The 57,671-nt window shown below is 37.3% G+C and carries 56 protein-coding genes, 1 tRNA gene, 1 riboswitch and 3 other annotated features (1 of these 61 cut by a window edge); of the genes, 4 read left to right on the forward strand and 53 right to left on the reverse strand.

All coding sequences use genetic code 11. From position 1 onward, the window contains the following. Positions 1-33: 33 nt before the first annotated feature. From leuB to BTHG_RS19100, 17 genes are all read right to left on the reverse strand, one after another. Positions 34-1,146, reverse strand: a complete 1,113-nt coding sequence (leuB, locus tag BTHG_RS19015) for a 3-isopropylmalate dehydrogenase (protein ID WP_010678330.1) — start codon at positions 1,144-1,146, stop codon at positions 34-36. 53 nt (positions 1,147-1,199) lie between these two features. Beyond that, on the reverse strand, positions 1,200-2,744 hold the full coding sequence (locus BTHG_RS19020) for a 2-isopropylmalate synthase (protein WP_010678331.1): 1,545 nt from the start codon (positions 2,742-2,744) through the stop codon (positions 1,200-1,202). Then, positions 2,731-3,759 (reverse strand): ketol-acid reductoisomerase, encoded by a 1,029-nt coding sequence (ilvC, locus tag BTHG_RS19025; protein WP_010678332.1) that lies wholly within the window; start codon positions 3,757-3,759, stop codon positions 2,731-2,733. Before ilvC ends, BTHG_RS19020 begins: the two co-directional genes overlap by 14 nt. Positions 3,760-3,816: 57 nt before the next feature. Further along, the gene (gene ilvN, locus BTHG_RS19030) at positions 3,817-4,335 is read right to left on the reverse strand and encodes an acetolactate synthase small subunit (protein WP_010678333.1); all 519 of its coding nucleotides are present in this window, start codon (positions 4,333-4,335) and stop codon (positions 3,817-3,819) included. Further along, a complete protein-coding gene (gene ilvB, locus BTHG_RS19035) occupies positions 4,332-6,050 on the reverse strand; it encodes an acetolactate synthase large subunit (protein ID WP_010678334.1) in 1,719 nt (572 codons plus the stop codon). Before ilvB ends, ilvN begins: the two co-directional genes overlap by 4 nt. Before the next feature lie 278 nt (positions 6,051-6,328). Further along, positions 6,329-6,589, reverse strand: a binding site (T-box leader). A 543-nt stretch (positions 6,590-7,132) separates the two neighbouring features. Then, positions 7,133-7,209, reverse strand: a tRNA-Arg gene (locus BTHG_RS19045). A 125-nt stretch (positions 7,210-7,334) separates the two neighbouring features. Then, positions 7,335-7,844 (reverse strand): metallophosphoesterase family protein, encoded by a 510-nt coding sequence (locus BTHG_RS19050; RefSeq protein ID WP_010678336.1) that lies wholly within the window; start codon positions 7,842-7,844, stop codon positions 7,335-7,337. Next, entirely contained in the window at positions 7,841-8,446 is a 606-nt protein-coding gene (locus BTHG_RS19055; RefSeq protein ID WP_010678337.1) for an XTP/dITP diphosphatase, read from the reverse strand. The genes BTHG_RS19050 and BTHG_RS19055 overlap by 4 nt, the downstream gene beginning before the upstream one ends. Before the next feature lies 1 nt (position 8,447). Continuing rightward, entirely contained in the window at positions 8,448-9,197 is a 750-nt protein-coding gene (gene rph / locus BTHG_RS19060; protein ID WP_010678338.1) for a ribonuclease PH, read from the reverse strand. 136 nt (positions 9,198-9,333) lie between these two features. Next, positions 9,334-10,404: a GerMN domain-containing protein gene (locus BTHG_RS19065; protein ID WP_010678339.1), complete on the reverse strand. Its 1,071-nt coding sequence runs from the start codon at positions 10,402-10,404 to the stop codon at positions 9,334-9,336. Positions 10,405-10,609: 205 nt separating this feature from the next. After that, on the reverse strand, positions 10,610-11,404 hold the full coding sequence (racE, locus tag BTHG_RS19070) for a glutamate racemase (RefSeq protein WP_010678340.1): 795 nt from the start codon (positions 11,402-11,404) through the stop codon (positions 10,610-10,612). Positions 11,405-11,414: 10 nt separating this feature from the next. Continuing rightward, complete coding sequence (locus BTHG_RS19075) at positions 11,415-11,873, reverse strand: MarR family winged helix-turn-helix transcriptional regulator (RefSeq protein ID WP_010678341.1); 459 nt, start codon at positions 11,871-11,873, stop codon at positions 11,415-11,417. 219 nt (positions 11,874-12,092) lie between these two features. Beyond that, positions 12,093-12,317, reverse strand: a complete 225-nt coding sequence (gene gerE, locus BTHG_RS19080) for a spore germination transcription factor GerE (RefSeq protein WP_010678342.1) — start codon at positions 12,315-12,317, stop codon at positions 12,093-12,095. A gap of 172 nt (positions 12,318-12,489) precedes the next feature. Further along, the gene (locus BTHG_RS19085) at positions 12,490-12,945 is read right to left on the reverse strand and encodes an acyl-CoA thioesterase (RefSeq protein WP_010678343.1); all 456 of its coding nucleotides are present in this window, start codon (positions 12,943-12,945) and stop codon (positions 12,490-12,492) included. Between the two features lie 171 nt (positions 12,946-13,116). After that, on the reverse strand, positions 13,117-13,875 hold the full coding sequence (gene sdhB / locus BTHG_RS19090; protein WP_010678344.1) for a succinate dehydrogenase iron-sulfur subunit: 759 nt from the start codon (positions 13,873-13,875) through the stop codon (positions 13,117-13,119). 1 nt (position 13,876) lies between these two features. Then, positions 13,877-15,637, reverse strand: coding sequence for a succinate dehydrogenase flavoprotein subunit (sdhA, locus tag BTHG_RS19095; protein WP_010678345.1), 1,761 nt, complete (start codon positions 15,635-15,637; stop codon positions 13,877-13,879). A gap of 70 nt (positions 15,638-15,707) precedes the next feature. Further along, complete coding sequence (locus tag BTHG_RS19100; RefSeq protein ID WP_010678346.1) at positions 15,708-16,316, reverse strand: succinate dehydrogenase cytochrome b558 subunit; 609 nt, start codon at positions 16,314-16,316, stop codon at positions 15,708-15,710. 391 nt (positions 16,317-16,707) lie between these two features. Here BTHG_RS19100 and BTHG_RS19105 point away from each other — a divergent pair, with 391 nt between their 5' ends. After that, positions 16,708-17,166, forward strand: coding sequence for a YslB family protein (locus BTHG_RS19105; protein ID WP_010678347.1), 459 nt, complete (start codon positions 16,708-16,710; stop codon positions 17,164-17,166). 87 nt (positions 17,167-17,253) lie between these two features. Here BTHG_RS19105 and BTHG_RS19110 read toward each other — a convergent pair whose 3' ends face one another. The 13 genes from BTHG_RS19110 to zapA all read right to left on the reverse strand — a co-directional run bounded on the left by BTHG_RS19110 (position 17,254) and on the right by zapA (position 32,955). Then, complete coding sequence (locus BTHG_RS19110; RefSeq protein WP_010678348.1) at positions 17,254-18,498, reverse strand: aspartate kinase; 1,245 nt, start codon at positions 18,496-18,498, stop codon at positions 17,254-17,256. A 212-nt stretch (positions 18,499-18,710) separates the two neighbouring features. Beyond that, positions 18,711-18,888, reverse strand: a riboswitch (Lysine riboswitch). A gap of 66 nt (positions 18,889-18,954) precedes the next feature. Continuing rightward, on the reverse strand, positions 18,955-20,727 hold the full coding sequence (gene uvrC / locus BTHG_RS19115) for an excinuclease ABC subunit UvrC (RefSeq protein ID WP_010678349.1): 1,773 nt from the start codon (positions 20,725-20,727) through the stop codon (positions 18,955-18,957). Between the two features lie 171 nt (positions 20,728-20,898). Then, entirely contained in the window at positions 20,899-21,213 is a 315-nt protein-coding gene (trxA, locus tag BTHG_RS19120; RefSeq protein WP_010678350.1) for a thioredoxin, read from the reverse strand. Between the two features lie 411 nt (positions 21,214-21,624). Beyond that, positions 21,625-22,602: an electron transfer flavoprotein subunit alpha/FixB family protein gene (locus BTHG_RS19125; RefSeq protein WP_010678351.1), complete on the reverse strand. Its 978-nt coding sequence runs from the start codon at positions 22,600-22,602 to the stop codon at positions 21,625-21,627. Between the two features lie 77 nt (positions 22,603-22,679). Then, positions 22,680-23,456 (reverse strand): electron transfer flavoprotein subunit beta/FixA family protein, encoded by a 777-nt coding sequence (locus tag BTHG_RS19130; RefSeq protein ID WP_010678352.1) that lies wholly within the window; start codon positions 23,454-23,456, stop codon positions 22,680-22,682. 79 nt (positions 23,457-23,535) lie between these two features. Continuing rightward, entirely contained in the window at positions 23,536-24,309 is a 774-nt protein-coding gene (locus BTHG_RS19135) for an enoyl-CoA hydratase (RefSeq protein WP_010678353.1), read from the reverse strand. A 47-nt stretch (positions 24,310-24,356) separates the two neighbouring features. Further along, complete coding sequence (locus BTHG_RS19140; RefSeq protein WP_010678354.1) at positions 24,357-24,947, reverse strand: TetR/AcrR family transcriptional regulator; 591 nt, start codon at positions 24,945-24,947, stop codon at positions 24,357-24,359. A 198-nt stretch (positions 24,948-25,145) separates the two neighbouring features. Further along, positions 25,146-26,834 (reverse strand): long-chain-fatty-acid--CoA ligase, encoded by a 1,689-nt coding sequence (locus tag BTHG_RS19145; RefSeq protein ID WP_026021900.1) that lies wholly within the window; start codon positions 26,832-26,834, stop codon positions 25,146-25,148. 288 nt (positions 26,835-27,122) lie between these two features. Next, complete coding sequence (locus BTHG_RS19150) at positions 27,123-27,542, reverse strand: DUF350 domain-containing protein (RefSeq protein ID WP_010678356.1); 420 nt, start codon at positions 27,540-27,542, stop codon at positions 27,123-27,125. Between the two features lie 33 nt (positions 27,543-27,575). After that, positions 27,576-29,936: an endonuclease MutS2 gene (locus BTHG_RS19155; RefSeq protein ID WP_010678357.1), complete on the reverse strand. Its 2,361-nt coding sequence runs from the start codon at positions 29,934-29,936 to the stop codon at positions 27,576-27,578. A 173-nt stretch (positions 29,937-30,109) separates the two neighbouring features. After that, positions 30,110-31,828, reverse strand: a complete 1,719-nt coding sequence (gene polX / locus BTHG_RS19160; protein ID WP_010678358.1) for a DNA polymerase/3'-5' exonuclease PolX — start codon at positions 31,826-31,828, stop codon at positions 30,110-30,112. 323 nt (positions 31,829-32,151) lie between these two features. After that, a complete protein-coding gene (locus BTHG_RS19165; RefSeq protein ID WP_010678359.1) occupies positions 32,152-32,679 on the reverse strand; it encodes a CvpA family protein in 528 nt (175 codons plus the stop codon). Between the two features lie 6 nt (positions 32,680-32,685). Further along, positions 32,686-32,955, reverse strand: a complete 270-nt coding sequence (gene zapA / locus BTHG_RS19170; RefSeq protein ID WP_010678360.1) for a cell division protein ZapA — start codon at positions 32,953-32,955, stop codon at positions 32,686-32,688. 134 nt (positions 32,956-33,089) lie between these two features. Between zapA and rnhC the strand changes: the two genes are divergently transcribed. After that, complete coding sequence (gene rnhC, locus BTHG_RS19175; RefSeq protein WP_010678361.1) at positions 33,090-34,025, forward strand: ribonuclease HIII; 936 nt, start codon at positions 33,090-33,092, stop codon at positions 34,023-34,025. A gap of 95 nt (positions 34,026-34,120) precedes the next feature. Here rnhC and pheT read toward each other — a convergent pair whose 3' ends face one another. From pheT to BTHG_RS19195, 4 genes are all read right to left on the reverse strand, one after another. Continuing rightward, entirely contained in the window at positions 34,121-36,535 is a 2,415-nt protein-coding gene (pheT, locus tag BTHG_RS19180; RefSeq protein ID WP_010678362.1) for a phenylalanine--tRNA ligase subunit beta, read from the reverse strand. Positions 36,536-36,550: 15 nt separating this feature from the next. After that, a complete protein-coding gene (pheS, locus tag BTHG_RS19185) occupies positions 36,551-37,585 on the reverse strand; it encodes a phenylalanine--tRNA ligase subunit alpha (protein ID WP_010678363.1) in 1,035 nt (344 codons plus the stop codon). A gap of 174 nt (positions 37,586-37,759) precedes the next feature. Then, positions 37,760-37,997: a binding site (T-box leader), on the reverse strand. Positions 37,998-38,057: 60 nt separating this feature from the next. Continuing rightward, positions 38,058-38,714 (reverse strand): YwaF family protein, encoded by a 657-nt coding sequence (locus tag BTHG_RS19190; RefSeq protein ID WP_010678364.1) that lies wholly within the window; start codon positions 38,712-38,714, stop codon positions 38,058-38,060. A 63-nt stretch (positions 38,715-38,777) separates the two neighbouring features. Then, entirely contained in the window at positions 38,778-39,527 is a 750-nt protein-coding gene (locus BTHG_RS19195) for a TrmH family RNA methyltransferase (protein WP_010678365.1), read from the reverse strand. 121 nt (positions 39,528-39,648) lie between these two features. On the opposite strand from BTHG_RS19195, the gene sspI reads away from it, so the two are divergent. After that, positions 39,649-39,858, forward strand: coding sequence for a small acid-soluble spore protein SspI (gene sspI, locus BTHG_RS19200; RefSeq protein ID WP_010678366.1), 210 nt, complete (start codon positions 39,649-39,651; stop codon positions 39,856-39,858). A gap of 144 nt (positions 39,859-40,002) precedes the next feature. Here the strand turns inward: sspI and BTHG_RS19205 are convergent, their stop codons facing one another. Beyond that, positions 40,003-41,088 carry a M42 family metallopeptidase gene (locus BTHG_RS19205; protein WP_010678367.1) on the reverse strand — a complete coding sequence of 362 codons (1,086 nt, stop codon included), beginning with the start codon at positions 41,086-41,088 and terminating at the stop codon, positions 40,003-40,005. 127 nt (positions 41,089-41,215) lie between these two features. Further along, positions 41,216-41,653: a dUTP diphosphatase gene (dut, locus tag BTHG_RS19210; protein WP_010678368.1), complete on the reverse strand. Its 438-nt coding sequence runs from the start codon at positions 41,651-41,653 to the stop codon at positions 41,216-41,218. A 108-nt stretch (positions 41,654-41,761) separates the two neighbouring features. Between dut and BTHG_RS19215 the strand changes: the two genes are divergently transcribed. Further along, positions 41,762-42,157: a hypothetical protein gene (locus tag BTHG_RS19215; RefSeq protein WP_010678369.1), complete on the forward strand. Its 396-nt coding sequence runs from the start codon at positions 41,762-41,764 to the stop codon at positions 42,155-42,157. 14 nt (positions 42,158-42,171) lie between these two features. Here the strand turns inward: BTHG_RS19215 and BTHG_RS19220 are convergent, their stop codons facing one another. The 17 genes from BTHG_RS19220 to polA form a co-directional block, all read right to left on the reverse strand. After that, positions 42,172-42,759, reverse strand: a complete 588-nt coding sequence (locus BTHG_RS19220; protein WP_010678370.1) for a TVP38/TMEM64 family protein — start codon at positions 42,757-42,759, stop codon at positions 42,172-42,174. Positions 42,760-42,952: 193 nt separating this feature from the next. After that, entirely contained in the window at positions 42,953-43,222 is a 270-nt protein-coding gene (locus tag BTHG_RS19225) for a DUF1294 domain-containing protein (protein ID WP_010678371.1), read from the reverse strand. Between the two features lie 206 nt (positions 43,223-43,428). Then, complete coding sequence (rplT, locus tag BTHG_RS19230) at positions 43,429-43,785, reverse strand: 50S ribosomal protein L20 (protein WP_010678372.1); 357 nt, start codon at positions 43,783-43,785, stop codon at positions 43,429-43,431. Positions 43,786-43,824: 39 nt separating this feature from the next. Beyond that, complete coding sequence (gene rpmI, locus BTHG_RS19235; protein WP_010678373.1) at positions 43,825-44,025, reverse strand: 50S ribosomal protein L35; 201 nt, start codon at positions 44,023-44,025, stop codon at positions 43,825-43,827. Between the two features lie 20 nt (positions 44,026-44,045). Then, the gene (gene infC / locus BTHG_RS19240; protein WP_083849209.1) at positions 44,046-44,564 is read right to left on the reverse strand and encodes a translation initiation factor IF-3; all 519 of its coding nucleotides are present in this window, start codon (positions 44,562-44,564) and stop codon (positions 44,046-44,048) included. 65 nt (positions 44,565-44,629) lie between these two features. Beyond that, positions 44,630-44,764, reverse strand: a sequence feature (ribosomal protein L20 leader region). 121 nt (positions 44,765-44,885) lie between these two features. After that, entirely contained in the window at positions 44,886-46,817 is a 1,932-nt protein-coding gene (thrS, locus tag BTHG_RS19245) for a threonine--tRNA ligase (protein ID WP_010678375.1), read from the reverse strand. Positions 46,818-47,442: 625 nt separating this feature from the next. Then, on the reverse strand, positions 47,443-48,294 hold the full coding sequence (gene ytxC / locus BTHG_RS19250) for a putative sporulation protein YtxC (protein ID WP_232284505.1): 852 nt from the start codon (positions 48,292-48,294) through the stop codon (positions 47,443-47,445). Positions 48,295-48,416: 122 nt separating this feature from the next. Further along, positions 48,417-49,346 (reverse strand): primosomal protein DnaI, encoded by a 930-nt coding sequence (dnaI, locus tag BTHG_RS19255; RefSeq protein ID WP_010678377.1) that lies wholly within the window; start codon positions 49,344-49,346, stop codon positions 48,417-48,419. A gap of 15 nt (positions 49,347-49,361) precedes the next feature. Next, entirely contained in the window at positions 49,362-50,753 is a 1,392-nt protein-coding gene (locus BTHG_RS19260; protein ID WP_026021903.1) for a replication initiation and membrane attachment family protein, read from the reverse strand. 65 nt (positions 50,754-50,818) lie between these two features. Beyond that, positions 50,819-51,277, reverse strand: coding sequence for a transcriptional regulator NrdR (nrdR, locus tag BTHG_RS19265; RefSeq protein WP_010678379.1), 459 nt, complete (start codon positions 51,275-51,277; stop codon positions 50,819-50,821). Positions 51,278-51,360: 83 nt separating this feature from the next. Beyond that, positions 51,361-51,744, reverse strand: coding sequence for a hypothetical protein (locus BTHG_RS19270; RefSeq protein WP_010678380.1), 384 nt, complete (start codon positions 51,742-51,744; stop codon positions 51,361-51,363). Positions 51,745-51,854: 110 nt separating this feature from the next. Then, entirely contained in the window at positions 51,855-52,235 is a 381-nt protein-coding gene (gene speD / locus BTHG_RS19275) for an adenosylmethionine decarboxylase (RefSeq protein ID WP_010678381.1), read from the reverse strand. 234 nt (positions 52,236-52,469) lie between these two features. Next, positions 52,470-53,501, reverse strand: a complete 1,032-nt coding sequence (locus tag BTHG_RS19280) for a glyceraldehyde-3-phosphate dehydrogenase (RefSeq protein ID WP_010678382.1) — start codon at positions 53,499-53,501, stop codon at positions 52,470-52,472. 199 nt (positions 53,502-53,700) lie between these two features. Next, positions 53,701-54,309 carry a dephospho-CoA kinase gene (gene coaE, locus BTHG_RS19285; protein WP_010678383.1) on the reverse strand — a complete coding sequence of 203 codons (609 nt, stop codon included), beginning with the start codon at positions 54,307-54,309 and terminating at the stop codon, positions 53,701-53,703. A 38-nt stretch (positions 54,310-54,347) separates the two neighbouring features. Beyond that, positions 54,348-54,983 (reverse strand): sporulation membrane protein YtaF, encoded by a 636-nt coding sequence (ytaF, locus tag BTHG_RS19290; RefSeq protein WP_010678384.1) that lies wholly within the window; start codon positions 54,981-54,983, stop codon positions 54,348-54,350. A gap of 127 nt (positions 54,984-55,110) precedes the next feature. Next, the gene (gene mutM / locus BTHG_RS19295; protein ID WP_010678385.1) at positions 55,111-55,950 is read right to left on the reverse strand and encodes a DNA-formamidopyrimidine glycosylase; all 840 of its coding nucleotides are present in this window, start codon (positions 55,948-55,950) and stop codon (positions 55,111-55,113) included. 21 nt (positions 55,951-55,971) lie between these two features. Then, on the reverse strand, positions 55,972-57,671 hold the 3' portion of the coding sequence (polA, locus tag BTHG_RS19300) for a DNA polymerase I (RefSeq protein ID WP_010678386.1). It continues 931 nt past the right edge of the window; the window shows 1,700 of its 2,631 coding nt (coding positions 932-2,631); its start codon lies off the right edge, out of view — the gene reads right to left on this strand; it ends in the stop codon at positions 55,972-55,974.

Consider the following 57,671-nt stretch of genomic DNA (forward strand, 5'->3'; position numbering starts at 1 on the left):
AGCTATCTGAGTGTGTCTTGTTATGCAATTTGATTATGCATAACAAGACATAATATTAGAAATAGCCCCATCTTCAACTAAGGCTTCTTTAATTTTTTCCACCATTTCAGTTGTTGAAATTGCTGTTTGTTGCGAATGTGCAACATCTGCTGTACGGTAACCAGCTTCCAATACCTCATCTACTGCTTTTTCTACTGCTTTTGCTTCTTCTTCTAATCCAAAGGATAAACGTAATAGCATTGCAGCAGATAAAATGGTTGCAATTGGATTTGCAATATCTTTACCAGCAATATCTGGGGCTGAACCATGAATTGGTTCAAAAAGACTCGGCCCATCCGTTGAAAGACTTGCTGATGGAAGCATACCTAATGATCCTGTTAGCATTGATGCTTCATCACTTAAAATATCTCCAAACATATTCTCAGTCACAACTACGTCAAATTGTCTAGGATTTCGAATCAGCTGCATTGCTGCATTGTCCACGAGCATGTGCTCTAATGTAACATCTGGATAAGAAACAGCGACTTCTTCAGCAACCTCTCTCCACATTCTACTAGATTCTAAAACATTTGCTTTATCTACAGAAGTGACTTTCTTTTTTCGTGACATAGCCATATCAAATGCTTTTTCAATAATTCGCGTCATTTCAGAACGTTTGTAGGAAAGAGTGTCAACTGCCGTCTCCTCTCCATCCTCAACCTTTCTTCCGCTTGGCTTTCCGAAATAAAGACCACCTGTAAGTTCCCTTACGATTACAAAATCTGCATCCTCAATCACTTCTTTTTTTAGTGGAGAAGCGTCTAGTAGGCTATTAAAACATGTTACTGGTCTAACATTGGCATATAAATTCAATTCTTTTCGAATTTGCAATAATCCTTTTTCAGGACGTAAGTGCGGAGGATTGGAGTCCCATTTGGGTCCTCCAACCGCCCCAAGCAATACCGCATCACTTTTTTTACATACCTCCAGTGTTTCCGCCGGAAGAGGAGTGCCTTCAGCGTCTATTGCTGCACCACCTATTAAAGCGTGTTGAAATGTAAACTCATGATTGTATTGTTCGGCAACAGCCTTCAACACTTCGATTGCCCCTTTAGTCACTTCTTTGCCTACACCATCACCACGAAGTACGGCAATACTTTTCTTCATTCTGACTCCTCCTCTTTTTTTCTTTTCACACTGAAAATAGTAGTTAATAAGGTTTACACTCCAACTTTTTCTAATATTTTCTTATTCTCTTTAACTGCTAAAAGCCTATTTACTGCATTCACATAAGCTCTCGCAGAAGCTTCTAACACGTCTTGGGCAGATCCTCTTCCACTGCTTTCAACATTCTCATGGTTAATTTTTACGAATACTTCTGCAAGTGCATCACGACCTGCGCCAACTGATTGGATTCTGTAATCATCTAAAGTGATTGAAATTCCAAAGCATCGCTCGAGGGTATTATAAATTGCCTCCACACTTCCTGACCCTGTTGCAGCCTCTTGGATTTGGTTGCCTTCGCGATCTGTTAAGGTAATGGTTGCAGTAGGAATTTGGTTTGTACCGTATTGTACTTGCAACGAAGTCAATTGATACATATCTTCAACATTAGCTACTTTTTCATCTACTAACAATGTCACCAAATCATCATCCGTGATTTCTTTCTTTTTATCCGCTAAATCTTTAAATAGCTTAAATACGCGATTAATTTCCCCGTCATCTAATGTATATCCTAATTCAACAATACGATTGCGGAATGCGTGTCTACCAGAATGCTTTCCAAGTACCATTGAATTCGATTTAACTCCAACTAATTCTGGAGTGATAATTTCATACGTCGTTTTTTCCTTAAGCACACCATCTTGGTGAATACCTGATTCATGTGCAAAAGCATTCTTGCCGATTACAGCTTTGTTTGATGGAACAATCATACCTGTTAATTTACTAACCAAATCACTTGTACGTTTGATTTCATCTAACTTTAAGCGTGTATTTGCTTGGTAGAAATCTTGACGAATATACAAAGCAACTGCCACTTCTTCAAGTGATGCATTACCTGCTCTTTCACCAATACCATTAATCGTTCCTTCTACCTGTAATGCCCCGTGCTCTACTGCTGATAATGAATTTGAAACTGCCATTCCAAGATCATCATGACAGTGAGTAGAAAGAATAACCTTGTCAATATTCGGCACGTTTTTTATTACATAAGTAAACATTTTTCCATATTCTTCGGGTGCGCCATAACCTACTGTATCTGGTAGATTAATAACATTTGCACCTGCATCAATCACTTCTTTAATGATTTTTGCTAAGAAATCTAATTCCGTTCGACTCGCATCCTCTGCGGACCACTGGATGATTGGAAAGAATTTTGATGCATATTTTACACTATCTACTGCCGATTGAATGACTTGTTCTTTAGTCTGTCTAAGCTTATATTTTCTATGAATTGGGGATGTAGCAATAAAGGTATGGAGACGCGGCTCCGCTCCACCCTTTAAAGCTTCCCAAGCAGCATCGATATCTCCTTGTACTGCTCTTGCTAATCCCGTTACAGAAACATTTTTGATGATTTCAGCAATTTGTTTAACTGACTGAAAGTCACCTTCAGAGGCAGCTGGAAACCCGGCCTCCATGACATCCACATTGAGTCGTTCCAGCTGCTTAGCAATTTCAAGTTTTTCGTGTAGATTTAAGTTAACTCCAGCAGACTGTTCTCCATCTCTTAATGTAGTGTCAAAAATATTAATTTTCCGCACGGGCACCCACCACTTCTTTCGCTTTTCTTTGCTTCACGAATGGCATCATTGCACGAAGCTTTTTACCAACGACTTCGATTTGATGTTCTGCTTCAATTTTGTTAATTGCGTTAAACTCTGGACGATTTGCTTGGTTTTCAAGGATCCAACCTTTAGCAAATTTACCTGTTTGGATATCTTTTAATACTTCTTTCATTTCTGCTTTTACACTATCAGTAACAATACGTGGTCCAGTTACGAAATCTCCCCACTGAGCAGTATCAGAGATTGAATATCTCATTCCTGCTAAACCTTCTTCGTACATTAAATCAACGATAAGTTTTAATTCATGTAAACACTCAAAGTATGCAACTTCTGGTTGGTATCCAGCTTCTACTAATGTTTCGAATCCTGCTTTAACTAATGCAGAAGTACCACCACATAAAACTGCCTGTTCACCGAATAGGTCTGTTTCAGTTTCTTCTTTGAATGTAGTTTCTAGTACACCCGCTCTAGCTGCACCAATTCCTTTTGCATATGCAAGAGCTACTTCTTTTGCATTTCCAGTTACGTCTTGCTCAATCGCAATTAGTGCTGGAACCCCTGCACCTTCTGTGAATGTACGGCGTACTAAGTGTCCTGGTCCTTTTGGAGCTACTAAGAAAACATCTACAAAGCTAGGTGGTACGATTTGACTAAAGTGAATGTTAAAACCATGTGCAAATACTAATGCATTTCCTGGCTGTAGTCCTGGCTCGATTTCTTCTTTATATACCTTTGGTTGATTTTCATCTGGAAGTAATACCATAATAACGTCCGCTTGCTCTGCTGCTTCACGAACTGAATATACTTGTAATCCGTCATTTTTTGCTTGTTCAAAAGACTTTCCTTGACGTAGACCAACAATTACATCAACGCCACTTTCACGTAAGTTAAGTGCATGAGCGTGTCCTTGTGAACCATAACCAATGATTGCAACCTTCTTATCTTGTAAAACTTGATCATTTACGTCTCCGTTATAATATACCTTTGTCATTTTAAAATCTCTCCCTTGTTAGAATTAAGTTATATATATTAATGTGATATAAAACCCTTAAACGATTGAAAAATTCTTGGAATTTGAAGCTGTTTTTTGGTTACCTCTTGTAAAAGCTGTTGTGCCTGTACGGGCTACTTCTTTGATGCCGTATGGCTTTAAGAGGTCAATTAATGCTTCTACTTTTTCAGATTCTCCTGTTACTTGAATAACTAAGCTTTCCTTACTTACATCAAGAATGGATGCGCGGAAAGGATCTATTAAACTATAAATTTCATTTCTATTTGATGGACTGGATGTTACTTTGATGAGAGCAAGCTCCCTAGCCACAATGGCTTGATTCGTAATATCCATGACCTTAATAACATCAATTTGTTTATTTAATTGTTTTGTAATTTGTTCAACAACAGTCTCCTCATCAAGATGAATCACAAATGTCATTCTTGAGAGCCCCTCCGTTTCGGAATGTCCCACTGTGATGCTTTCAATATTGTAATGACGTTTTGTTAGCAGGCCGGTGATTCGATTAAGTACACCTGCACGGTTATTTACTAATAATGTAATGATTCGTTTCACAGCTTAACACCTACCATTTCATGATGACCCTTTCCTGTAGCAACCATTGGATATACATTTTCGAAAGGTGTCACACTAAAGTCCATTAGAACAGGTCCCTCATATTCAAGTGCTTCTTTCAACACTTGTTCTGCTTCTTGGTCATTTGAAGCTTTCAATCCCTTAATTCCATATGCTTCAGCTAGTTTTACAAAGTTTGGTTGATTTGGAATCAACGAATGTGAGTATCTTTCTTTGTAGAAGAGTTGTTGCCATTGTCTTACCATTCCTAGAGCTCTGTTGTTAAGAATGATGATTTTGATTGGTAGATTTAATTCCTGGATGACTGAAAGTTCTTGAGAAGTCATCTGGAATCCACCATCTCCTAGGATAGAAACAACGGTTGACGATTTTTCTGCTAACTGTGCTCCAATACTTGATGGTAAACCGAAGCCCATTGTCCCAAGTCCACCTGAGGTTACCCAACGATTTGGCTTTGTAAACTGATAGTATTGTGCAGCCCACATTTGATGCTGGCCGACATCAGTCGTTACAATTGCTTCACCATTTGTGTATTGATAAATGAGTTCTATTAATTTTTGTGGCTTTAGTTCATCTTCTGATGGCTTATAAACTAATGGATATTCTTCCTTCCATCCAGCTAGTTTATCTCTCCATTCTTGCGAATCCCCTGGCTTACCATTTTGATGAACCAAGCTCTTAAGAACTTCTTTTGCATCCCCTACAACAGGAATTTTAGTCGGTACATTTTTTCCAATCTCTGCAGGGTCTATATCAATATGTGCGACAGTTGCATTTGGAGCAAAATGTTGTAAGTTTCCCGTTACCCTGTCATCGAATCTAGCTCCGATACTAATGAGTAGGTCACACTCATGCAACGCCATATTCGCTGAGTATGTACCATGCATTCCAGCCATTCCAAGATATAATGGATGGTCTGCTGGGAACCCGCCTAACCCTAAAAGTGTATGTGCTAAAGGGATATTTTGTTGTTCAACATACTCTTTTAATTCCTTAGCAGCTTTTGCAAATATGACCCCAGCACCTGCAAGAATAACAGGCTTTTTCGCTTGGCTCACTGCTTCAACTAGCTTTCGAATTTGCAAATGGTTTGGTTGAATTGTCGGTTGATAACCAGGTAAATGAATTTCTTGATCGTAATCAAATTCCGCTTCATGTGCTGTCATGTCTTTTGGAATATCAATTAATACAGGTCCCGGTCTTCCAGAAGTAGCGATATAAAATGCTTCTTTAATAATTTTTGGTAGGTCTTTAACATCCCTTACCTGGTAACTATGTTTTGTAATTGGCATTGTGATTCCAAGAATATCTGCTTCCTGGAAAGCATCCGAACCAATTACGGTTGAAGCAACCTGACCTGTAAATACAACAAGTGGAATTGAATCAATCATCGCGTCTGCTAATCCAGTGACAATATTTGTTGCACCCGGTCCAGAAGTTGCAATGACGACGCCTGGTTTACCTGAAATTCTCGCATATCCTTCTGCTGCATGTATGCCACCTTGCTCATGTCTAGATAAGACATGAAAAATACCGGAATCATATAAACTATCATAAATATTAAGTACAGCACCACCAGGATATCCAAAAATGACTTCTACGTTTTCCCTCTTTAATGCTTCAATCAGCATTTGGGAGCCATTCATTTTTGTAGAAGCTTTTGTTTGTTCTTCCACTTTTGCATTTACGCTCATTTTTCCTTACATCCCTTCCTTAATGTAAATAAATGTTTTTTAATCAAATACGCCTTGGCGTATTTGCGCCCGGTTTTAGGCCCACAGGAAGTGGGTCATAAAGACGTTGCCACGGGATGTGGCGTTCTTTGTCTTTGATCTTACAGCTCGAAAATGTTTCCTTTAAAAAATCATGGCATCCGCCGGAGGCTTTTTTCTTTAATAAGTCGGGGTTTGATCTTCGACTTATTAAAGAAAAAAATAAAATGCCAATCCACCCACTAGACCAATTTCTTGGTCGAAGGGGTGAAAAGGCATTTATGACTTTCCACGGTACCACCCTTGTTCACGATCAAAAATGATCGCCTCAAGAACAACATTAGTTGCTCATTTTGATAACGGGTGAGATTTACCAAACACCCGGTTAGCCCTACTTTAAAAGTCTTTCAAGCTAACACTCCGAGGTGAGTTCATCATACGGGATAACACCGGCTTCCACCATTACCGGCTCTCTGTAGATATCTGAACGTAAGATTACTTATCCTCTTCAACGTTTATGAATATTCAATATTTTCGAGCTACATCTCTATATGTTTTATGTTATCAGTAATACTTTAATGCCTAAAAACATAAACGCTTTACATCATTGAAAAATGGAGTTTAAAAAATAATCCAAATCCATGAACTTCCATCTTCTACAAGAGGATGGTCTGGTTATGTTAGGACTGTTCCTTTGATGTAATTTCGCTTATTTAATTTTCTGTTTTAATAGAAAATATTTTATATTAGAGCCTATATTACGCCCATTTTTAATCGTAGTCAACACTATTTTAAAGAATTGTTAGATTATTTTGATATGAAGAAAATCTGTATCCGCTTACAACTTTGGTGTAGAGCGGTTTTTAAATTAAAAGAATTTCTCGAAAAATTTGTGAACAGAAATAGGGCTTAGAAGAAGATTAGTCTGGAGATTTTTTTAAAGTGGCAAAGAGAAAAGGGAGAGCAGTAATTAAAATTATGATTTAGGCATATTTTTGAGAAAAAACAAAAAAACACTTCAATTCATTTCATGAAAAGAAGTGTTTGTGATTGATTATGTAATATGGCGTCCCAGGAGAGATTCGAACTCCCGACCGACGGCTTAGAAGGCCGTTGCTCTATCCTGCTGAGCTACTGGGACATATTATTTTTTATTGCTAACTCATTAGCGACATTTTTTATTATAGTCAGATAGGAATCAGATGTCAACACTTTTTAAAGAAAAATTTTCTAAAGGGAGTAAATTTTACTCCCTTCGCTATTATATCATAATTTTTCCTTTGTTGATAACTCGTCTAAAACGTTTCCTTCGCTGTCGAAAAATTTAACATTTGCTTGTTTGTCAACAATTTCTAATATAACATATGTTTTTTCCTTACGCATCCTAGGAAGACGAAAACTTCCTGGATTAATAAATAACACATTTTCAATCATTTCTGCACCTGCGATATGTGAGTGCCCGAAACACACTATGGATGCCCCAACTTCTTGTGCACGGTATGTAAGGTTCATTAATGACATCTTCACATTATATAAATGACCATGAGTCAAATACACCTTTGCCCCATTTAAAAGTACAAGCATATCGTTCGGGTAGTTAGAGTCAAAATCACAATTACCCCTAACAGCTGAAAATCCTCTCATTTCTTCGGATTGAGAGGATAGTTCCGAATCCCCTAGATGTAACATAAATTCGACCTCATCTTTATGTCGATCCTTAATCTCGATTAATTCTTTTGTTAACCCATGACTGTCACTGATAATTAATACTTTCATCTTTGAAACTCCTTACGTTCCTCCAAAAGCTTGTCCATCTTTCTAAGCGCAACCCCTCGATGACTAATTTGATTTTTCTCATCTTTGGATAACTCAGCCATTGTTTTACCTATTTCAGGTACAAAAAAAATAGGGTCATAACCAAATCCATTTTCCCCAACAGGCTTTGCTGTAATAATTCCTTCACAAGTTCCCTCAACGATTTGTGTTTTCTCTCCCGGAATTGCCAGAGCTAATGCACAATGGAATTTGGCAGTTCTTTGTTCATCCGGAACTCCTTGTAGCTCGTTTAAAACCTTATTGAGGTTATCAAAATCATTTTTATGTTCCCCTGCATACCTTGCAGAATAGACACCGGGCCTACCATCAAGATAATCAATTGCTAGACCTGAGTCATCTGAGATAACGGGGATGTTAAGCTTTTTAGCAATTGCCTCAGCTTTTATTTGCGCGTTTTCTGCAAAAGTTGAACCTGTTTCTTCTATATCCTCTATATTTGGAAAGTCTAGTAAGGATTTAACATCGATACCTTTGCTAGCGAATAAATCTCTAAATTCTTTTACTTTGCCTCTGTTTTTGGTAGCTATCATGATTTCTTTCATACTAGGAGTCCTTCTTTCCAATTAAATTTGCTAATTCACCTAAAGCGTCTTTCTGCACCTGAATCAACTCATTAATTCCTGCTTCGGCTAATTCTAATAAAGTTTGCAACTGATTGCGAGTGAATGTAGATTCCTCACCAGTACCTTGGAGTTCCACAAACTCACCCTTACCGGTCATTACAATATTCATATCTACATTTGCAGCTGAATCTTCTATGTAATTTAAATCAAGAATTTCCCCTATTTCGGGATCAACCCCAACCGAAATAGCCGCTAAAAAGTCTGTGATTGGAAATGAACTCATTTTTTTATCTTGATAGATTTTATTTACAGCAAGTACCATTGCAACAAAAGCACCCGTAATTGATGCTGTTCTAGTTCCACCATCAGCCTGAATGACATCACAATCAATCCAAATTGTTTTTTCACCAAGCTGCTCGAGATTAACAACCGATCTTAAAGCGCGACCAATAAGTCGTTGAATCTCCATCGTTCTACCAGAAATCTTTCCCTTGGACGATTCACGAATATTACGCTGTTCAGTTGCCCTTGGGAGCATCGAGTATTCTGCGGTAATCCATCCCTTCCCGGAACCACGCATAAATGGAGGCACTCTGTCATCAATGCTTGCATTACAAATTACTCTCGTGTCTCCCACAGTAATTAAAACGGACCCCTCAGGATGCTTGATATAATTCAGTTCAAACTGAATCGGTCGCAACTGATTATGTATTCTTCCATCAACTCTCAAAAACTAAAAACCCCCTGTCTGTCAGTAAAAAGCGGGCTTTTCCACCCAACATTCCATTATATAGTATAGCAAAATTTTTCTTTTCTATCGTAGTCCATAAGAAAAAGGATGAGAACAATGTCCCATCCTACACTTATTAGAAGCTACCTGTATTCACATTCGCGGGACGAGTTACTGGTTTCGACAATGATTTGCCATCTTCAGTAACCACATCTTCACTACCATTCACTGTGATAGCAACACTTTTTACTTCTGGCTGTTCAGTTAAAGATAATACCAACGAGTTAATGACATGCTTAGAAATCATTTTCTCATTAAAGGCTCCATAAATAGCTTCATTAAAGTCAAGAGTCACGTTCCCATCTTCCATTTTTGCCCCTAATAGTTTTACATCTTGGTGAATTTCACTAATTAAATCTGAAGTCATGTTAGGTCCATCGATTAGCGCATTTACCACTGCCGAAACCTTGTCATCACCTGTATTCTCAATACGCTTTGTTACTGGTACATAGTATTCACCTTCATCATTTTGCACAAAGAAATAAAGAGTTACCGGACGGCTATTTGTTATGTCAACAACCCCACTGTTATCAATATTTATCCCATCTGCTCTACTTAAATCATCTGGAATTGGAGTGCTGTTCACCGGCATTTCATCTAGTGGATAACCATTTACACTGATTACAACGTTATTCACATTATCAAATTGCGTTAAAGTCCAAGTAATCGCTTGTAAAACTTTCGCTTCGTCTTCCTCATTATAGGTGCCAAATTCCTTCGAGAAGTCGGCTGTAATCGTTCCATCCTCTAATTTCACATCCACAACAGTATCCTGTGGTATTACTGCTCTGAATCCATCTGGTAATATTTCATTTACTGGACCACCTGCTACAAGATGTTCAAGAACTTGTCTTGCTGGTGAATCTGTATTTGGAAGGTCAACAGTATACGGCACTACTAAACCATTTTCATCAATTAAGTATAAGTCTCGTTTCACTGTTTCAGTAGTAGCTTCCTCTTGATCAGTAGCATCAGTAGCATCAGTTGCTTGATTTTCCCCCTTTGCTACCGTCTCATCCACCGCTTCGTTTTGAGGTGGATCCATTTGTTTCACTTCTTCCTTCCCACCTAATAAGCCACATCCTGATAGTAATACGGTTGAGGTAACGACTGTTGCAGCTATTGTAGATTTAGTTATTTTACGCATTCTTTTCCCTCCTAAGGCAGTTTGTACTACTATGTATACGAGCCCTATTTTCAAATTAGACCGCTTTTTCGAGAAAAAATGGACAAAATGTTTTTGCCTTTAGAGGGTACTAGTTTGTGATACTAGATTGGAAGAAATAATAAACATTCATTCGTATTTAATACGAGACCAACAAAAAAAGCCCCATGCCGGGACTTTCCTTTTTCTATAATTTCACCGATTTTACGTTATCAACAGGTTCTTCAAACCAGGTGGTGGCAATTTTTTGGAAGATTTCTTTTTCTCCTGTTGTGAGAAACAAATGATTCTTTTTCGTTGCTGTCTTATTTAATAATCCACTATAAAACAATACAGTACTGACTTCACGGGCGGTTTCGGCACCAGAGTCGATGAGCTTAATGCCATCTCCTAGATAAGCCTGAATCGTTTCACGAAGAAGTGGGTAATGGGTACACCCAAGAATTAAGGTGTCAATTTCTTTTCCCTGTAATACCTCTAGTGATTCAGCTACAATTTGTTTAGCTTGAGGGCCAACAAACTCCCCTGCTTCAACGATTGGAACAAATCGAGGGCATGCAAGACTTTCAACATTGATATCTCGATTAATTGATTTTAATGCGTCTACGTAGGCACCACTTTGAATTGTGTTGACGGTGCCAATAACACCAATATACTGATTTTTTGTAACCTTTAGGGCGGTTCTAGCACCAGGGTAGACCACACCGATAACCGGGATTGAAAGCTCTGCTTGGATTTCATCCAACACTAAGGCAGTAGCCGTATTGCATGCGATAACAAGCATTTTAATTTCATGTGACAATAAATAGTTCGTCAGCTCCCATGTAAACTGACGAACCTCCTCTTTAGGTCTTGGCCCATAAGGACATCTAGCATTATCACCTAAGTATATAATTTCTTCGTTTGGTAATTGTCTAATTATTTCCCGAGCAACGGTTAAACCGCCAACCCCTGAATCAATAATTCCGATTGGTCTTCTCAAAAGATTCGCCTCATTCTACTCGCATTTCTTGATGTAATTTCCGTAAACTTTTCTCTAATTGGATGACTTCGTCGTCGGAGAAATTTTCCATAATTTCAAGTAAGTAATCCTGTCTTTTCTTGATTACTTCCTCAATGATACGTTCTCCTTCTTCCAATAAATGAATTCGTACAACACGACGATCTTTTGGGTCTTTTACACGCATGACAAGCATATTTTTTTCCATTCGATCTACAAGGTCGGTTGTCGTACTACAAGCTAAATACATTTTATTTGATAATTCACCAATTGTCATGTCTCCATTTTCAAGTAACCATTGGAGGGCAATAAATTGTGGTGTTGTAATTGTAAAGTTACTTAAAATTTCACGTCCTTTTTGTTTAAGTAAGCCTGAAATAAAACGAAGTGATTTTTCAATGTCTGCTATTACTTGGTAGTCTTTTGTTTCATTGCTCTCTTGAACTGTCATTACATCCTCTCCTAGTCAAATTTTTAGTGTGAAATCCAACTGCTTTCTTTGTTTTATCGTTAGTGAATATATGTTTTATTCAGGAGCTATTTCGTTATTTTATAAAAAAATATATTATTCTTATTTTCTACTTTTTTAGCCTAAAAAGCAAGCTCAATAAAACGGTTTTCTAAATAAGTAACCGGCTACCTTACTTAAGTAAAGTGTAGCCGGTTATACTTAAAGTTCAAGTTCTCCCATACGAAGGAGCTCTACAACTGCTTGAGAACGCCCCTTTACTCCCAGCTTCTGCATCGCATTCGATATGTGGTTACGAACTGTTTTTTCGCTAATGAATAACTCACTTGCGATATCTTTCGTTGTTTTGTCTTGAACTAGTAATTCAAAAACTTCTCTCTCTCTCTTTGTTAGTAGCGGTTTTGGTTGAAACTCTTTCTCCTTCAAGTATTGTAACCCTCCTTGCTAAGGTTCGAGCTGAACTACTGGATGGGTATATATTTAGTCACCATATAGTATGAGAAGGAGAGTGTTGCTGTGACTGTTAAAAGGTTGATATGTAGACTTTTTTGCGTCCATTTTTAATGTTTTGGAATATTGGTTTTTCTTTACTCATAAACTATAGGTTAGGTGCCTTTATCATTTGCTTCATCTCTTCAGACCATGGCTCCCCTTTTCCTGTTCGCTTTGACATTTGCACAAGTATACTCCTACCGACAAAACAAATAGATCCATTTTTGTCTTTCGCCATATAATGGATGTCCATCGAGGAATTACCAAGCTGATTAATTTTCACATACAGCTTAAGCTGTTCTCCGTAAAAGACTTGTTTCAAATAATCACATTGTTGGCTTGCAACAACTGGTATCGTCTCACTTGATTTGTCAGTCCATTTTTGCATAACGCCTAGATGATTAAAATATTGAATTCTTGCTTCCTCAAAGTAAGTTATGGGTACGGTGTTATTTAAATGTCCAAACATGTCTATTTCGGAAAAGCGTACTTGAATCGGAAAATAAAAATCAAATGTATTCTCCCATGTCTTAACATCCTCGATATACGTAATGTGTTTCATTCCAATAGCTCCCTTACATAAGATTATTCAGATTACCATTAAGTGGTGCCTTATTCTATTCGTGAAAAGTTTATCTTTTCTTAAATCACCAATAGTGAACGCGCTACCAAAAATCCTTCTCGTAAAAAAGCACTCCTCCATTTACATGAAGGAGTGCTTATCGCTTCTCTATTAGACTTGGTCACTACCAAACATATTTCTGAATGCTTGGATTGAAGTATCTCTGTTTAAAGCTGCAATTGAAGTTGTGAGTGGGATACCTTTTGGACAAGACTGCACACAGTTTTGTGAGTTACCACAGTTCGCAAGTCCTCCGTCTCCCATAATTGTTTCTAAACGTTCTGCTTTATTCATCGCACCAGTTGGATGAGCGTTAAATAAACGAACTTGTGATAATGGAGCAGGTCCAATGAATTCAGATTTACTGTTTACATTCGGACATGCTTCTAAACATACACCACATGTCATACATTTTGATAATTCGTATGCCCATTGACGCTTTTTCTCTGGCATACGAGGTCCTGGACCCAAATCATACGTACCATCGATTGGAATCCAAGCTTTTACTTTTTTCAATGAATCAAACATCCTACTACGATCAATTTGTAGGTCACGTACAACAGGGAATGTTCTCATTGGTTCAAGTTTAATCGGTTGTTCAAGTTGATCAATAAGAGCTGAACATGATTGACGTGGTTTACCATTAATAACCATTGAACACGCACCACAAACCTCTTCTAAACAGTTCATATCCCAAGTTATCGGGGCAACTTTATTCCCATTAATATCTACCGGATTACGACGAAATTCCATTAAAGCCGAAATTACGTTCATATTCTTACGGTATGGTACCTTAAATTTTATTACATATGGATCAGAGTCTGGAGTATCCTGACGAGTTACATGAAATTCAACTGTTTTTTCACTCATCTTAATTTTCCTCCTTCTTCTTCGTATAGTCACGTTTACGTGGCGCAATTAATGAAGTATCTACTTCTTCATAATGGAAAGCAGGTGCAGTATTCTTTCCAGTAAACTTAGCCATCGTTGTTTTTAAGAAGTCCTCGTCATTACGATCAGGGAAATCAGGCTTATAGTGTGCTCCACGGCTTTCATTACGGTTATATGCACCAATTGTAATTACACGCGCAAGCTGAAGCATATTTTGCAATTGACGAGTAAATGTAGCACCTTGGTTGCTCCATTTAGATGTGTCATTGATATTAATGTTTTGGTAACGTTCCAATAGCTCTTGAATTTTTTCATCTGTCTTTAATAATTTGTCGTTGTATCGAACTACGGTAACATTATCAGTCATCCATTCACCAAGTTCTTTGTGAAGGATATATGCATTTTCAGTACCATCCATTGACATAATGTTATCCCATTTTTCTTGTTCTTGTTTTACATGGCTATCATAAACAGTCGAAGAAATGGAATCAGAGCTTTTCTTAAGTCCTTGGATATATTTAGCAGCGTTTGGACCAGCTACCATACCACCGTAGATTGCTGATAATAATGAGTTTGCACCTAAGCGGTTAGCACCGTGCTGTGAAAAATCACACTCTCCCGCAGCAAATAATCCTGGGATATTTGTTTGTTGATGATCATCAACCCATAAACCACCCATTGAGTAGTGAACAGCAGGGAAGATTTTCATTGGAACTTTACGTGGATCTTCACCCATGAATTTTTCATAGATTTCGATAATTCCACCTAGTTTAATATCTAGTTCTTTAGGATCTTTATGAGAAAGATCTAGATAAACCATGTTTTCACCATTAATACCCAGCTTCATATCAACACACACATGGAAAATTTCACGTGTTGCAATATCACGTGGAACTAAGTTACCGTATGCAGGATATTTTTCTTCCAAGAAATACCAAGGTTTACCATCTTTGTATGTCCATACTCGTCCACCTTCACCACGTGCAGATTCGCTCATTAGGCGAAGCTTGTCATCACCAGGAATGGCTGTTGGATGGATTTGAATGAATTCACCGTTTGCATAATATGCTCCTTGTTGGTACACGATTGATGCAGCAGATCCAGTATTGATAACTGAGTTTGTTGTCTTACCAAAGATGATTCCAGGTCCACCAGATGCCATAATAACAGCATCAGCAGGGAATGATTTAATTTCCATTGAATGAAGGTTTTGAGCTACAATACCACGACAAATTCCTTCATCGTCTTGTACGATCCCTAAGAATTCCCAACCTTCGTATTTTGTAACTAGTCCTGCAACTTCATGACGGCGAACCTGTTCATCTAATGCATAAAGTAATTGCTGACCAGTTGTGGCACCTGCAAATGCTGTACGGTGGTGTTGAGTTCCCCCGAAACGTCGGAAATCTAGTAAACCTTCTGGTGTACGGTTGAACATTACTCCCATACGGTCCATTAAGTGAATAATACCAGGTGCCGCTTCACACATAGCCTTAACTGGCTTTTGGTTTGCTAAAAAGTCTCCACCATATACTGTATCGTCAAAGTGGATCCATGGAGAATCCCCTTCACCCTTTGTATTAACCGCACCGTTAATCCCACCTTGTGCACAAACAGAGTGAGACCGTTTTACAGGTACGAGTGAAAATAAATCAACTTGTGTTCCTTCTTCAGCAGCTTTGATGGTTGCCATTAAACCAGCTAGCCCACCACCAACTACGATAATTTTTCCTTGACTCAAAGTAACTCACTCCCCAATAAAGAGATCGTTCAACCTGTGTAAAGATTGTGAACGTTCTAATTTTCAAATCTTAAACGAATGCAAAAATTGTAGAAACACCAATTACTGATAATGCAATGAAAATAATGATAGTTACATATGTTGCAATTTGTTGAGAACGAGGAGTTATTGTTAGCCCCCAACTTACAGCAAATGACCATAAGCCATTTGAGAAATGGAAAATTGTAGAGATTACACCAACAAGATAAAAAATAAGCATTGCAGGTGAACTCAAGATATCCTCCATCATTTGGAAGTTAACTTCTGCTCCAAAAGCTGCTTGAATACGCGTTTCCCATACATGCCATGCCACAAAAATCAGAGTAATAATACCGGTTATACGTTGTAAGAAGAACATCCAGTTACGGAAGAAACCATATCTACTCACATTGTTCTTTGCAGTAAAGGCAATATACAGGCCGTAAATCGCGTGAAATATTAATGGTAGATAAATTATCACTACCTCCAAAAAAATTCTAAATGGAAGATTTCCCATAAAACCAGCAGCGCCGTTAAATGCTTCTTCCCCTCTTGTCGCAAAGTTATTCGCTGTCAAGTGTACCAGTAAGAACACCCCAACTGGAATAACACCTAATAATGAATGAAGCCTGCGATTAAAAAATTCACGATTACCCGCCATACTTTACCCCCCTTAGTTATAAACCGCACCTTCAAGGTACTCATTTGTAAATTCCTCATCCTGCATAATTATGTAAAAGGACGAAATAAAAACTGACAATTGAAAACCTTTGCATGAAACTACAAACTTATGTTTCAAAGATAAATAGACAATGTAGCCTGCGATTTTCTTTTATCAGTATAATGTAACAAGTTCATTTTACTCCCATAAAGCAAGAGCGTCAAGGAAACAAGTCCACAAATTATTCATAAAAATGATAATAATTGTACACATACATTTGTATTGACACTACATTAAATACATTACCCATATGACAAAAAGAAACAAAAAATTCATGTGTTTCTTGGCCCCTCATGTTATATAATAAAAAATGGAGAAAGAGGGGAATGCAGTGAAGAACGTGAACATCGACGAACAAAATGTAAATAATACAAGTGAACAGACCGTTTCGGTTTTTGGTTACGAGCTTATACGGGAAATTTTAATTCCTGATTTACTTGGAAAAGAAACTCCACAGATTTTATATTGGGCTGGAAAAAACCTTGCCCGAAAATTCCCCTTACCAACGATTGAAGAAATTATTTCGTTTTTTCATGATGCTGGATGGGGAGACCTTAAGATAGAACGTTCAGATAAGAACACTATCGAATTTCATTTGGATGGTACAATCGTGTCTTCACGTTTTAAACGAAAGGACATTTGTACATTCCAGCTTGAATCTGGTTTTCTTGCTCAACAAATTCAACAACAGAAAAATCGAATTACTGAAAGCTTTGAACAACAAAAACGACGAGCTCAAAAAATAATTTTTACGGTAAAATGGGACCAAAAAGACATTACTGAAGAATAAAACCTGCGCATTTCGTGCAGGCTTTTTTTATTTGAAAAGGGCGCCCAACACCATTGGACACCCCCCGAAGTATTTACTATATTTAGATTAAAGTCTTACTTTTTCTTTTTCTTCTTCAACAGCTGCTAGGTTAAATGAATCATGTAAAGCCTCCACTGCAAGAACCATCTTTTCTTGTTCAACAACTGTAGAAACTTTAATTTCAGATGTACTTACCATCTTCACTTCGATATTTTTCTGTGCAAGCACTTGGAACATATCAGCTGCAACCCCAGGATTAGATACCATACCTGAGCCGACAATTGAAACCTTCGCTAATCCATCTTCATGCTCAATATTTTCATATTTCAACAATTCCTTATTATTTTCTAAAACAGCAAGTGTGTCACGTAAATCTGGTGTTTTTACCGAAAATGAAATATTGGTGTGATTTTGATCGGTTTGGTTTTGAATAATGATATCGACGTTAAGACCATTTTTTGCAAGTGTGCCAAAGATGGTTGAAAGTGTGTGTAACTCATTTGGTAATCCAGATACAGTTACTCTAGTTATCTGGTCTTCAAAAGCAATACCCCTAACAACAAGATTTTTTTCCATTGAAACTTCCTCCTCAATAACAGTTCCATTTTCTAATTCTAAACTTGAACGAACTTCAAGTGGCATATTAAAGTTTTTCGCAAATTCTACTGCACGAGGGTGCAAAACACCGGCACCAAGGTTAGCAAGCTCCAACATCTCATCATAGGAAACCGAGTGTAGTTTGCGTGCAGACGGAACTACGCGAGGATCTGTTGTGTATACACCCGTTACATCTGTGTAAATATCACATTTATCTGCATTTAATGCTGCAGCAAGTGCAACTGCAGTTGTATCGGAACCGCCACGACCAAGAGTAGTGATGTCTCCAGAACTACTGATTCCTTGGAAACCGGCAACAACAACAATTTTTCCTTCTTTCAAGCTATCACTAACTCTTGATACCTGAATATTCTCTATACGGGCATTGCTATGTATTGCCTCTGTTTCGATTCCAGCCTGCCAACCTGTATAGGATACGGATTGATAACCTTTTGCCTGTAAAGCCATTGATAAAAGAGCGATTGTAACTTGTTCACCTGTACTTAATAACATATCCATCTCGCGTTTACTTGGCGAGCTTGTAATTTCATTCGCTAAGCTTACAAGTTGGTCCGTTGTTTTACCCATCGCTGAAACAACAACTACAACCTGATTTCCAGCTTGCACTTCTTGAATAACTCGATTTGCAACATTACTAATTCTCTCTGCTGAACCTACTGAGGTGCCTCCAAATTTTTGTACGATAATCCCCATGCCCATACCTCTCTTTCAAATAATCAAATGCACCTTGGCATATTTGCGCCTAGATTTATTCGAGCGTGCCCGAATTAGTTCTTCTAAAAATCTGCGGCATCCACCGAAGGCTTTTACATGATACAGCCGGGGCTGAACCCCGGCTGTATAAAAAAACAGCAATGAGAGATTATCTCATTGCTGTGATATACGTGAATCTACAACGTGTCACATCGTGAGATAGCCCTCCAAGATTAACTCATCTTGACAATCTTATGTCTCTTAAACATAAGACCAGCAAAAAAGGTATGAGCCCTTTTTTACTTCGGCGACCTTTCCTTTCTACAATAATCATAGGGGCTCATTCCCCTCCTATTGCATACTGATAAAAATCGCACCTCTATCATCACTTCAACGTAATGAAGTGTAATATTATATTATAAGGATTATAGCAGAGTATTCTAAAATTAGCAACGTCTATTCTTTTAATTTTTCGAATATAGCTTCGGCTGTTGGTCGAGGAATATTTGCCTGTTGAATATCCTCAATGCTTGCTTCCTTCATCTTCTTAATTGACCCAAAATGTTTCAATAATGCTTTCTTACGTTTTTCTCCTACACCCGGAATGTTATCGAGGATTGATTGAAATGCACTTTTTCCACGTACTTGACGATGAAACGTAATGGCAAAACGATGCACTTCATCCTGAATTCGTTGAAGAAGATAAAACTCCTGACTATTTCTTGGTAATTCCACAATTTCAGGTGGGTCCCCAATCAGCAACTCTGAAGTTCTATGTTTATCGTCTTTTGCAAGTCCTGATAATGGTATCTCTAAGCCTAGCTCATTTTCTAGAATATCCCTTACAGCAGCAAGGTGGCCTTTCCCCCCGTCAATGATGATTAAATCTGGTAAAGGAAGGTTTTCCTTTAGTGCACGACTATATCTTCTACGGACAACCTCCCTCATTGATTCATAATCATCGGGACCTTGAACAGATTTAATTTTATATTTTCTATATTCCTTTTTATCCGGTTTTCCGTCGGTAAACACAATCATCGCAGAAACAGGGTCCGTTCCTTGAATATTAGAGTTATCAAAAGCTTCAATGCGGTGTGGTGTATAAATTCCTAATCTCTGACCAAGGTTTTCCACTGCCTTAATCGTCCTCTCTTCATCTCTCTCAATTAAGGCAAACTTCTCTTTCAATGCGATTTTTGCATTTTTTGCGGCAAGGTCAATCAATTGTTTTTTCTTTCCACGGCTTGGTTGCTGAACCGTCACTTCTAACAACTGTTCGACAATATCTCGATCAACCGAACTAGGAAGTAGAACTTCCTTTGGTTTAAAATGATTATCCTTTAAATAAAATTGACCAAGGAAAGTTAAAAAATCTTGTTCCGGTTCATTATAGAAAGGAAATAGAGAAACATCACGCTCTATTAATTTTCCCTGACGAATGAAAAAGACTTGAACACACATCCAGCCTTTATCATAAGAATAACCAAAAACATCACGGTCGATAAAGTCTGTCATTGTCATCTTTTGTTTTTCCATGGTTGTTTCTATGTTCGCGATTTGGTCTCTATATTCTTTTGCCCTTTCAAAGTCAAGTTCTTCAGATGCCTTTATCATTTTTTCAGTTAACTCATTTTTTATTTCTTTATATCCTCCGTTTAAAAAGCGGATAATATCGTCTACCATTTTTTTATTTGTTTCATCGGATATTTCATAGACACAAGGGGCAAGACATTGTCCGATATGGTAATACAAACAAACTTTGTCTGGTAGAGTTGAACATTTTCGTAATGGGTAAATCCGGTCTAAAAGTTTTTTTGTTTCGTTTGCTGCCTGCACATTTGGATATGGACCAAAATATTTCCCTTTATCCTTTTTTACCTTGCGAGTGATTAGTAGCCGCGGATGCTTTTCAGCTGTAATTTTAATAAAAGGATAAGTCTTGTCATCCTTGAGCATGATATTATATTTTGGATCATATTTTTTGATTAAATTGATTTCAAGGAGAAGCGCTTCTATATTTGATGAAGTTACAATATATTCAAAGTCCTCAATCTCATTTACAAGTCTTAATGTTTTACCATCGTGAGAACCTGTAAAGTAAGATCGAACACGGTTCTTTAGCACCTTTGCTTTTCCAACATATATAATTGTACCTTGTCGGTCCTTCATTAAATAACACCCAGGTTGGTCTGGTAAAATCGCTAACTTTTCTTTAAGATGATCGTGCATATCCACCACTCCATCTATCATAAAATAAATCCTCACTACGTATGAGGAGTTCAGTCGTACCTTATATTGTAACATTTTTACGAAGAAGTTGTACGTGTAAATAAAGGAATTATCTTTTAAAAAACGAGGGAAATAAAAAAACAGCCAATCGGCTGTTTTTTTGCATTCATATTAATAATGGCTTGCAAGTTTTCCAGCAAGTGCTTCTTTTGGTTGGTAACCAACAACTTTATCTACAACTTCCCCGTTTTTGAAGACAAGTAAAGTTGGGATGCTCATAACGCCAAACTTTGCTGCAGTTTCTTGGTTGTCATCTACATCAAGCTTAACGATTTTAACTTTGTCTCCAATTTCAGAGTCTAATTCTTCTAATACTGGAGCAATCATTTTACAAGGTCCACACCAAGGTGCCCAAAAGTCTGCTAAAACTAATCCTTCTTTTGTTTCTGTGTCAAAATTTTGGTCTGTTACGTTTGTAATAGCCATTTTAACCCCTCCTAAAAATGTAACAACTTAGAAATTCTATCAAGAGTATAACACTTCACTTTTCATTTTACGAATGATTTGCATTCAAAAAAAGCAGTTACTAAATCAAAAATGATAAGATTAGACATTATACTTCATATATAATCATCTTCCCCAACTTTTTAAGCTGATATGTATGTAAATCATAGAGGATATAGACATCTGTTTTTCGTAGCAAATAAAAAAGACGTCCAGAAGGACGTCTTTTGCGTATTGCGGCGAGAGACAGCACTCCACATAGTGCCTTGCCAAAAGGCGTGTCAACTCGACTTATGCAATTCAGCTCATCGCTTGATTAGTATACCATATTTTTTTCAAAGGTGAAATGGAAAAAATCTCTATTAAGCGAGCTTTAGCTTACTTTTCTACATACTAAGCATTAACTTTTAGTTTTTTAAACTCTTCTGTTAGCATTGGTACCACTTCGAATAGGTCCCCAACAATTCCATAATCCGCAACCTTGAAGATATTTGCTTCTGGATCTTTGTTTATAGCAACAATTACTTTCGAGTTAGACATTCCCGCTAAGTGCTGAATTGCACCAGAGATACCGCATGCAATATATAGGTCCGGTGTTACAACCTTACCTGTTTGACCAATTTGAAGTGAGTAATCGCAGTAATCAGCATCACATGCACCACGAGAAGCTCCAATGGCCCCACCGAGCACAGTAGCTAATTCTTTTAATGGTTCAAAGCCGTCTGCACTTTTCACTCCACGTCCACCTGCAATAACTACTTTTGCTTCAGATAAGTCCACACCTTCAGTTGCCTTACGCACAACTTCTTTAACGATGGTACGTAAGTCTTTAATGTCAACAGAAAGGGAAGTAATTTCCCCAGTACGTGATTCGTCTTTTTCAAGTGGTGCGATATTGTTAGGACGTACGGTTGCAAAGATTAAACCGTCAGTCACAATTTTCTTTTCAAATGCTTTACCCGAATAGATTGGGCGGGTAAAAACAATATTTCCACCTGCAATTTCAATAGCCGTTACATCTGAAACTAACCCAGTATTAAGTTTACCAGCTATTTTTGGTGAAAGGTCTTTGCCTAATGCAGTGTGCCCAAAAACTAATGCTTCCGGTGATTCAGCTTCAATAACAGCTAATACTGCTTGTGAGAAACCATCCGGTGTATATGAAGCTAATTTTGGATCTTCAACCGTTACAACACGGTCAGCTCCATATTGAGTTAATTCATTTGCTAATGAACTTACAGATTCGCCTACTAATACAGCAACTACTTCTCCACCTTCTGCTACTGTATTACCCGCTGCAATTGCTTCAAAAGATACGTTACGTAACGCACCATCTCGTACTTCGCCTAGAACTACTACTTTTCTTGACATTATGCGTAACCCCCTAGATTCGTCTTAGTAAAGTTTTTTGAAATCATATACAAAAACAACTTAATGTAACTAATTGGTTATACTACCTTCGCTTCATTGTGAAGTAGAGATACTAACTCTTTTACTTGATCTTCTAATTCACCTTCAAGAACTCGACCTGCTTCTTTTTTAGGTGGTAGATAGATTTCAATTGTTTTTGTTTTTGCTTCTACATCATCTTCATCAAGATCTAAATCATCTAACTCAAGCTCTTCAAGCGGCTTTTTCTTAGCTTTCATAATGCCAGGTAAAGATGGATAGCGTGGCTCATTTAATCCTTGTTGACATGTAACAAGAAGTGGTAATGAAGTTTCGATAACCTCTGAGTCACCTTCAACATCTCTGACTACGGTTACCTGTGAACCATCAACTTCAAGTTTTGTAATTGTTGTTACATGAGGAATATCCAAAAGTTCAGCTACACGTGGACCAACTTGGCCAGAACCACCATCGATAGCTACGTTCCCGCCTAAAATAATGTCTACATCTTTATCTTTTAGGTATTCAGCTAAGATTTTTGCAGTTGTATATTGATCTCCATCTTCAAGATCATCTTCAACATTAATCATTACAGCTTTATCCGCACCCATTGCAAGTGCTGTGCGCAATTCTTTATCAGCATCATCCGTTGTCGCAACTGTTACAACCGTTACTTCTCCCCCATTAGCATCTCGAAGTTGAATGGCTTCTTCAACAGCATATTCGTCATAAGGATTAATAATAAATTCAGCACCATCTTCATTGATTTGTCCATTGCTTACAACAATTTTTTCCTCTGTATCAAATGTTCTTTTTAAAATAACAAAGATGTTCATGTGTTTCCCTCCTAAGGTTTTGTACATATTGTATAAGATCATGAAAAATTAATAACTTAAATTAGAAACTAGTTTTCTATTATTTCCCTTTAAACGTTGGCTGGCGCTTTTCAATGAAGGCGGATATTCCTTCTTGTCCATCTTCTGAAATAAACATTTCACCGAATAAAATTGCTTCTCTAGTAACTGTTGCTTCATATTGTTCATTCTTCATTGAATTTAATAGCTCAATTGTTGCTTTTATAGTTAAAGGACTTTTTTGAGCAATCTTTCTAGCAATTTTCATCGTTTCCTCATGTAGTGTTTCTTCTGGAAAAGCCTGATTTGCTAATCCATACTGTACGGCTTCTACTCCATTAATTGGATCACTTGTCCAAAGCATTTGAGCTGCTTTAGCAACTCCCACATACCGTGGTAAGCGTGCTGTCCCAGCAAATCCTGGGATAAGTCCAAGCTGTAATTCAGGTAATCCTAACTTCGCCCTTTCACCGACTAGGCGGAAGTGACACGCCATTGCAAGTTCTAAGCCGCCACCCAAGGCCGCTCCATGAATACTGGCAATAATCGGTTTAGGAAAACGCTCCATTCTTTCAAATAACGTTTGTCCTTTTCTTGCGAGATTTGAAAATTCTTCACCAGAGTTAATCGTTGTAAATTCTTTTATATCAGCCCCAGCCGAGAAAAATCTCCCTTCACCGTGAATAACCAACACTCGTACAGAATCATTCGACTCTATTGTCTCTAGCAAACTTGTAAGCTCTTTCAAAACAGCAGACGATAAAGCATTTGCCGGAGGTCGATTAAAGGTTATAGTGGCAATGTACTCTTCGATTTTCACTTTAAAAAACTCCATCTACACCCCTCCTAATAATGTATATGTATGTAACACACCTCTAATTACTAGAGGTGTGCCTTCCCACAACCATATATTAATAAGGCATGAACTTTTTTTGCCAAGGATGGCAAATCGTATTTTTGTTCGTTCATCACCCAAGTGGTTGCTGTTTCATCAATTGATCCGAATATCATCTGTCTTGCTAAGCGAACATCTAGGTCAGGATTGAACTCGCCGTTTTCTTTGCCGAATTGGATAATAGTATCAATCGTTCTTAAATATCCTTTTAACACTTCATTAATCCGGTGACGTAATTCTTTATTTGATTGTCTTAATTCAAGCTGAGTAACAATAGCAAGGTGATGATCGGCAGCTAGAAGTTCAAAATGTTTTTCTACTAATGTTAATAACTTCTCTGCTGCTGTCGTTTTTCCTGCTATTTCAGCTTCTATTTTTTCAATAAACTCTCCCATTTTTTCATGGAATAATGAGACGAGTATATCCTCTTTATTTTTAAAATAAAGATATATCGTACCGTCAGCCACACCCGCTTGTTTAGCAATTCTTGAAACTTGGGATTGATGATATCCGTTCTCTGCAATGACAATTACCGCTGCGTCTATGATTTGTTTATATTTTGGTTTTGTTTTTTTCAAAATCTGACTTCCTTTCAGAAAAAATGAATGAATAGTCATTCATGTTATTATAATAAAACCAAACAGAGTAACTGTCAAGAATATCTTATTTTATCACTCTTTTTTATATTGAAAGAAAAAAGAGCCATAGGCGCTCGTCTTTGGCTCATCACTTATGTTCAAACACTTGGTGTCTTTTGAGCTAATCGATCCTATTTTCTAATTTACTTTTGTTAATTTTTCCTTTTCTTCTTCAACTAATACTCGACGTAGTACTTTTCCTACGATTGTTTTCGGTAATTCGTTTCTAAATTCATACACCCTCGGAACTTTATATGCGGCTAAATGCTTGCGACAGTGTTTATCGAGCTCTTCTTCTGTACATTGCTGGCCTTCTTTTAAAACAATGTATGCCTTTACCGTCTCACCTCGATATGGGTCTGGAATACCTGCTACAACAGCCTCTTGAATTTTATCATGTTCGAACAAGACTTCCTCAACTTCTCTTGGATAAATATTGAATCCTCCTGCAATAATCATATCCTTTTTACGATCTACTACATAAAAATAACCGTTCTCATCCATATACCCTAAATCACCAGTCAATAACCAACCATCACGGAAAGTATTTTCTGTTTCCTCCGGTTTATTCCAATATCCTTTCATAACCTGAGGCCCTTTTACCGCAATTTCACCGATTTCACCAAATCCAGCAGGTTGGCCTGTTTCCATTGAAAGAACTGCTGCGTCAGTATCTGGCCATGGTAACCCAATACTTCCGTTTATACGTTGTCCCCATAATAAATTCGCATGTGTTACAGGCGAAGCCTCTGATAATCCGTAGCCTTCTACAAGCTTTCCACCACTAACTTTTTCAAATTGTTCTTGTACTTCAAGTGGCAATGCTGCAGAACCACTAATACAAGAATCAATCGATGATAAGTCATACTTTTTAAGATCTGGATGATTTAATAACCCAATGTACATAGTTGGGGCACCTGGAAATAAGGTTGGCCTCTGTTTATGAATCGTTTTTAGTGTTTGACTTGGGTCAAACTTAGGCATAAGTATCATTTTAGCTGCCATCATAATCGAAAGGTTTAATACCGTGGTCATACCGTAAACATGGAAAAATGGTAGAATCGCCAATACGGACTCTTCACCTTTTTTACACTTGTACATCCATTTGGAGCACATGATGGTATTTGCAACTAAATTCCTATGGGTTAGCATAACACCTTTAGGAAATCCTGTTGTTCCACCAGTATATTGTAACAACGCCAAGTCGTTTTCAGGGTCAAAATCAAGATCGATTTCTTTGGGTTGTGATGTATTCATTATTTCCCTAAGCAAATGGTTGGTTCCCTCGTGTTCAACTTTCACTACAATACCATATTGTTTCTTTTGAATGAAAGGATAAATCAAGTTTTTTGGGAAAGGTAAATAGTCTTTAATTTCTGTTACAATAATATGCTCTAATCGTGTTAGCGCTTTCACTTTTGAGACGCGTGGAAAAAGGATATCTAATGTAATGATTGCTTTTGATCCGGAATCCTTTAGATGATATTCAAGCTCTCTCTCTGTGTACAATGGATTCGTTTGGACGACGATCCCGCCCGAAAATAAAACACCGTAATAGGCAATAACACCCTGTGGACAGTTTGGCAACATGATTGCAATACGGTCCCCTTTGTTGATGCCTTGTTCCAATAAATAGTTTGCAAGTTTTAAAGATTCTTCGTACACTTGTGAAAAAGTTAATTCTTTTCCTTGAAAATGAACTGCAGTTTTCTGAGGGAATTCGCGTGCTGTTCTTTTCAAATACGTTTGAATAGGAATATTCTCATATTCGAGTTTATGTGGAATTTCCTCGGGATAATTGGCTAACCACGGCCTTTCTAACTCCATTTTATAACCTCCCTTTAAAAATTGTGTTTGAAGAATACGAAAACGTATCCAAAGACCAGTTTGAATTTTCAAACCATTTATACTCATTATAGTATAATGAATATTCCGTGACAATTATATTCATGATTGTTAGAGTAAAGACTATTAGGATTAGCTAAATTCGTGACAATAAAAAAAGGCTGCTGGTTAATCCCAAACAGCCCTTACACTTATAAAAGTAAATACAGTATTCCAACAACAACAAATATCCCACTTACAACTAACAGTATTTTAGCTAGCTTCTCCATATTAAAAACCACCATTTCCTATCCCTGCGCCAATTACATATGAAAGTCCCACCGATATAATCATGGATATAAGTCCAACCGCGCGATTATCTTGTTGTATTTCAACATCAATGTTGAACTTTGGAGTTAAGAATTCGAAAATAAAGTAGCCGATCAATAGGAGGAAGAATCCAAAAAAGCCCCAGCCAATCATGACGAAAAGTGAATCATGATTTTGGATGGAATACCGGAATATATTTGCGATTCCAAATATTTTTCCTCCGGTTGCCATTGCGACAGAAAGGTTTCCATTTTGAATTTCTTCCCAATTTTTATATTTTGTGACTAATTCAAATATGGCCATAAACAGAACCATACACAGTATGACGACACTGTAATTAGCAGCTGTTAACACAAATTCATTATCCCAAAATTTATCCATCTTCTTCTCTCCCTATCAGAGACATCATTTCGTTCACTTTAATTCTACAACCGTTACACCGGTACCACCTTCTCCAGCTTCCCCGAATCTTGTTGATTTTACGGAGCGGTGATTTTTTAAGTATTCCTGAACTCCCTGTCTTAATGCACCAGTTCCTTTTCCATGGATGATGGAAACACGTGGATAGCCCGCCAGTAATGCATCATCGATATATTTTTCCACTCTTACTAATGCGTCCTCATAACGTTCACCTCGTAAGTCCAGCTCTAAACTTACATGGTAGTCCTTACCCCTTACTGTTGCTAATGGCTTAGTTTCAACTGGTTTTGGGCTGCCAATAAATTCGAGGTCTTTTTCCTTCACCTTCATTTTTAAGATTCCTATTTGAACCTGCCATTCGTTATTTCCTGTATTTTCAATTAGATGTCCCTTTTGATTTAGGCTAATCACCTTCACTTCGTCACCTGGAACAAGTTTTCTCTTCGCTTTTGATGCAATAGCTTGTTTATTCGTCTTTTTTGAAGTTTGTGGAACAGCATTTTCTAATCGTTTTTTTGCTTCAATTAGTTGATGTTCCTTAACAAGTGATTGTTGCTCAAGTTTCATTTTTCGTAAGTCGCGAATAACTTCTTCAGCTTCAGTTGTCGCATTTTTGATTGTTTCTTCTGCTTTTCGTTCTGCCTTTTCATATAGTTTATCGCGTTGTTCATTAAACTCGATGATTTGTTCCTGAAGCTGCTTATGAAGGATTTCAGCTTGTTTTCTTATACCCTCTGCTTCATCAAGTTCACGCTCTGCATCCTTTTTGCTCTTTTCTAAGGAGGCAATCATATTCTCTACTGTATTGGTTTCAGAGCTTATATGACTTTTCGCTGCGTGAATAATCGTATCCGAAAGTCCTAGTCGTTTGGAAATCTCGAACGCATTACTTCGACCGGGAACCCCTATTAAAAGTTTATAAGTTGGGCTCAATGTTTCAATATCAAATTCGACGCTGGCATTAATTACACCTTCTCGGTTGTATCCATAAGCTTTTAATTCTGGATAATGGGTAGTTGCAATGACTCTTGCACCTCGATTATAGACTTCATCAAGAATCGAAATTGCAAGTGCAGCTCCTTCTTGTGGATCAGTCCCAGCCCCTAATTCATCAAAAAGAACTAAACTAGTTGAATCAACCCGTTTTAAAATGTCCACAATGTTGACCATATGGGATGAAAACGTACTTAAGCTTTGTTCAATTGATTGCTCGTCTCCGATATCAGCGTATACCGATTCAAAAACAGCAATTTCTGACTCTTCCTGTGCTGGAATTTGCAAACCAGATTGTGCCATTATTGTTAACAAACCGATTGTTTTTAACGTTACTGTTTTACCGCCTGTATTGGGACCGGTTATCACAATTGAAGTATATTTCTTTCCAAGCTCAATATCATTTGGAACAACATCTTTTGGAGCAATTAAAGGATGGCGACCTTTTTTAATTAACACATAGCCATTCCCATTTATTTTCGGCTTTGACCCCTTTACTTTTTTGCTGTAACTTGCTTTTGTAAACATAAAATCAAGTTCACCAAGCGTGTCTACATTTTGGTATAGGGATTCTGTTTCCAATGCTACTTCGTTTGAGAGCTCAAATAAAATCCGGTCAATTTCTTGTTTTTCCTTGACTCTAGCTTCTTGTAAGACATTATTAAGATCGACCACCGATTGAGGTTCGATAAATAATGTTGCCCCTGAAGATGATTGGTCATGGACAATTCCACCATAAGTCCCACGATACTCCTGTTTAACAGGAATAACATAGCGGTCATTGCGAATCGTGATAATTGCATCTGAGAGTGTTTTTTGAGCTGATGAAGAACGAATAATATGATCAAGCTTCTCCCGGATTCTTGCTTCACTGCTTCTGAGCTGCTGACGGATACCGCGTAATTTGTCACTAGCTCCGTCCATCACTACACCATTATCATCAATGCAGTTTTTTATTTTTTGTTCAAGCTCGTATAAAGGAGTAATACTTGTAATTAGTTCTGCTAGTATAGGTAGTTCAATATCATCCTCAATCATACCTTCAATAAATTTTTTCATTTGTCGACCCGCATAAATAGTGCCTGCTATATCTAATAGTTCCAACGTGTTTAGGGCTCCACCTATGCTAGCACGTTTAACAGCGGCTCTAATATCAGTTAAGCCGCCAAGTGGGACATTTCCTTTCAACCTTAAGACCTTCGCAGCTTCATCTGTTTGTTCTTGTAGAAAAATAACCTCCTCTACATTTGTTGAAGGAATCATTTTATCCACCTTTTCTCTTCCTAAAGAGGATGAGACATGCTGCTTTAACTGTTCCTTTACTTTATCAAACTCTAGTACCTTTAAAACTCGTGGTTGCATGTTGTGACTCCCTTACCTTTATTCAGTGGAGGCTAAACCTCGTTGAATAAAGGTTAGCCTCCGGCGGATGCCTCGATTTTTTCAAATGAAATTTTTCGAGCAAGCCCGAAAAAAATCGAGCAGCAAATACGCCAAGGCGTATTTGTTTATTTCACATAATGATCTTTATCACCCTATAAATTACGTTTTAAATAAGCGATAAGCTCATCCCTATTCCATGTGTTAATGACATTTTCTTTTTTGATCCAACCTTTAATTGCTCCAGAAATGCCATATTCCATATCCTCAAGCATTTCTATATTATGTGCATCTGTGTTAATCACTAGTTTTACACCTGCATCTTGGGCCTTTTTAATATATTCTGAAGAAAGGTCTAATCGATTCAAATTCGCATTTAATTCTAGTGCTGTATTCGTTTCTTTTGCTAGTTCAATTAACATATCTACATCTACGTCATACCCTTTTCTGCGCCCAAGTATTCTTCCAGTAGGGTGCGCAATGATATCTACGTGTAGATTTTCCAGAGCTGTTTTTAAGCGTTGCATAATCTTCTCTCTTGGCTGTGAGAAGCTTGAATGGATGGATGCAATTACAACATCAACATCTCTAATAATTTCGTTATCATAATCTAGTCTTCCATCAGGTAAAATATCCATTTCAACACCTGTGAAAATCGTAAAATCGTCATATTTTTCATTCAGTCTTTTAATTTCTCTGTGCTGGTCAAGTAGACGTTCTGGGGTAAGCCCGTTTGCAACACGCAAATACTGCGAATGGTCTGTAATTGCCATATATCGGTAGCCTTTTTCCCTGCACGCTTCAACCATTTCTTCAATGGTAAAAGCTCCATCACTCCAGGATGTATGCATATGGAGGTCACCTTTAATATCTTCAAGTTTAATATGCTCAACTTCCTCATGGAATGCATCTACCTCTGAACCATCTTCCCTAAGCTCTGGCGGAATATAATAAAGTCCAAAATAGTGATAGAATTCTTCCTCTGAATCAAATGTTTTCACATCTCCTGTCTCACTATTTTCAACACCATACTCACTTATTTTTTCACCACGCTCTTTTGCTAATTGCCTCATCCTCACATTATGATCCTTACTTCCCGTAAAATGGTGAAGGGTAGTTGCGAATTCATGTGGTTTTACAAGGCGAAAATCGACCGAAATATCATAGCTATACGAAATTTGAACAGATACTTTTGTATCCCCACTTGCAATGATTCCATTAATACCGTTTAACTGTAATAACTGTTCACGTACTTTTTCAGGTTCGTTTGTTGCAATAATAAAATCAAGGTCCTTAATCGTTTCCCTCATACGACGAAGGCTACCCGCACGTGAAAATGTTTTAATTCCATCCATCGTACTTAGCTGTTTTTCAATTTCTTCAGCAAGTGCCAGCATTAAGGCGATTGGCAAACGGTCCGGCCGTTTGCCATATTCATCAATGGCAGCAAGTATTTTTTCTTCTGTTTTCTTTCCGAAACCTGCTATATTTTGAATTTTTTCATTTAAGCATGCTTGTTTTAGCATCTCCATATCTTCAATCCCAAGTTCCTGATAGAGTTTTGCTATTTTTTTACCGCCTAATCCTGGGAGGTTAAGAAGTGGAATGAGTCCCTCTGGCACTCTTTCTTTAAGTTCATTCAGAACTTTGGACTCCCCTGTTTCTATGTATTCTGTGATAACAGCTGCAGTCCCTTTTCCTATTCCCGGTAATGTTGTGAAATCTTCAATCGTAGATAAGCTTCTGTCATCATTCTCAAGTGATGCGGCTGCTTTACGAAAGGCTGATATTTTAAATGGGTTGTCCCCTTTCAATTCCATATAAATGGCGATTGTTTCTAAAAGTCGAATTACATCTTTTTTATTGACTGTCATTGTTACCACCTACCTATATTCCTTACGATTTATTTTATTCAGTTGGGGTTTAAACCCCAACTGAATAAAATTAGCCTCCGGCGGATGCCACGATTTTTCAATGGAAATTTTTCGAGCTGTAAGATCAAAGACTAAGAACGCCACATCCTGTGGCAATTCTTTATGACCCACTTCCTGTGGGCCTAAAATCGGGTGCAAATACGCCAAGGCGTATTTGTTCTATTCAAAATGATACAGATTTTTTACAAAAAAGTCACTTATTGTGGGTAAATAACTGTTTTCATAAAAAAAACTTCCCCACGAGAGAGAAGTAATGGCCATTATCAGATCCACATGTCCTTAATTTTTCCAGTAAAGAATGGTGTATGCTGAACAATCATTTTGGCCATAAATGAATCATTGAGATTAGCCTGAACGATTTCTACCGGAAGGAGTGCTCCGATATAAAGCAAGATAAACACAACTAGGTAGACTTCAACAAAGCCTAGTAGGCCTCCAGCCCATCCATTGATTTGCTTTAAAATGGGTAGATTTGCAAGAAAGTCTAACATAGAACCAATGATTTGCCATATGAACTTAGTTGCAAAGAAAATAATGGCAAAGGCAATTGCACGATAATAAGCTGTTTCTAAGTTCGTACTTTCAAATAAAAACTTCATCGTTTCAGGGTCACCAAATGTTGGGTATGGTATCCATAATATTAATTTTGGCATAAGTTCATCATAATAGAGGTATGCAACGATAAATGCAACAATAAAACCAGTAAGATGAACGATTTGAAGAATAAAGCCTCTTCTTAAACCTATTAAAAATCCTATTACGAGGATGATAATTAAGACTAAATCGAACATATCACTTCAATCCTTTTCATTTTTTGCTTGTTCTACTAGTTTTTCAAGTTTTTCATAGTCTTCTTTCAACTTTAAATGTTCATTAACAATATTAACGGCTGTTAATACAGCTAGTTTATTAATATCAAGTGTCGGATTTTTACCGCTAATTTCTCTCATTTTATCATCGACAATTGAGGCCACAAGGCGTATATGACTTGTGCTCTCAGACCCGATAATTGAATATTGCTGTCCATAAATATCTACTGTAGTTCTTGTTTTTTGTGGCTGTGACAAGTATTTGGCCTCCATTCTAGTCAATCCTACAAATAATAATACCATGAACATGTTATCTATGGAAAGAAATCTCAACAAACGATATGATAGATAATGAAGAATTCTATCCAAAAATGTAGTAGGGGATGTTATGTTTGTCTAATACTGTCTTAAAGTGTACCCTTAACACTATTGAAAAAATGAAGACTCATTATAAAAGTCAATTGCAAGATAAAGTACCACAGGGTGGCGTTTTTGTTGCGAAACTTTCTAACTGTACAATTACAGCTTATAAGTCTGGGAAAGTATTGTTTCAAGGAAATAACGCTGCTGTTGAATCGGAAAAATGGGGAAGCTCTGAAATAGCCTCAAAAAAAGAAACTTCAAAGAAATCAGTTGTAAAAAATAGTGGTTTGCCACCTAATATTGGAACATTGTCAATGGTCGGTTCAGACGAAGTTGGAACTGGTGATTATTTTGGGCCAATGACAGTAGTTGCGGCTTATGTCTCCAAAGATAAGTTTGCTTTACTGAAGGAGCTTGGGGTTAAAGACTCCAAAGATTTAAATGACAAACAAATTTGTGAGATTGCTGAATCAATTATTCATGTTATTCCTTATAGCTTGTTAATTTTACATAATGAAAAATACAACGAACTTCAAGCAAAAGGCATGACTCAAGGAAAAATGAAGGCCTTGCTACATAACCAAGCCATTGGGCATGTCCTAAGAAAAATTGCACCCACTACACCAGACGGTATTTTAATCGACCAATTTGCTATTCCTGATGTGTATTTTAAGCATTTGGCCGGTCAAAAGGAGATTATAAAAGACAATGTGTATTTCAGCACAAAGGCAGAAGGGGTTCATTTATCTGTCGCTGCTGCCTCCATCATAGCTAGGTATTCTTTCGTTAAGGAATTTGATAAGCTAAGTGAAAAGGCTGGCCTTGAATTAAAAAAGGGGGCTGGAGCCCAAGTTGATGTAGTTGCTGCTAAACTGATAAAAAAGCATGGAATAAGTGCACTACGTAGCTTCACAAAGCTTCATTTTGCAAATACAGAAAAAGCAAAGAAAATAGCTAAGATATAAGAAAAAGTGCAAAGCTCCCCCGCTTATCGGCGCTAGTGCCTGGAGCTAAACATAAAAAACTGGAGTGAGTCCAATGTGACCCACTCCAGTTTTTATTATGAACGCAATGTTGCATTGAATTTTTCAGCAACCGCTTTTAGTACTTTTTCATGTGCTTTTGTTACTTCTTCTTCAGTTAACGTACGTTCTGGATCAAAATACTTGATTGAATAAGCAACTGATTTTTTACCAGGCTCCATTCGCTCACCTTCATAAAGGTCAAAGATTGTCACATCGCGAAGTAGCTTACCACCCGCTTCAATAATGACTTGCTTCATGTCACCTGCAGCCACTGACTTATCCACAACAAGTGCAATGTCACGAGTCATAGATGGGAATCGCGGAATTGGCTGATAGAGTATTTCTTCAACATCTGCTTCTAAAACATCCTTTAATGATAATTCAACCACATACGTTGGAGTTAAATCTAGGTCTTTTTGGACATTTGGATGAATTTGACCAATAAACCCAATTTCCTGGTTATCTAATAACACAGAAGCAGTTCGACCAGGATGCATATCTTCCACTCTTGCTTGAAGGAATGAAGTTCTATTTCCAAGACCTAGCTTTTCAAATAGACCTTCTACGATACCTTTAACCACATAGAAGTCCACTGCTTTTTTCTCACCCTGCCATGTTGGTGATAACCATGAACCAGTCAGAGCAATCGCCAAGTGTTCCTTTTCATCCGGCAGTTCTTGATTCGGTCTCGCAATGAATACAGAGCCAGTTTCGTATGTCGCAACACTATCAATTTGACGAGCTTGATTATGTGAAACAACCTCTAATAAATGTGGAAGAAGACTTAATCTTAAAAGAGCACGTTCTTCACTCATTGGCATTGCTAGATGAATTGGTTCACTTAGTTCAAGTGCATATTTGTTTACTTTTTCAGCACTAGTAAGTGAGTATGTGGTGCTTTGATATAAGCCTACACCTTCTAAATATCGTCTAACTAAACGACGCTTTGCTTGATATTCCGTTAATCTACCAGGTTTTGATTCTCCAATTGGAAGTGTTGTTGGTAGTTCATCATAACCGTATAACCGCGCGACTTCTTCGATTAAATCCTCTTCGATTGTGATGTCAGGTCTGCGAGTTGGTACAGTGACATGGAACGTATTATTATCCACCGTAAATGAGAATTGTAAGTTTGTGAAAATCTCTTCTACTTTTTCTTTTGAAATATCAGTTCCTAATACTTTGTTGATTCTCTCAAGTGATACGGATACATTTAGTGGTTGAATATCAAGAGTATCAACAGCCACAACACCGTCAAGAACGACGCCACCTGCAAGCTCTGCCATTAGTTCAGCAGCACGGTCTGCTGCTTCACGAGTACGATTTGGGTCAATTCCTTTTTCATAGCGAGCACTTGCCTCACTACGTAATCCGTGATCTTTAGAGGACTTACGGATTGTGCTTCCTGTAAAATAAGCTGACTCAATTAATACTGTTGTTGTGTCATTTTTAACTTCAGAATTTGCTCCACCCATTACACCTGCAAGGGCAACTGGCACCTTACCATTTGTAATGACAAGATGTTCGTTAGTTAATGTACGCTCTACATCGTCTAATGTTGTAATCTTTTCACCGTTATTCGCACGTCTAACAAGAATTTCTTTAGAACCTAGTCGGTCATAATCAAACGCATGTAATGGTTGACCATATTCTAATAAAATGTAATTTGTAATGTCGACAACATTATTATGTGGGCGGATTCCTTCTGCCATCAAACGTGTTTGAAGCCATAAAGGTGATGGACCAATTTTTACATTCTTCACTACACGTGCTGCATATAATGGATTATCTTCCTTCGCTTCTACAGAAATCGAAATGTAGTCCTCCGCTTTTTCCCCTGAAGTTGATACTTTTGGTTGTGGTAGTTTTACGTCTGTTCCTAAAATAGCCGCAACCTCATATGCAACCCCCATCATACTCATAGCATCAGCACGATTAGGTGTTAGTCCTAACTCAAGAACTTTATCATCAAGATTTAATTGGGCAATCGCGTCCGCTCCTGGCTCAACATCATGAGGGAATACAAAGATGCCTTCTGCATATTCCTTTGAAACAAGTTTTGATTCAATTCCAAGCTCTTGTAGAGAACAAATCATACCATTTGATTCTTCACCACGAAGCTTTGCCTTTTTGATTTTGAAATTACCTGGAAGTACAGCTCCTACTTTTGCCACGACCACCTTTTGGCCTTTGGCAACATTTGGTGCCCCACAAATAATTTGAACAGGTTCACCTTCACCTAAATCGACTTGACATTTATTTAATTTATCAGCATTTGGATGCTGCTCACATTCTAAAACATGACCAACTACAATCCCACTAATGCCTTCACCTAAATGATCGACACCTTCCACTTCAATGCCGCTTCGCGTAATTTTTTCTGCTAACTCTTCTGCTGTTATACCTGATAAATCAACGTATTCCTGCAACCATTTATATGAAACAAACATTCTCTTTCTCCCTCCTTAAGCCCGATTAAATTGTTTGATGAAACGATTGTCATTTGTGTATAAATGACGAATATCATCAATACCATATTTCAACATTGCAATACGTTCTGGGCCCATTCCAAATGCAAAACCAGTGTATTTCTTTGAATCAAAGCCAGACATTTCAAGTACATTTGGGTGAACCATACCAGCACCTAAAATTTCAATCCAGCCTGTTTTCTTACATACATTACAGCCATCTCCACCACACTTAAAGCAAGAGATATCCATCTCTACTGAAGGCTCAGTGAATGGGAAAAAGCTTGGACGTAAACGGATTTCACGATCTTCTCCAAACATTTTTTTGGCAAAAGTATTTAATGTACCTTTGAGGTCACTCATACGGATATTCTCATCAACTACTAATCCTTCAATTTGTGTGAATTGATGAGAGTGTGTCGCATCATCATTGTCACGGCGGTATACTTTACCTGGACAAATAATTTTTACAGGACCTTTCCCTTTATGCTTTTCCATTGTTCTCGCTTGAACAGGAGACGTTTGGGTACGAAGAAGAATATCCTCAGTAATATAAAAAGAATCCTGCATATCCCTTGCTGGGTGGTCTTTCGGTAGATTTAACGCCTCGAAATTGTAATAATCCTTCTCGACTTCAGGTCCTTCCGCAATCGAATAGCCCATACCTAGGAAAAGATCTTCAATTTCTTCGATTACCTTTGTAAGTGGGTGAGGCCCTCCTACTTTTATCGGTCTCCCAGGAAGTGTAACATCGATTGTTTCTGTAGCTAGTTTTCTTTCGACTTCTTCTTTTTCAAGTAGTTCCTGTTTTGCAGTTAGTTTTTCAGTAATTTGCTCTCTAACTTCATTCACAAGTGCCCCCATTTTTGGACGCTCTTCTGCTGAAAGTTTGCCCATTCCTCTAAGTACTTCAGTAATCGGCCCTTTTTTACCTAAATAAGCAACACGAATATCATTTAATTCTTTAAGATTCGTTGAAGCTTCTACTTTTGCCAGAGCTTCTTCTTTCAGCTCAAGTAATCTTTCTTGCATCAATAATTCCTCCTTTTTCTTAGAAAAGCGCAAGGCGCCCGTTCATCGGCGACAAGCACAAGACGAGCACTGGCAGAAGGCGTTTTTTGCCTTCCGAAGTAATTGGCTTGTGACCTCGAGCCGATGGCGCCTGGAGCTAGACATTAAGACAAAATAAAAAACCTCAATCCCCAAAAAAGGGACGAGGTTTAGATTCGCGGTACCACCCTTGTTAACAACTACAAAAAAGTAATTGCTCACTTCGTTTCGATAACGGCAAATGCCGGTACACCTTTACGCCAATTTTTCTGACGGTCCTAGTGCCAACTCAAGAGGTGAATTCACTTTCTTCTTCTATAAAAATGCTTGCAGTCTCGGCATTTTCTCCCTGAATAGTGAGTGGAAAGCTACTAGTCTCAATCATTGTTTTTAGCTATATGTAAAGCATATAAATTATATTATACGTATCTTTGATGTTCAAATCAAACCCATTTTAATTCTTTTTTCTTATAAATGGGAGATAGAGGATAAAAAACATAATCAATGCGACGACTTCTAGGGAGACGATATACCAAGGGTACGGACCGAGAAAGTCGATTAGACTGGTGTTCATTGGTTTTCGGGCGAGAAACATATAGTTTCCACCCGTTTCTTTGTTGATGAAAAAGACAATAAATGCAATGACATTCAAAGCAACAAAGGCTTTCCATACAGATTTACCTGTTGGTCTAAAATTCTCGTACCACAACATATACAAGCTGGCTAAAATAATCACGATATGTGCAAGAAAAAAGTGAAAATAACGATAATGTGGAAAGTCATAGGCTAGCTCCGGTGTAAGCATCGCTTGTAGGGCACCACCAATGCCTAAAAAATAGGTTACTTCAAATAAAAAATAACTTCGCGTTATGAGCATGATGATACTTAAAAATAATGAAATTGAGCAAAGCTGAAAAGGTAAGGAATCAATTGGATCCCATACTCCTGTATACACGTACCAAATATAAAGGGATAGTTCACTCATTAACAAAATTATTGCCAATGTATACCGAATGACCGATTTCCCTTTTGTGAATCTGGCCCTAAAAAGAAATAACAGAACACCCGAGACTAAAAGCAAGCCAAGCATCACAAGATGTGAAGAGGACAACCATTGAAAAGGCTCACCAACTATTGACCTACCAAAAAAGTCGTTTATTATACTCCACCCTCTTTACCGCATATGATAAAGTAAAATCCCCGCTGCTACTGCAACATTTAAAGACTCGCTTTTTCCGTAGATTGGAATATATAAGTTTTGATGAGTTTTCTCTAATAAATCAGGATTTACCCCATTACCTTCATTTCCAACCAGTATTGCATAGGACTCTTGAACAGTAGCTTGTTTATAATCAACCGCATTCTTTAAAGATGTCCCGTAAACTGTAACACCATTTTGCTTTAGCTGATCAATCATTTCATGTAAATTTGTTTTTACTATAGGTATATGAAAAATGGCACCCTGTGTAGAACGAACCACCTTTGAATTGTAAACATCCACAGTTCCTTCACCAATCATAACTGCATCGATTCCAGCTGCATCTGCAGTGCGAATCATTGTTCCAAGATTACCAGGGTCCTGTACAGCATCAACTAATAATAACCTAGTGAAATGACCGCCTTCTTTAAAAGTGTATTGCTCACAAATGGCTGCAACCCCTTGTGAAGTATCGGTATCACTTATTTCTTTCATTACTTTTTCTGTCACAATTGTGATAGATAGATTATCTACATTCCAGCTTGATGGGATGTCTATTGTTTCACTAATGATTAATTCACGAATGATGACATCACTTGTTAAAGCCTCTTCTACTAAATGAAACCCCTCAATCATAAAAGTTCCAGTCTTGTCACGTTCCTTTTTTGTATGTAGTCTTTTCCATTGTTTAATCTGAGGATTTTTACTTGATTCGATTCGTTTCAACGTATTAATTGCTCCTTTTAGCTAATTCTTTTTCCATTATATCCTAAGGAAGATACATAAAAAAGGAGGTTGTCGTAAAAGATACAAAGGAAAAAGTTACATAGGAAAGGTGTGCAAATGTATGAACTTGAATTTAAGACATGCTGTAAAACACAATGTTACAGGAAACTCTCAGGCTGAATTAGAAGATACAATTGTAGATGCCATTCAAAGCGGAGAAGAAAAAATGCTCCCAGGGTTAGGGGTATTGTTTGAAGTAATCTGGCAAAATGCAAGCCAAGAGGATAAACAAGACATGCTCTCAACATTAGAACAAGGTTTAAAGCAGTAGATGAAAAAAGCCGATGAAATCATCATCGGCTTTTAACTTTATTCAGAAGAAGACCCCCTCCGACGGGTGCCACGGCAACGTCTTTATGACCAATCCTTGTGGGCCTAAGAATCCGGCAAAAATACGCAAAGGCGCATTTGCTTATCAATCAAATTTAATTTTATTTACTGTTTCTTGGTCTAAACGTTTAATGACTTCAGCAATGAGTTTCACGGCATTTTCATAATCATCACGGTGAAGAATTCCAGCATGTGAATGGATGTAGCGTGTTGCGATTGTAATCGCCAATGCAGGAACGCCTTCTAGGGTTATATGAATTGAACCTGCATCTGTTCCACCACCAGCAATTGCATCAAATTGATATGGAATACTTAATTCGTCTGCTACTCCTACAACAAAATCACGTAGGCCCTTATGAGAAACCATGGAAGCATCATATAAAATAATTTGAGGCCCATCTCCCATTTTACTTAGCGCTTCTTTTTCGGAAATACCAGGTGTATCCCCTGCGATACCCACATCAACCGCTATTGCAATATCAGGCTTGATCATGGTTGCGGCTGTTTTCGCACCTCGTAGACCAACTTCCTCTTGAACAGAACCAACCCCATATACAACATTTGGATGTTCCTCGTTCTTTAAATATTTTAGAACGTCAATTGCAATTGCACAGCCAATCCGGTTATCCCATGCTTTTGCAAGCAACATTTTTTCATTATTCATGACAGTAAATTCGAAATATGGAACGACCTGGTCACCAGGTTTTACCCCAAATTCAAGTGCTTGTTCTCTGCTTGATGCACCGATATCAATGAACATATCCTTGATTTCAACTGGCTTCTTACGTGCATCGGCAGATAAAATATGAGGTGGTTTAGAACCTATTACACCGGTAATATCGCCTTTGCTAGTGACAACGGTTACACGTTGTGCTAGCATCACCTGAGACCACCAGCCGCCTACTGTTTGGAATCGTAAAAACCCTTTTTCGTCTATTTGTGTCACCATGAAGCCTACTTCGTCTAAATGGCCAGAAATCATGATTTTTGGTCCAGTTACATTGCCTTCTTTTTTCGCAATTATGCTTCCAAGTCCATCGTAGGAAATTTCATCGGAATAGGGTGTTATGTATTTTTTCATGACTTCACGAGGCTCACGCTCATTACCAGGGATACCTCTTGCATCGGTAAGATCTTTGAGCATCGTTAATGTTTCATCAAGTTTTGTCATCTTTCAATCACCTAACTTTCCTTAGTTTGCCATTTCATTATACAGAAAATAGTGGCAATCGAGCAATTCTCGAGTTTTTATTTATCCCGGGTTTAATAGGTAGTAAAAACCCCCACTGACAGAAGTTTCAATTTATCCCACTCGACCCAAATCCGCCTTCACCTCTTTCAGAGGCTGCTACATCCTCAACCTGTAGCAAGTTAACCTGAGCTACTTCGGCAATGACCATTTGAGCAATCCGCATTTGTTTTTCCACTACAAAATCATCTTTTCCATGATTAATTAAGATGACCGCAACTTCTCCGCGATAGCCCTCATCAATGGTCCCTGGACTATTTAAAACCGTTACTGAGTGTTTGAGTGCTAGTCCACTCCTTGGTCGTACTTGTGCTTCTGTTCCTGGTGGCAGTTCCATTTTAATTCCCGTTTTGATTAAAGCTGCTTCACCAGGTTTAATCGTTTTTTCTTCTGCAGAAAATAAATCAAATCCCGCATCACCTGGATTCGCTTGTAATGGGAGTTTTGCTTCCTCGTGAAGTAACATTACTTTTAACTTGTATGTCATATAAAATCCTCCTCTAGAAAAAAATTATAACAAATAAACAAAAAGTTGAAACCTTTTGATTATGTTAATCGTATATGTTGGCAGATTGAGATTGGAGGGAGTCCTCTTATGTTTGTCCTACTTATTCGTTTTGTACTATTACTTCTAATTATTTTCTTACTATATCGGATTTTTAAGTATATACTTAATCCAAAGAGGAAGCTTGAGCTTGCACAAGAAAAGCAAGAATTCTACTTGCTTGATGACCAAGCAAATGTTCATAAAAACTGTTTCATCACGTATAAGGGAGTATTGTTTGAAGGTGAAAAATATTTAGGCTCAACAAAAAAGGCCTTTGAGGTCGTATCGATCTTTATCTGGGCCAAAAAAGATAATTTAAAAGGGTTAACTTACACGGATTTCCAATACATTGAACGTAGAATCAAGGAAAATTATCCGCATGCAAAAATTGATTGGAAAAGTCCCATAAAAGAACTCATTAAGGAAAACAGTCGCGAGCGCTAACTCACGACTGTTTTTTATTGATAAGATTTACCTGTTTTAGGGTGAAAAAATTCATGCCATTTGATAATAACCTGCTTTTCTCTTAGTAAATAAAATAAGAGGGTAAGGGCTAGGAGAATGGTTAAAATGACAGTTGGAGAGAACTCACGGATAAATTGACCGAAAACGGTGTAAAGAAGTGCTACTGGGATATTGGAATAAAAGGAACCTTTGGCATATTCACGGAAATTTCTTGTGACATCGATGATGCATAATGATAAAAGATGAAAATTTATAAAAGGAATAAGACGTAAGATTGCAATTTGCCCAATCGTAAAATTCACTTTGTCCCCCAACCATTTTTGTTTAAGCGTATTAATTTTTTTAGACAACTTAGGAACCTGCCTATATAAAAAATAAAACAAAATGCTAAGGATGGTTAACCCTAGTATCGAGTAGAGTGTTCCAAATACGGATCCAAACAAAATTCCTCCGACAATACATAGTACAGGAACAGGTATGAAAAAGAATGGCCGGATAAGGTGTATCCCTATAAAAATAACGGGTGCAAGCAGTCCAGTGGATTCAATAAAAACGAACAGCAATGTCATAGTGTCATCCAAATGTACAACTCACCTCTTTCTCTAGGATACTAACAAAAAAGCACAAGGCAGCGCTTATGCATAGGACAAGCGCTGCCAGAAGCTGCGTTTCGCTTTCCCAAGCGGACGGGCTCAGACCAGAGAGCCAATGGCTCTTGTAGTTAGAAAACTACAAGTACAATTGCTATCTATACATATACATTCGTACAAGTAGTTATGACAGGTTAAATGAAATATATATGTAGAAGGCTATTGTAAGTAATGTAAGAATAGGAAGCAGAATGACAAATTGCTTATGTTTTGTCTTATGGCGAAATTGTTTCATTCCATATGTCGCTCCAAGGGCTCCACCTAAGATAGCGACGATCCAAATATGTTTTTCAGAAATGCGCCATTTGTGATTTCTGGCCCTGTTTTTATCGATGTACATAAGTAGGAAAGCATATATGTTTAGGATTATGTAGATAATGAGCATTGTTTTCATTCAAGAACCACCTTTATTTCCGTTCTATGATTGCATTTTTTTGTTTTATAGCTGTTATTTTCTTTTTATAGCTGTTATTTTCTTTTTATGGACGTTATTTCGTTTTTATAGCCATTAATTCAGTTTTATGGCTATTAGCAGTTCGAGACAATTAAAAAAGGTTACTCACATTTTACAACGGGAGTAACCTTTTTAATTAGACTAAATTATTTTAAGTTATTTTTAGCTACAGTTGCTAATTCTGCAAATGCCTTTTCGTCGCTAACAGCTAGGTCAGCTAACATTTTGCGGTTTACTTCGATACCAGCTACTTTTAGTCCGTGCATTAAACGGCTGTAAGAAAGACCATTCATGCGAGCAGCTGCGTTGATTCGAGTAATCCATAGCTTACGGAAGTCGCGTTTCTTTTGACGACGATCACGATAAGCATACATTAATGATTTCATTACTTGTTGGTTTGCAACTTTATATAAAGTGTGTTTTGAACCGAAATAACCTTTAGCTAATTTTAATACCTTTTTACGACGTTTGCGTGTAACAGTTCCGCCTTTTACTCTTGGCATTTTGTTTCCCTCCTAGAATCTATATCAATCGTTCACTGATTATTTAATGTTGTTAATCATGTGGCGAATACGTTTGAAATCGCCTTTGCTAACTAGTGTAGCTTTACGAAGCTTACGCTTTTGCTTTTGAGATTTGTTTCCAAATAAGTGGCTTGTATATGCATGTGAACGTTTAAGTTTACCTGATCCTGTTTTCTTAAAACGCTTTGCAGTACCACGGTGTGTTTTCATTTTTGGCATAGGGAGTTCCTCCTCGTTTATTACTTTTCAGTTTTAGGTGCTAGTACTAAAAACATGCTTCTTCCATCCATTTTCGGATGTGATTCAACAGTTGCAACTTCAGCACAAGCTGCAGAAAAACGATCTAAAACACGTTGACCGATTTCTTTATGTGTAATCGCACGACCTTTAAAGCGAATAGATGCCTTAACCTTATCTCCTTTTTCAAGGAATTTAATAGCATTGCGAAGCTTTGTATTAAAGTCATGCTCGTCAATTGTTGGACTAAGTCTAACTTCCTTGACATTAATAACCTTTTGGTTCTTACGAGCTTCTTTTTCCTTCTTCTGTTGCTCAAAACGGAATTTACCGTAGTCCATGATACGACATACAGGTGGTTTCGCATTTGGGGCAACCAATACAAGATCAAGATTTGCTCTAGCAGCAATTTCTAATGCTTCATTTTTGGATTTAATTCCTAGCTGATCACCATTTTGACCAATCAAACGAACTTCACGGGCACGAATGCCTTCGTTTACCATCATGTCTTTGCTAATAATTAGCCACCTCCAAGGTTTTTTAAAGAATGCCTCGTTTGAAATCTTGCGCATTTTACAGATTTGAGACAAATAAAAAAGTGTGAATGTATACACACCCACACTATTACAATTCATTTACACATTAATGATTAATGAACGTAAGACCTACCAACTGCAATTTGCGTCAATCAGGTGAGAAGCGGGTGCTTCTACTTTCTCAAACAAGTATTCAATTACCTTAAAAAGTATAACATTTATGATGACATCTGTCAAACGGTGCAAGACTAGAATAACACAACGAAATTTATTCTAGCATGCACTTATATATTTGACAAGACTTTTTTACTTTTTAACTTCCTGTAAGATATTTGCAAGGAATGTTTCGAAGGATAAAGTCTCTGATTTTTGCTCCCCATACTTGCGAACATTTACTGCATTTTCTTGGATCTCATTATCCCCTACAACAAGCATAAATGGAATTTTTTGCATCTGAGCTTCACGAATCTTATAGCCAATCTTTTCGTCACGATCATCAATTTCGACACGTAATCCTTCTGCTTGAAGCTTCTCTTGTACACTCTTTGCATAATCTAAATGAACATCAGGCGAAACAGGAATTACTTGTACCTGAACAGGTGCTAACCAAGTTGGGAATGCACCTTTGTATTCTTCGATTAAATAAGCAACAAATCGTTCCATTGTTGATACAACACCACGGTGGATTACTACTGGACGATGTTGTTTTCCATCTTCACCAATGTATGTTAAATCAAAGCGTTCTGGTAATAAGAAATCAAGCTGTACAGTTGAAAGTGTTTCATCTTTTCCAAGTGCAGTACGAACTTGAACATCAAGCTTTGGACCATAAAATGCTGCTTCACCTTCTGCCTCAAAATAATCGAGACCAAGATCATCCATTGCAGCTTTAAGCATGGATTGTGCTTTTTCCCACATTTCATCATCATCGAAATATTTTTCAGTATCAGCAGGATCACGATAAGAAAGACGGAAGCTGTAATCTTCAATATCAAAGTCTTTATAAACTTCTAGTATAAGATTTACCACTCGTTTGAATTCATCTTGTATTTGATCAGGGCGAACGAAGATATGCGCATCATTAAGTGTCATACCCCTAACACGTTGTAAACCTGATAATGCCCCACTCATCTCGTAACGATGCATTGTTCCTAACTCTGCAATGCGGATTGGAAGCTTACGATAACTGTGAATTCCATTTTTATAGATCATCATGTGATGCGGGCAGTTCATTGGACGAAGCACAAGCTCTTCATTATCCATTTCCATTACCGGGAACATGTCATCTTGATAATGATCCCAGTGACCTGAAGTTTTATATAGTTCTACATTTGCAAGAACAGGTGTATACACATGGTCATAGCCTAGTCTTACTTCTTTATCCACAATATAGCGTTCAATCACACGACGAATAGTTGCACCTTTTGGAAGCCATAAAGGTAAGCCTTGACCTACTTTTTGTGAGTTTGTAAAGAGACTTAGTTCCTTACCAAGCTTGCGGTGGTCACGTTCTTTAGCTTCTTCAAGGAAATGAAGATGTTCTTCAAGATCTGCTTTTTTGAAGAATGCAGTCCCATAAATACGCTGAAGCATCTTATTGTCGCTGTCGCCACGCCAGTATGCACCTGCAATGCTTAACAGTTTAAATTCTTTAATTTTTCCTGTTGAAGGAACATGGACACCACGGCAAAGGTCAAAGAATTCGCCTTGCTCATAAATAGTTAAAGTGTCTCCTTCTGGAATATCTTGAATCAACTCGAGCTTTAGTTCATCACCAATCTCTTCGTATCGACGAATCGCTTCATCTCGAGAAACCTCAACACGGTGAATGTCAAGATTTTCATTTACAATTTTTTTCATTTCTTTCTCAATTTCAGGAAGGTCTTCAGGTGTTAATGACTTTTCCATGTCAATGTCATAGTAGAAACCATTTTCAATAACTGGCCCTACACCGAGCTTTACGTCTTTATACAGACGCTTAATCGCTTGAGCCATTAAGTGAGCTGTACTGTGTCGCATGATTTCTAACGCTGCGTCAGTATCTTGGGTAATGATTGCTATTTCACCATCTTCATGGATTTCTGTTCGCAAATCAATTTCTTTTCCATTAAGCTTACCAGCAATCGATTTTTTCTTTAATCCTGGGCTGATTGAGCCAGCAATTTCTTCTGTTGTTGTTCCTTTAGGAAACTCCTTCACTGCTCCGTCTGGGAAAGTAATTTTTACTACATCTGACATCAGTTTCAACTCCTTTAATTTAAAAGCGCAAGGCGCCTGCCTATCGGCGACAAGCATAAGACGAGCGCTGACAGAAGGTGCATTTTACCTTCCGAAGCGATTGGCTTATGACCTCGAGCCGATGGCGCCTAGAGCTAGATATAAAAATGTAATGAAAATAAAAAATACTCGTCCCTATAAAAAGGGACGAGTATATGTATCGTGGTTCCACCCTTGTTCCCATGTCAGACAAACGATAAGCTTCAAATCTCTTCGTTGGCTAGTCGCTCCGGTTCTCACGTATAAAAATACGCTCAGATCCTCAGCCGGCGCTGCCTAGATTTTTTTGCTTCTCCCCTGTCTGTTTTAGACAAACGATTTTCGCAAGTCATTCATGGCTCAAGAAATAAATAACGGTTATCCCGTCAGTAATTACAGCTCTGTTACCAAAGGTTCACTACTGAAGTTTAGAGGTGGTAAATGTATCATTCGTGTTAGGAAGCTTTCAGCCTAGTCTTCCTTCTCTGAAAACCGTAATCATACAATCGTGTCCTCATCATAACTTTTACACTATATTAAATAGTATTGATAATATGTAGGTATTATAGTCTTATTTAAAAGTTAAATCAAGGGCACATCACACATTTTATATTTTTTTTGCTTTTAGACGCCTATTCTCAAAAGATTTTTTTGTGTAGATCGTGACATTTTCTAAAAAAATATTGTGAATGGTTTGGATCATTCCGTTATCAATCTGATCTGTATAAATCGATATTGACTTAGGCGCAATTGATACTAAAGGTGCCAAAACGGCTGAATCAATGTACATCGGTTGGTGTAAAATTAATTTGCGGTCGATAAATTTGAATAACTCATCTCGCTTAATTTCAGTAAATGAATCATTATAAAAATAAAATTGCTCATCATGTAAAATATGTAATTGGTCAAGCTTCGGTTCCCGCTTTTCCCGAAATTCACGCAATCCTTGGATAAAGGTTTGATACTCCTGCTCAAGTTTATACTCGTCAATTGCAGATTCTATAATTTGTAATAATATCTCATTATATGTGCGCATCCGAAACTTTAAAAAAGATTCAAATGAAAAGGAAATTGGAACCTGCAAGAAATCTTGAAGTGCTTCCATGATTAATTGGTTTCGTGGCACAACATTCTGAACTGCTGGGATTTCAGGATTATTCCCGTCCATTAAGGCTTTTGTAATTTCTAAGATTTGTTTTTTCTCTTCGAAATCGGTAAAGTAAAATAAGTTTTCAATATAATCAAGTATCCAATTATCTTCTTTGTTTTTAATAATAAATTCAGTTAATACCGGAATAATTACTACCTGAACTGCGTAATTTGTTTTTTCTGATATAAAAACAGATACCACATTCGCTTCTTCATTTCTAACCTCTATGTAATCTATTGAAAGAGCTTTTACTTTTTTTAGTAAGCCCTTATATATTTTTTGAGCATCTGTTACTTCTTGAAAATGCATTTCAATCAAGCTAGTCCCCCCCTAATAGCCAATACCATTACCCTGATACATGTATATGGGAAATAGGACAACTTTAGAATATAAAAAAACGGCTATCCCTTTTTTTGAGATAGCCATTTCGATTAATATCGTCGGTTTTTTCCTTTTAGTTCAACAGGTGTCGCTAAAAATTTAATTCGTTCCATAATTCTAGCTGCTTTCACCTTTTCCTCTTCACCACGTTGTGTATAAGATAAATGGTGTTCGAGACCTTTAAAATCAAAATTTGATGTAAAAAAGGTTGGTAGGTTTTCAAGCATCCGATATTGAAGAATGCTTCCTAAAATATCGTCACGCATCCAGCTCGACATGGATTCAGCCCCTATATCATCCAGCATTAAAACTGGAACTTCTTTAACCGCATCAATTTTAGAATTGATGGAATGATCTTGTAAGGATCCTTTCAACTCCCGCATAAATTCTGGAACATAGACAAGCATGGATGCCACCTTGTTAAGAGCTAAACCATTAGCTAAAGCACCTAAAAAATACGTTTTTCCAATTCCAAATGACCCGTACAGATATAATCCCTTCATGCGTTTTCCTGGTTCATATTGATCTAAAAATTCTTGGATTTTTAATATAGCATTTGATCGGCCTTCATCAAATTCAATCGTTTCTAGTGATGCTTCAAGAATATCCTTAGGAACATACATACTTTTAATTAAAGATTTATATTTGACTTGTTCATCATACATAACCTTTTTAGGACATCTTTCATAACTTAAATCAATTGCATTCCCTTTAAGTACAAGTTGTGGATGATAGCCCTGGAGCATATTTTTGCATGTATCAAGACTTTCACATTTATTACATTCCTGGCTTTGATTAATATACTCATACAACTTTACAAGACTACGATTGATTGTATCACTCGTAATTTGATCTTGATGGGTGTTTATGAAGTCTCTTACCTCTGAATGATTTAATACTTCATGCTTTATTTGTTCATATCGTTGCTGAAACCCAGTATTATTAGAAAGTCTTTTTAAAGAATCCTGAATCGGTTTCATGTATTCACCCCCATCTTATTGTTTATTTCTTTTGAGCCTTTCCTCAAAAATACGTTTTTTCTCTTCAAACGATGGATCATGCGATTGTTCCCTTTTTGGATACTCGTCTTGTGTTCCTTCATCATCTTGCTTTAACCAGTCAGGCAGTAATTCCTTTCGGATGGGTTGTCTTTTATATTTATTTGTCTTTTTATCAGCAGTCCAATTATGTTTCTTAGCTGTTTCCATTGCATCCTTCACTGTCTTAATATCTAATCTTGCCCAGTTGCTCGCAATGGTTTCAATATAAGATTTTGTTAATCTCATATCCGATTTTAACATGACATAATACAACAGTACATTTATTACACCTGGAAGAAGTTTTTGCCGAAACATGACATCTTCAATAATTTTCAATTCGGAAACAGACGGCTGTGCTCCTCCAGAAACATCGATTAGAAACTCTTTTGGTGAGATCTTTTCAAGCTTTTGAATTAATTCCTCTTCCTTTGTTTGTGGAACTTTGTTTACCATCGTTTGATTTGGCAATGGTTGAATTCTTTCGGTTAAATTAGGAAGTTCATTCCCGGTTTCAAATTGATACCAATCCCTCGAAGCCTTTCTCAATTTCTCAATATCAATTTTTTCGTTTGGATCTAGTGCGCTCATGACAATCCCTTGCATTTCAATTGGATTAATTCCATAAAGGAAAGAAAGCTTAGTAATTGCTTCTTTCACCTTAGGTGTGATTGTATTTTTGGGAATCATCACATCTGAAATACCCGCAAAAAATAAATCAAAATCAAAGTTTTCATTTTCAATTATTATTTTTTTGTCTTCACTTCGACCCATGAATTCTTTATTTTCATCATGTTCAAGGTTATTTTTCATTTCATCACTGATTGTAGAAATCATTTGCGATACATTCGTAGAAGCAAAAACCTCATTAAATGCTTTTGTAACCGGTTTATAAGTATCTAAATCTGGCTCTTTATCGGAAAAAAACTGCTTAAGTTTGAAAAATTTACCTTTTCCGAGTCTGTTATATAAATAAACATTGAGAACACCATCGGTAAAAAAAGCTCTAGGCGAGAGTGGCGCTTGCAATTCATAGATGAAACTTCTAGAATCTTCATCGTTTTTCACAAATGTTTTTAAGAGGCCAATTCCTTCAAGCTTTAATCTTTCTTGATAAATATCCTGTAGATTCGTTTGAAGTAGCGCCATTAAAGTATAATGAGTGCTTTCTTCACCCCATAGCCGATTTTGTTCCAATTCACTCCATAGAGTCATATATAAACTGAAGGCTTTCATTCCAATTAGAGGTTGGTATAGCAATGATACAATTTTCCGGTCATAATCATGCAAAAGATCTGCCGCATGCACAATATAGCGATCGACTGGTACTAATTCCTTCCAATGCTCCATTTCATCAAGGCCTTCCGATTTTTTAAGTAAAGTTAAAAAGAGCTTAAACAATAACTTAAGCCCTTTTAGCGTTCTCTTTTAATTAATTCCTTTAATTCGTCAATAAATACATTTATATCTTTAAATTGTCGATAAACAGATGCAAATCGCACATATGCCACTTCATCCACTTTCGCCAAATGATTCATTACATACTCACCAATAATATCGCTTTTTACTTCTGCAACCCCTTGACTTCGAAGTTCTTTTTCAACCTCATGAGCGATGTCTTCTAATTGTTTTAAGGATACTGGACGTTTTTCACATGCTTTAATAAGCCCGCGCAGCATTTTTTCTCTGCTAAATTCTTCACGTGTTCCTTCCTTTTTAACAACAATTAATGGGATTTCTTCCACTTTTTCAAATGTTGTAAAACGATATTGGCATTTTTCACATTCTCTTCTTCTACGAATTGAACGACTATCATCAACAGGACGTGAGTCCAATACTCTCGTTCCATTATGTTGACAAGTAGGGCACCTCATTCATAACACTCCCTTCTTAGGAGATTTCTTTGTATCTATCTTATAAGAAAGATTTTTATAGGACAAGGGGTATTTCCATATACTTAAGATTCTCCCTTTCCAATGAATGGAAGTTCCTTATCTAAGTGGCTATATAAATTCATTATTACTTTTCGACTATAGCCAAAATCGATTGGAATCAACAAAGTTTCGGTTGTGACTGCGAAGTCAATCGCTGTTTCAAATGGTCTAACGGAAATAATGGTAGCAACAACAAAGGCTTTTCTTCCTTTCTTTATTGAAATACTCATTTCTCCGCGTTCTTCTGATACGGAATTAATGTGGTAGCCATCTAACTTGTTAATTACTTTTGTTAAAGCTTCAACTGCTTTTTTGTTGGTTGTTTTATAATAATGACTTCTTAGGTGCTCGTCCGAATGTTTGTCTCTCGTTTCACTGTGATTCGAAAAAAATGTTTGCAATCCCATATACTCCACTCCTTATGTAGAACAATATAATCTGTAGATTTAGTTCAAAATGTAAAAAAAGAGGTGTAGTTTATACACCTCTTACTATTTTAGATGATTCGTATTTATTTTTAAAGTACTTTAACTTGTGCTGGCTTAACTTGTACTGGGCCCATACCACGTGGCAATTCAATATTTTCGCGTGTTTGTGCACCAAGTGCCTCAGCAATATAGTCTGCTGCAATATTCGGATCTAAATCTCCACAAGTGTAAACATCAATACTAGCGTATCCATGTTCAGGAAAACTGTGAATCGTTAAATGTGATTCAGAAATGATAACTACCCCACTAACTCCTTGTGGAGCAAATTTGTGAAATGCTACCTCACGAATTTCTGCACCTGACTTAAGTGCTGCCTGAACAAAAGTTTCCTCAATGCCTTGCATGTCATTTAGTTTTTCAAAATCGCAACCCCATAATTCAGAGATTACATGGCGTCCCATTGTTTCCATCGTTCAAACGTTCCCCCTTTTACCAAAATTTTAGTGAGTTCTTCGCGTAAAGCATGAGCATAACTACCACGGGGGAAAGTTAGTCCAGAGAGGTCCTAACCCTTTAAGTAGTTACAAAAGCATAAGCTTTTAAGAAGTTCACGAAAACTAGTATACTTTGTTTATATATTTTTAGCAATAACTTTTATTGTTTAAATGATGAAAACCTTCCCACAATTTGGGAAGGTTTTCATATTAGCCAACTTTTGCTTCTGTTTTTTCGATGATTTTTGTGCCAACAAATTTAACTAAATCTACAACCCTACAAGAATACCCCCACTCATTATCATACCAAGCTAACACTTTCACCTTACGATTACCAATTACCATCGTTGAAAGGCCATCTATGATAGAGGAATGCGGATTCGTATTAAAGTCAATGGAAACTAATGGCTCTGTCATAAAATCTAAAATGCCTTTTAATGGTCCCAATGAAGCTGTGATAAAGGCTTCATTAATTTCCTCAATCGTTACATCTCGCTGAACATCTACGACCAAATCGACTAAAGACACATTCGGAGTCGGAACACGTAATGCCATTCCATGCAGTTTTCCTTTAAGTTCTGGCAATACGAGTGATAATGCCTTTGCTGCGCCAGTCGACGTCGGAATAATGGATTGTGCGCATGCTCTTGCTCTTCGCAGGTCCTTATGAGGATTATCAATATTTTTTTGGTCATTTGTATAAGCGTGAACTGTCGTCATTAAACCGTTTACAATTCCAAACTGTTCATCTAATACTTTAGCAACTGGTGCTAGGCAATTCGTTGTACAAGAAGCATTTGAAATGATGGCATGTTTTTCATGGTCATATTTATCTTCATTCACACCCATTACGATTGTTATATCCTCATCTTTACCAGGTGCAGTTAGGATTACCTTCTTGGAACCAGCTTGTAGGTGAAGATTTGCGTTTTCCTTTGAATTAAATTTTCCTGTTGCCTCAATCACAATATCTATATTTAAACTTTTCCAAGGAAGCTCTAATGGGTTACGAGAATTTAAAAGTTGAACGCGCTTTCCATTTACCAATAATGAGTCGCCCTGTGGAATGACTTCCGCATCGAACTTACCATGGTTTGTATCATATTTTATTAGATGTGCTAGCGTTTCTGCAGGGTAGCTTGCATTGATTGCAATTACTTCTAATGTATCATCCATAATTGCATTTCTAAATACCATTCTTCCAATACGGCCAAATCCATTAATTGCGATTCTTGGCTTCATCAAAACCCCTCCACGATATATGTTATACTTTTTGTTGTGATTTTCTACAATTAGTATAACACATTGGATTAGATATGTAACACTTTAATTCTTATTTTTATAAAAATAGTTATTTATACATCTTTTGGAGGTTACAGTAAAACTATTTGTACTATTTTAAGCATGAAAAAAGGCACCTCGTATAAGAGACGCCTTTGTTTTAACTCTTTATTTGAATATCCCATTGGTCACAAATTTCGTGCAACTGATTCTTCGTTGCTTCAATTGTTCCATTATTATTTATAACAGCATCTGCTAGTTTAATTTTTTCCTTAAGTGGCATTTGTGATTGAATCCTTGCCTTTGCATCTTCCTTGCTAAGATTATTCCTTTCCATAAGACGTGCTAATTGTGTCTCATAATCAACATAAACAAGAAGCGTGCGGTCGACTAATGCAGTTAATTTACTTTCAAATAATAATGGAATATCCAATATGATGGTTTTTTCCCCATTATTCATATATTCTTCTTTTTCTATCAACATTTGTTTGCGTACGGCTGGATGAACAATTGAGTTTAATAACAATCTTTTCTCTTCACTAAAAAAGATAACAGATCCTAATTTTGGTCTGTCAATCGTTTTGTCGGTTGATAAAATATCCTTACCAAAAGCTTGAACGATTTGTTCATATGCTTCTTCTCCAACCTCAACGACTTTACGTGCAATTACGTCTGCATCAATTACAACAATTCCTGCTTCCTTAAACATCTGTGATACTGTACTCTTCCCACTTGCAATTCCACCTGTTAATCCGATAGTTAATGCCACGTAAATATCTCCCCTTGAACTACTCTAACTAAAGTACTCTAAAATTTCCAGATTCCGATTAGGATCAATAGTATTCCAGGTAATACAGAAAACTTTTGCACCCATCTTTTCTTTGAAAAAACAGATCCACTTTTGATACCTGTATACACAAAAAGCGAGCTCATTACGGCAACCAATATAGCCATTATCCAAGGAGAAAAGCCTAACAAGGCTGCTCCAATTCCTGCTCCGAATGCATCTAGTGAAAGAGCTAGCCCAAGTAAAAATGCTTCCATTCCAGTAATGGTTCCTGATTTATCAAGATCGGCAACCATTGGCTTCTTTAAAATATTAATAACTAAACCAAGCGATTTTATTTCGACTTTCACTAATAGTTTTTCCTCGTTTTGTTCTAAGCTTGGTGAGGATGGGCGAAAAAATTGAAACAACACCCAGGCACCAATTAATACCAGTACAATGCCACCTAGCCGATCAGCAACTGTAGGTGATATAAATAGTGCGATTGATTTACCTAGGCCCATGGCAACCGCCATGGTCACAGCTGAGCAGCATGCTATTGTAATGATTGATTTAAATGGAATTTTCATTTTTCTCATTCCATATGTGAATCCAACGCTAAAACTATCCAAACTGACTGCAAATGCTAATAAAACGAGTGAAGCGAATTGGGACATCTCACAAAAGTCTCCTTCCTATCAATTGCTAAGATAGTATATGGAGGGAGCCCATTTCATGTGAAATGTCCAGTGGAAGTCAAATCGTCAGCTGAAAATGACCAATCGAATTGCTGCGTTCATTATTTTATACTTTTCGTTTCTTCTTCTGACATTTTGGACAGTAGTGTGTGCCTCTGCCACCCACTACTGTTTTTTCAATTTCCGTTCCACATTTTTGGCATGCTTTGCCGTTTTGACCATATACAAATAACTGCAATTGAAACATCCCGATTTCACCTTGTGTGTTTACATAGGAACGGATTGTACTACCACCTTTTTCAACTGCCTCGTTCAACGTTTGAATAATTTCATGGTGAAGTTTTTTTATTTCCTTTTTAGTTAAGGTATTTGACTCACGTTCTGGATAAATTCCTGCCCTAAACAATGCCTCATCTACATAAATATTCCCAAGACCCACAACATTTGTTTGGTCAAGCAGCGCAACCTTAATTTTTCGATTGGTCCTTGAAAGCTTTTCCTCTAAATACGTTAAAGTAAATTCTTGTGAAAAAGGCTCTGGACCTAATTGAGATAAAGGAAGACTATCCTCCTCTTCCCCTTTTTTAAACAAATGCATTGTACCGAATTTCCGCACATCTCGATAACGGAGCTCGGAATCATCTGTAAAAGTAAACAAAACATGTGTGTGCTTGTCATATGGTTCATCTTTATCGTAGAGGCCATACCTGCCTTCCATACGCAAATGGGAAACTAAACAAAAGTCATCTAAAATAAACTTTAAAAATTTACCTCTTCTATCTACATTATGAATCGTTTGTCCACGAAGAGCATCACAAAATTGTTCTGGCTCCTCAGGCTTTTTTATCATTTTTGGCCATAACACAGTTACCTTTTCAATTGTCTTACCATTCACCAGCTGTGTTAATGTACGCCTAACGGTCTCAACCTCAGGTAATTCAGGCATTTAATCACATCCTTTAACGAATTACTTTGCATCATACCAGGTCTTACCGTACGAATAATCGACCTTTAAAGGTACTTTTAATGAAATGGCATTTTCCATTACTTCTGGCACAATCTGTTTCAAAATCTCAATTTCTTCTTCTGGTGCTTCAAAAATTAACTCATCATGTACTTGTAAAAGTAACTTCGCTTGAAGTTTTTCTTTTTTTAATCGGGCAGCCATATCAATCATTGCTTTTTTAATGATATCAGCGGCACTTCCTTGAATTGGAGTATTCATCGCTGTTCTTTCTGCAAAGCTTCGCACATTAAAGTTACGTGCTGTAATTTCAGGAATATATCTTCGTCTGTGAAGGAGGGTTGATACATAACCTTTCTGTCTTACATCCTCAACGATTTCCTCCATATATTCTTTAACACCCGGAAAGCTTGCAAAATAGCGTTCTATAAAGTGTCCCGCTTCCTTCCTAGTAATTCCAAGATTTTGAGACAGCCCAAAATCACTGATACCGTACACGATTCCGAAGTTTACCGCCTTAGCTTGGCGTCGCATATTAGAAGTTACTTCATCCTCTTTGACATGGAATACATCCATTGCAGTTTTTGTGTGGATATCCAGATCATTCGTAAAGGCATGGACTAGGTTTTCGTCATTTGCAATATGTGCAAGGACCCTTAGTTCAATTTGAGAATAGTCAGCTGCAAACATAAACCAATCCTTTTTTGAAGGAACAAAAGCTTGTCTTATTTTTCGTCCTTCCTCCAAGCGAATAGGTATGTTCTGCAGGTTCGGATCTGTTGAGCTAAGTCTTCCAGTTTGTGTTAAAGCTTGCTGGAATCGAGTATGGACCTTGCATGTATCTTCGTGTACAACCTTTAACAAACCTTCGATATAAGTTGATTGAAGCTTTCCGACTTGTCGATAATGCAAAATATACTCAATAATTTCATGCTCTTTTGCTAATTTTTCAAGGATATCTGCAGAAGTCGAATATCCGGTTTTGGTTTTCTTGTAAACGGTAAGCTGAAGCTTCTCAAATAGAATAACACCGAGTTGTTTAGGTGAGTTAATATTAAATTCTTCTCCTGCTAGCTCATAAATCTTTTGCTCAAGCTCTTGAAGATGTTCTTTTAATTCCTCTCCCATTTTCTTTAACCGCTCTACATCCACCTTTACCCCTATGGATTCCATGTCTGCAAGAATGAAGGATAACGGCATTTCCAGATCAGTAAAAAGCTCATATTGTTCATTTTCCTTTAATTCTTTTACAAAAATTTCTTTTAGCTTTGAAAGTCCAATTGCCTTTCTTACTAAATGTTCAGCGAGGATTTCTTCACTAGGTATACTTTGTTTAGCTCCTCTTCCGTAAACCGCTTCATCCGATTGAACATCTGTTATTCCCTTTAATTTGGCTACTGCGGCAACATCTTCTGTGGAGTCAGAAGGATTTAAGATATAGGAGGCAATTAAACCATCGAAATCGATTCCTTGCAAATCAATTCCTTTCCATCTCAGAGCAACTATCGATTTCTTTCCATCGAACACATTTTTCTTTTTCTCACTATCGTTTGCCCATTTTTGAAAAGCCTTAGATTCAAGAGCAAGCTTTGTCGGAATGTAAAAATTTCCGTTTTTATTTGTAATTGCAATCCCTTGGATATCCGCCTGATGATAGCTTTCATCAAGTACCTCAACGATTAAAGACGATTCTGTAGTTAACA

The sequence above is a fragment of the Bacillus timonensis genome (assembly GCF_000285535.1).
GTDB lineage: Bacteria > Bacillota > Bacilli > Bacillales > Bacillaceae_L > Ferdinandcohnia > Ferdinandcohnia timonensis.

Excerpts from the sequence above, each read along its gene's own strand:
- leuB (WP_010678330.1), bottom strand. The coding sequence starts at position 1,146 with ATGAAGAAAAGTATTGCCGTACTTCGTGGTGATGGTGTAGGCAAAGAA.
- ilvC (WP_010678332.1), bottom strand. The coding sequence starts at position 3,759 with ATGACAAAGGTATATTATAACGGAGACGTAAATGATCAAGTTTTACAA.
- ilvB (WP_010678334.1), bottom strand. The coding sequence starts at position 6,050 with ATGAGCGTAAATGCAAAAGTGGAAGAACAAACAAAAGCTTCTACAAAA.
- BTHG_RS19050 (WP_010678336.1), bottom strand. The coding sequence starts at position 7,844 with ATGAAAGTATTAATTATCAGTGACAGTCATGGGTTAACAAAAGAATTA.
- BTHG_RS19055 (WP_010678337.1), bottom strand. The coding sequence starts at position 8,446 with ATGAAAGAAATCATGATAGCTACCAAAAACAGAGGCAAAGTAAAAGAA.
- BTHG_RS19065 (WP_010678339.1), bottom strand. The coding sequence starts at position 10,404 with ATGCGTAAAATAACTAAATCTACAATAGCTGCAACAGTCGTTACCTCA.
- BTHG_RS19075 (WP_010678341.1), bottom strand. The coding sequence starts at position 11,873 with ATGACAGTTCAAGAGAGCAATGAAACAAAAGACTACCAAGTAATAGCA.
- BTHG_RS19085 (WP_010678343.1), bottom strand. The coding sequence starts at position 12,945 with ATGAAACACATTACGTATATCGAGGATGTTAAGACATGGGAGAATACA.
- sdhB (WP_010678344.1), bottom strand. The coding sequence starts at position 13,875 with ATGAGTGAAAAAACAGTTGAATTTCATGTAACTCGTCAGGATACTCCA.
- BTHG_RS19100 (WP_010678346.1), bottom strand. The coding sequence starts at position 16,316 with ATGGCGGGTAATCGTGAATTTTTTAATCGCAGGCTTCATTCATTATTA.
- BTHG_RS19110 (WP_010678348.1), bottom strand. The coding sequence starts at position 18,498 with ATGGGGATTATCGTACAAAAATTTGGAGGCACCTCAGTAGGTTCAGCA.
- uvrC (WP_010678349.1), bottom strand. The coding sequence starts at position 20,727 with ATGCACGATCATCTTAAAGAAAAGTTAGCGATTTTACCAGACCAACCT.
- trxA (WP_010678350.1), bottom strand. The coding sequence starts at position 21,213 with ATGGCTATTACAAACGTAACAGACCAAAATTTTGACACAGAAACAAAA.
- BTHG_RS19125 (WP_010678351.1), bottom strand. The coding sequence starts at position 22,602 with ATGTCAAGAAAAGTAGTAGTTCTAGGCGAAGTACGAGATGGTGCGTTA.
- BTHG_RS19130 (WP_010678352.1), bottom strand. The coding sequence starts at position 23,456 with ATGAACATCTTTGTTATTTTAAAAAGAACATTTGATACAGAGGAAAAA.
- BTHG_RS19135 (WP_010678353.1), bottom strand. The coding sequence starts at position 24,309 with ATGGAGTTTTTTAAAGTGAAAATCGAAGAGTACATTGCCACTATAACC.
- BTHG_RS19145 (WP_026021900.1), bottom strand. The coding sequence starts at position 26,834 with ATGGAGTTAGAAAGGCCGTGGTTAGCCAATTATCCCGAGGAAATTCCA.
- BTHG_RS19150 (WP_010678356.1), bottom strand. The coding sequence starts at position 27,542 with ATGGATAAATTTTGGGATAATGAATTTGTGTTAACAGCTGCTAATTAC.
- BTHG_RS19155 (WP_010678357.1), bottom strand. The coding sequence starts at position 29,936 with ATGCAACCACGAGTTTTAAAGGTACTAGAGTTTGATAAAGTAAAGGAA.
- polX (WP_010678358.1), bottom strand. The coding sequence starts at position 31,828 with ATGACAGTCAATAAAAAAGATGTAATTCGACTTTTAGAAACAATCGCC.
- BTHG_RS19165 (WP_010678359.1), bottom strand. The coding sequence starts at position 32,679 with ATGTTCGATTTAGTCTTAATTATCATCCTCGTAATAGGATTTTTAATA.
- pheT (WP_010678362.1), bottom strand. The coding sequence starts at position 36,535 with ATGTTTGTTTCATATAAATGGTTGCAGGAATACGTTGATTTATCAGGT.
- pheS (WP_010678363.1), bottom strand. The coding sequence starts at position 37,585 with ATGCAAGAAAGATTACTTGAGCTGAAAGAAGAAGCTCTGGCAAAAGTA.
- sspI (WP_010678366.1), top strand. The coding sequence starts at position 39,649 with ATGAACTTGAATTTAAGACATGCTGTAAAACACAATGTTACAGGAAAC.
- BTHG_RS19205 (WP_010678367.1), bottom strand. The coding sequence starts at position 41,088 with ATGACAAAACTTGATGAAACATTAACGATGCTCAAAGATCTTACCGAT.
- dut (WP_010678368.1), bottom strand. The coding sequence starts at position 41,653 with ATGACATACAAGTTAAAAGTAATGTTACTTCACGAGGAAGCAAAACTC.
- BTHG_RS19215 (WP_010678369.1), top strand. The coding sequence starts at position 41,762 with ATGTTTGTCCTACTTATTCGTTTTGTACTATTACTTCTAATTATTTTC.
- BTHG_RS19225 (WP_010678371.1), bottom strand. The coding sequence starts at position 43,222 with ATGAAAACAATGCTCATTATCTACATAATCCTAAACATATATGCTTTC.
- rplT (WP_010678372.1), bottom strand. The coding sequence starts at position 43,785 with ATGCCAAGAGTAAAAGGCGGAACTGTTACACGCAAACGTCGTAAAAAG.
- rpmI (WP_010678373.1), bottom strand. The coding sequence starts at position 44,025 with ATGCCAAAAATGAAAACACACCGTGGTACTGCAAAGCGTTTTAAGAAA.
- thrS (WP_010678375.1), bottom strand. The coding sequence starts at position 46,817 with ATGTCAGATGTAGTAAAAATTACTTTCCCAGACGGAGCAGTGAAGGAG.
- ytxC (WP_232284505.1), bottom strand. The coding sequence starts at position 48,294 with ATGCATTTTCAAGAAGTAACAGATGCTCAAAAAATATATAAGGGCTTA.
- dnaI (WP_010678377.1), bottom strand. The coding sequence starts at position 49,346 with ATGAAACCGATTCAGGATTCTTTAAAAAGACTTTCTAATAATACTGGG.
- BTHG_RS19260 (WP_026021903.1), bottom strand. The coding sequence starts at position 50,753 with ATGGAGCATTGGAAGGAATTAGTACCAGTCGATCGCTATATTGTGCAT.
- nrdR (WP_010678379.1), bottom strand. The coding sequence starts at position 51,277 with ATGAGGTGCCCTACTTGTCAACATAATGGAACGAGAGTATTGGACTCA.
- BTHG_RS19270 (WP_010678380.1), bottom strand. The coding sequence starts at position 51,744 with ATGGGATTGCAAACATTTTTTTCGAATCACAGTGAAACGAGAGACAAA.
- speD (WP_010678381.1), bottom strand. The coding sequence starts at position 52,235 with ATGGAAACAATGGGACGCCATGTAATCTCTGAATTATGGGGTTGCGAT.
- BTHG_RS19280 (WP_010678382.1), bottom strand. The coding sequence starts at position 53,501 with ATGAAGCCAAGAATCGCAATTAATGGATTTGGCCGTATTGGAAGAATG.
- ytaF (WP_010678384.1), bottom strand. The coding sequence starts at position 54,983 with ATGTCCCAATTCGCTTCACTCGTTTTATTAGCATTTGCAGTCAGTTTG.
- mutM (WP_010678385.1), bottom strand. The coding sequence starts at position 55,950 with ATGCCTGAATTACCTGAGGTTGAGACCGTTAGGCGTACATTAACACAG.